The organism is Streptomyces sp. NPDC013317 (assembly GCF_055563155.1).
In genome coordinates this window covers 7,406-62,037 of sequence record NZ_JBVHDX010000023.1, presented here as the reverse complement: position 1 = coordinate 62,037, position 54,632 = coordinate 7,406, and the positions used below count along the sequence as shown (strand labels likewise).

Below are 54,632 nucleotides of genomic sequence, written 5' to 3'. Positions count from 1 at the left end.
GCCGGGGCGGCGGGGGCTGCCGGGTCCGTGGGGGCCGGCGAGGGGATGGTGGTCTTGAAGTCGTCCGCGACGGCGGCGACGGAACCGGCGGTGGCGGGCGGGGTGACGGCCGCGATCGCGGTGGTCACGACGCCGGCCGGCTCGTCGTCGATCTCGTCGGCGGTCACGTTGTGGTGGTCCACCGGCTTGCGGCGCGACAGCGCCCAGATGACACCCGAGCCGGCCACCAGGAGGACCGCGACGACGGCGACGCCCCAGCTGCCCTGCTTGGTGAGGAACTCGGCGCCGGCGCCGACGAGGCCCGCGGCGGGCAGGGTCAGACCCCAGGCGACGAACATCCGGGTCGCGGTCGACCAGCGGACGACCCCGCCCTTGCGGCCGAGGCCCGCGCCCATCACGGCGCCGGAGCAGGACTGCGTGGTGGAGAGCGAGAAGCCCAGGTTGGACGAGGCCAGGATGACCGTGGCGGCGCTGGTCTGGGCGGCGAAGCCCTGCTGCGGCTGGAGGTCGGTGAGGCCCTTGCCCATGGTGCGGATGATGCGCCAGCCGCCGAGGTAGGTGCCGAGCGCGATCGCGACACCGGCGGAGACGACGACCCACATCGGGGGGTTGGAGCCGGGGGCGAGGACGCCGCCGGTGACCAGGGCGAGGGTGATGACACCCATCGTCTTCTGCGCGTCGTTGGTGCCGTGCGCGAGGGAGACGAGACCGGCCGAGGCGATCTGACCGGCCCGGTAGCCCTTGGCCGTGGCCTTGGTCTCCGTCTTGGAGCCGATCTTGTACGTCAGCTTGGTGGCGGCCATCGCGGCGAGACCGGCGACGAGCGGCGCGGCGATCGCGGGGATGAGGACCTTGCTGACCACGGTCGAGCCGTTGACGGCCGACCAGCCGGCGGACATGACGGCCGCGCCGATGAGTCCGCCGAAGAGGGCGTGGGAGGAGCTGGAGGGCAGACCCAGGAGCCAGGTCAGCAGATTCCAGAGGATGGCGCCGACGAGCGCCGCGAAGATCACTTCAGTACGAATGCCCTGTTCGTTGATGATCCCGCCGGAGATCGTCTTGGCGACCTCGACGGACAGGAACGCGCCGACCAGGTTGAGCACGGCGGACATGGCCACCGCCGTCTTGGGCTTGAGGGCACCGGTCGAGATGGTCGTCGCCATCGCGTTGGCGGTGTCGTGGAAACCGTTCGTGAAATCGAACACGAGAGCTGTCACGACCACAATCGCGAGCAGCAGCGTGATGTGTTCCATTTACCCAGGCAATCGTTTGACGTCAGTGGCTCGATGAACGTAGGCAACCTGAGTGAACGGAAGGTGAACTGGGTCCGGCGGTGCGGTGACTCGAATGGGGTCCGGACATTCCGCTTAGGGTCCGGGTGGACGGACCGTCCACGATGTGGGCAGGGTGCGACCCCGGGTAATCCGTGCCATCAACGGACATGGAGGACTCCCGCCGCTTCTTCCCCGACCACCCGTGTCAGCCCGTGGACGCCCCAGGGGCCGCGTCAGCCGACCGAGGGACCCGCGGAGGAGACCCATGTCACTCTCCGGGGGTGCCGACCGGGTGCGAACGAGGGCCGGACCACGGGCGGCCCCGTCCGGTGGCAGCCCCGGCCGGACCTGTCGACACTGGGACCGTGCGCCCGGCTACAGCGACGGCAGCGGCCGTCACCACTCTGATCGGTGTCGGCGCGGCCGCGATCGCGGCCGGCCGGTACGCCGGCGACGTGGCCCTCAAGGCCTCGTCCGGCCGGCCCCTGCCCGGCGACCCCCGGCTCACCGTGCACGCCACGGGCCCCGACCGGGTCACCCTCACCCGCAGCCTCGCCTCCCTGCGCCCCGGTACGTACGGGATCGAGGGCGCCGGCGTCCACGCGGTCGTGGGCCCGGCCCTCGACCGGGTGCCGCACACCGCGGACACCGTCGTACGCCGCCTGGAACGCGTCGAGCTCGGCGACCTGGAGCCCGGCGCCCGGGTCCGCCTCACCCCCGAGCTGCACGGCGGCACCCCGTACAGCTCCCTCGGCATCGTCCACGAGGACGTGGAGATCCCCGGCGAGCTCGGCCCGCTGCCCGCCTGGCTCGTCCCCGGGCCCCGCTCCACCTGGGTCATCGCCGTGCACGGCATCGGCACCACCCGACGGCACCCGCTCAACCTCGTCCCCTTCCTCGCCCGGCGGCAGATCCCCGTCCTCTGTCTCTCCTACCGGGGCGACGAGGACGCGCCCGCGTCGCCGGACGGCCTCGGCCACCTCGGTGACACCGAGTGGCGCGACGTCGACGCCGCCGTCCGCTACGCCGTCCGCCGGGGTGCCGAGCACGTCGTGCTACACGGCTGGGGGCCCGGCGCCACGATGGCCCTGCACGCCGCCGCCGACTCCGGAGTACGGGACGTGATCCGCGGCCTCGTCCTGGACTCCCCGGTCCTGGACCGGGAGGCCACCCTGCGCAACCTCGCCGCGGCCCGCCGCGTGCCCGGCCCGCTGCTGCCGCTCGCCGTCCGCGCCGCACAGGGCAGGGCCGGGCTGCACGGCGACCGCGTGCGGGACGCCGCCGACCCGGCGGCCCTGCGCGTGCCGACGCTGGTCTTCCACGGCCCCGACGACACGATCGCCCCCTGGGAGCCGTCCCTCGAACTGGCCGCCCGGCGCCCGGAACTGGTCACTCTGAACACCGTGCGCGGAGCACCGCACGCGGCGATGTGGAACGCCGACCCGGTCCGGTACGAAGAGGCCCTGCGACGGTTCGTCACACCGCTCCTCTAGGCCTTCCGCACCTCTCCGCCAGGGCCTCGGCCCGGGGCGTGCGGCCGGTGTTCCGGCGGCCTCTCCGATTCCGATTGGGCTTTCGGGCCGCCAACGGGAAGACTGCCCCCGTGACGTCTCGAAAGCCCGATGAGCAATTGGCGCGCAACTCCAGACTCCGACTTGTCCGTCCGCGGGCACTCGCCACCGCACGGCGTGCCGTGACGACCCGGCGGACCCGCCCGGCCCCCCGGCCGCCGGAGGGCACTCCGCCCCGCGCGGAACTCGCCCGCCAGGCGCGGACCGTCCTCGCCGACGCCGTCCGGATCGCCCGCTGGGTCACCCTCGACGGCGGTGACCGGACCACGGCGGCGTCCCGCCCCCGGTCCGTCCGCGCGACCGCAGCCGCCGCCACCGCCGCCGCGACGGGCCCGGCGAAGGGCTCCGCGAAGGGCGCCGAGAAGGGTGCCGCGAACCCCCAGGCGCCCGTGGCCGCGCCCGACGGCGTCCCCGCCCCGGAACGGGCCGCCGCCGCACTGGACCTGACACCCGGCCAGATCCGGGCCGGCTGGGACCGGGCCCGGCTGGCCGGCCTCGTCGAACTCCACGGCGACACCGCCCGCCCCGGCTGGCGGCTGCACGCCTGGGACCGCGACGACTCCGCCGTCCTGCGCGGCTGGGTCGCCCTGTTCGACGCCTGGTCCCTGGTCCACCCCGCCCCGGCGGACGTCGCTCCCGGCGCCGTGGCCGAGGTCGTCGAGGCCGTTCCCCAGGTGCTCTCGCTCCTGCAGCTCTCGGCCGGCCCCGAGGTGGTCCCCGCCCTCCTCGACCTGCTCCGGCAGCGGGTCGAGGAACTGCGCGAAGAGCGCTGCGAGGTGCCCGTCGAGGGCGCGGACAGCACACCCGGCACCGCTCCCGACTCCGCGTCAGGCTCTTCCTCCGCCCTCGCCGGGCCCGAGGGGCTCGACACCCTGCTCGACTGGGCCCTGGAAGGACTCGCCGCCGTCGGCGCCCTGACCCTCGGCGAAGGGACCGACGGCCGCCAGGCCACCCTGACCCCGCTCGGCAACTGGGCGGTCTGGGTCAAGCTGGAGCAGATCTGCGTCGCCGCCCAGAGCCCCGCCGGCAACATCGAGCAGTCCGCCGAGGACATGCTCCGCGGCTGTGCGAGCCTCACCCCCGGCCCGGCCCGCGACGAGTACCGCGCCTGGCTCGCCGCCCGCACGCTCACCAGCGCCGTCTCGGAGCTGCTCGCCGTCGCCCGCGGGGAGGACGCCCTGCTGCGCGGACTGGCCTTCGAGGCGCTCCGGGTCGTGGGCGCCCCCGCCGAGGCCGAGGTCAGGGCGGCGGCCGAGGAGGCCTCGCTCCGGCCGTACGCCCTGCTGTGGATCGCCGAGTACGAGGGCGCCGACCCCGACGACGCCCCGGACGTCCTCACCCGGGAGGAGGCCACCTGGCTCTGGGTGGACACCGCCGCGGCCGTCGCCGACCACGGGGAGAGCACGCTCCTGGTGCGCCACCTCGACTCCGCCGTCCAGGGCACGGTCCCGGCCCTCCTCGACGCGGTCCGTGCCGTCGGCCACCCCCGTACGGTCCAGGTCCTCGTGGCCCTCGCCGCGGCCCACCCCGACCCCGCGCTCGCCAAGGCGGTCCGCCGGGCGGCCTTCCAGGTCCACACCGGGGGAGCCTGACCGCCCCGCCGGCTCTCAGCCGGTGGTTCCGGGCAGATAGGTGCCGAAGCTCCAGACGTTGCCCTCGCCGTCGCGCGCGATGTAGTCCCGCGAGCCGTAGTCCTGGTCCGTCGGCGGCATCACGATGTCGACGCCGTGGGCCACCGACCGGGCGTGGTGTTCGTCCACGTCGTCCACGTGGACGTACACCCCGCTGGGTCCGGACCCCTCGACCAGCTTGTCGAACTCGCTGCCGGTGCCCTTGCTGCCGAGCATGACCATGCCGTTGCCGTACGACAGCTCCGCGTGCACGACCTTGCCGTCCTCGCCCTCGTAGACCGCGGTGCGGGTGAAGCCGAACGCCTCGGTGAGCTGCCGGATCGCGGCATGCGCGTCGTGGTAGGTCAGGGTCGGACAGATGTGGGGTGCCTCGGCCATCCGGATCACTCCTTCTCGCGGCGGGGGTATGTCACCTGGGTCTCAGTCTGGCATCCGGTGCGTACATCGGGACGCGTCAGCGGAAGGTGTTGCAGCGCGCCATGTCGCCGGTCCTGAAACCGGTGGCGAACCACTGCCGGCGCTGCGCGGCCGAGCCGTGCGTCCAGTTCTCCGGTGTGACCCGGCCCTGGAACCTCTCCTGGATCCGGTCGTCGCCCACCGCGGCCGCCGCGTCCAGGCCGTCCCGGATGTCGGCCTCGGTCAGACTGGTGATCAGGGGCCGCCCTGTCTTCTCGTCGGGGGTGGTCGTCGCGTGGCGCGCCCAGACGCCCGCGTAGCAGTCGGCCTGCAGCTCGACCCGTACGGCGTTGGAGTCCGCGCCCGTCCGGCCGTCCTGGGCGCGGGCCAGGGTCCCCATCATGTTCTGCACGTGGTGGCCGTACTCGTGCGCCACGACGTACGCCTGGGCGAAGGGTCCGCCGCTCGACCCGAACGTCGTCCGGAGCTCATCGAAGAAGCCCAGGTCCAGATAGACCTGGCGGTCGCCCGGGCAGTAGAACGGCCCGACCGCCGAGGTGGCCGAGCCGCAGGCCGTGCCGACCCGGTTGGTGAACATGACCGTGCGCGCGTCCCCGTACCGCCCGCCGCGCCGCTCGTACTCCGCCCGCCAGAAGTCCTGCACGCTGTTGACGACCGCCACGATCCGGCAGTCCTCACGGGTGTTCGCGTCCGAACCGGTCCGGCAGCTCTGCTCGATCCGAGCCGCCGAGGAGGAGGTCGCGACCGGCGCGGGGTCGCCCGAGGTGAGCCCCAGCTGCTCGGGGCCGACGCCGAAGAGGAGGCCCAGGATCAGGGCGATGACGCCGACGATGCCGCCGCCGACGGTGGCCTTCCCGCCGGGGACGCGGCTGCCGCGGACGTCCCGCACCTCCGAGGTGTCCAGGTCGGCGTCGTCGTCGAACTGCATGCGCCACCACCCTCCGCGTCTCTGTCGCGGCAGTGGCCGCCGCCCTGCGCCCGAGTATCGGAGAGTCCGACAGCGGTCGCCCCTTTTGTCGGGCATGGGTGGTAGAGGCCGGTACGTGGGGTGAGGTGCCGGTGCCGGACTGTGGCCGAAAAGCAGTTGCATGCGCCCGTTAGACTGGCCGTATGGCCATTCTCCCCGCGCATGACTAGCGGCGTCGAATCCGCATACAGCCCTTTCCGCCGAACCGTCCGCCCTGGAGTCTGTCCGTGATCACCGCTTCCGGCATCGAGCTGCGCGCCGGCGCCCGCATCCTCATCGAGTCCGCTTCCTTCCGCATCGCCAAGGGCGACCGCATCGGCCTCGTCGGCCGCAACGGAGCGGGCAAGACCACCCTCACCAAGTGCCTCGCGGGCGAGGGCGTGCCCGCCGCCGGTCAGATCGCCCGCTCCGGCGAGGTCGGCTACCTCCCGCAGGACCCGCGCACCGGCGACCTCGACGTCCTGGCCCGTGACCGCATCCTCTCCGCCCGTGGCCTCGACGTCCTCATCAAGAAGATGAGGATGAACGAGGAGCGCATCGCGACCGGCAGCGGCGCCACGCGCGACAAGGCGATGAAGCAGTACGAGCGCCAGGAGACCGAGTTCCTCACCAAGGGCGGGTACGCCGCCGAGGCCGAGGCGTCGACCATCGCCGCCGCCCTCGGGCTCCCCGACCGCGTCCTCGGCCAGCCGCTGCACACCCTCTCCGGCGGTCAGCGCCGCCGGGTCGAGCTGGCCCGGATCCTGTTCTCCGACGCCGACACGCTCCTCCTCGACGAGCCCACCAACCACCTCGACGCGGACTCCATCGTCTGGCTGCGCGACTACCTCAAGACCTACCGCGGTGGCTTCATCGTCATCTCCCACGACGTCGACCTCGTCGAGACCGTCGTGAACAAGGTCTTCTACCTGGACGCCAACCGCTCGGCGATCGACGTCTACAACATGGGCTGGAAGCTCTACCAGCAGCAGCGCGAGGCCGACGAGAAGCGCCGCAAGCGCGAGCGCCAGAACGCCGAGAAGAAGGCCGCCGCCCTCAACTCGCAGGCCGACAAGATGCGCGCCAAGGCCACCAAGACCGTCGCCGCGCAGAACATGGCCAAGCGGGCCGAGCGCCTGCTCTCGGGCCTGGAGGCGGTCCGGGTCAACGACAAGGTCGCCAAGCTCCGCTTCCCCGAGCCCGCGCCCTGCGGCAAGACGCCGCTGACCGCGGAGGGCCTGTCGAAGTCGTACGGCTCGCTGGAGATCTTCACCGATGTGGACCTCGCGATCGACAAGGGATCGCGCGTCGTCATCCTCGGTCTCAACGGCGCCGGCAAGACGACGCTGCTGCGTCTGCTCGCCGGGGCCGAGAAGCCCGACACCGGCGAGGTGACCCCCGGCCACGGCCTCAAGCTCGGCTACTACGCCCAGGAGCACGAGACGCTCGACCCGGACCGCACGGTCCTGGAGAACATGCGCTCGTCCGCGCCCGACCTCGACCTCGTCGAGGTGCGCAAGACGCTCGGCTCCTTCCTCTTCTCCGGCGACGACGTCGACAAGCCGGCCGGGGTCCTCTCCGGCGGTGAGAAGACCCGGCTGGCCCTCGCGACCCTGGTGGTCTCCTCGGCCAACGTGCTCCTCCTCGACGAGCCGACCAACAACCTCGACCCCGCCAGCCGCGAGGAGATCCTCGGCGCGCTGCGCACCTACAAGGGCGCGGTCGTCCTCGTCACGCACGACGAGGGCGCGGTCGACGCGCTGGAGCCGGAGCGGATCATCCTGCTCCCCGACGGCGTGGAGGACCTGTGGGGTCCGGACTACAAGGACCTCGTGGCGCTCGCCTGATCATCTCGCTATGGATCATTCGGCTCATGGGTGATCCTTCATCTGAGTGAGGGCGTCTCATCCCCCTCGGCGCGGCTCCGTGCGGAATCCCTCCGCCGGCGCCGCGCCGTCTTCGTCCTGTCGCTGCCGCGCTGACCTGGCACTTCCTCGCCGGGCGTGTCGCGGAGGGCGGATCGTGCGCGCCGGAATTTTGGATTCCGTTTGTGAGGAGAGCTTCGCCGTCCGCAAACCTGGCGGCACAGACCTTGTCGAATGGGTGGCCAGGACGTCCGGGAGGGGTGATCATGAGAAGTCCAGAGCGCACTTCCCATGAGGAGGCACGGGTGGCCGAGACTCTGAAGAAGGGCAGCCGGGTGACCGGCGCCGCGCGTGACAAGCTCGCGGCAGACCTGAAGAAGAAGTACGACTCCGGTGCGAGCATCCGGGCGCTGGCCGAGGAAACCGGCCGTTCCTATGGATTCGTCCACCGGATGCTCAGCGAGTCGGGCGTCACGCTGCGTGGACGCGGCGGGGCGACCCGAGGCAAGAAGGCCGCCTCGGCCTGACGGGGCGCGGTTCGTCGGGTCCATCGGTTCTCGCGGTGGCCACCCGGTCGTCCGTGCGGTCGACCGGGTGGTTACTGTGCAGTCACTTAGCAGTGCTGCACCGGAACCGGAGGCGCCCCATGACTTCGCTCGACTCTGTGCTCGTGTTCGACAAGGACGGTGTACGGCTCACCGTCGAGGACGCCGTTGCCACGGTGGCCCTGACCAATCCGGCGAAGCGCAACGCCCAGTCTCCCGCTCTGTGGCGGGCGTTGACGGAGGCCGGACGGTCACTGCCGGGCAGCGTGCGGGTCGTCGTCCTGCGCGGTGAGGGCAAGTCCTTCTCCGCCGGGCTCGACCGGCAGGCGTTCACGCCCGAGGGCTTCGACGGGGAGCCGTCCTTCCTGGACCTTGCGCGCGGTTCGGACGAGGACCTGGACGCGGTCATCGCCGAGTACCAGGAGGCGTTCACCTGGTGGCGCCGCAGCGACATCGTGTCGATCGCGGCCGTCCAGGGCCACGCCATCGGGGCCGGGTTCCAGCTCGCGCTCGCCTGCGACCTGCGGGTCGTCGCCGACGACGTGCAGTTCGCCATGCGCGAGACCAGCCTGGGACTCGTACCGGACCTCACCGGCACGCACCCGCTCGTGGGCCTCGTCGGCTATGCCCGCGCGCTGGAGATCTGCGCGACGGGCCGCTTCGTCCACGCGCAGGAGGCCGAGCGCATCGGCCTCGCCAACATCGCCGTGCCCGTCGAGGAGCTCGACGCCGCGGTACGGGACCTGAGCGCCGCGCTGCTCGCGGGGCCGCGCGACGCCGTGATCGAGACGAAGGCGCTCCTCCAGGGCGCGGCCGACCGCACCTACGAGGCCCAGCGCGCCGCCGAACGCGCCGCCCAGGCCCGCCGACTGCGCGACCTGGCAGGCCTCGGCGACTGACGCGCGCCCGTCCGCCCGTGTCTCAGCGGGCCGGGCGTCCGTCCGCTCGGTCGCAGCGTCCGTCCGCCCGGTCTTACGGCCGCGCGCCCGTCCGCCCGTGTCTCAGCGGGCCAGGCGTCCGTCCGCCCGTGTCTCAGCGGGCCAGGCGTCCGTCCGCCCGTGTCGCAGCGGGCCGTGCGTCCGTCCGCTCGGTCGCAGCTGGCTGTGTCCGTTCGCCCGTGTCTCGGCCGGGCCGTGCGTTTGTCCGCCCGGACTCAGCGGGCCTCTGAGAAGCGGACCTCGGAGACCAGGACCGTGACCGCCGTCCCCTCGGGCGCGGTCACGGTCGCGCGCGTGCGGGCCGTGCGCGCCACGTCCAGAGCGCGGTGGCCGTCGGCGACCGCCAGCTCCACCCTCAGCGCGCCCGCCGAGCGGTGGACCGGCGCTCCCAGGACGGACGTCAGCCCCGCCACGCCCTCGACGCCCAGCATCGCCCTGGCCACCGGGTCCTCCTCGTCCAGCGGCGCGGTTCGCCCGGGTGGCGGAGCGGGGGCCGGCGAATCGGGGGCGGCCTCCACCAGCCCGGTCACCCGGAGATCCACCGCCGTGATCACGAGGCCCAACGCGCGTTCCGCCTCGGCGAACAGCGCCCGGCGCACCTCCTCCGCCACCACCGGCAGCGGCCGGTCCACCAGCCGGCCCGCCGCCACGGCGAGATCCGCGGTGATCCGCAGCGGCCCGGGCGGCAGCCCGCCCGGCGGTACGGGGAACGGCGCCGTGGGGCCCACCTCGGCGAGCCCCACCCGCAGCCTCCCCGGCACCACGCCCCGTACCGGGGCCAGGCTCCGCAGCAGCACCGCGCGTGCGGCGCTCTCCGTCAGCCAGGCGCCGTCCTCCGCCTCCCCGAGCGGCAGCAACCGCCCGGGCCCTACTCGCTCGCGCATCGCCGCCGTCCGTCCGGCCCCAGATGTCGTCGTCATTGGCTCAGCCTAATGTGGGCAAAGGCATTGATAGATGCATAGAAGGGATGAACGGTGATGAATGACCCCGCACACCCCAGAGAACCGTCCGTGACCAAGCGCGGCGGTGGCGACCCGGCCAGTCGCGGCCGCACCACCATCGCCGACGGAGTCGTCGAGAAGATCGCCGGTCTGGCCGCACGTGAGGTCCCCGGCGTCCACGCCATGGGGAGTGGGTTCTCCCGCACCATCGGCGCCGTCCGAGACCGGGTCCCCGGCGGCGGAGGGACCAAGTCCGGCGCCACCCGCGGTGTGAAGGCCGAGGTCGGCGAGGTGCAGACCGCGCTCGACCTGGAGATCGTCGTCGAGTACGGCGCCTCCATCGCCGACGTGGCCGGGGCCGTGCGCGAGAACGTCATCGCGGAGGTGGAGCGGATGACTGGCCTGGAGGTCGTCGAGGTGAACATCGCGGTCAGCGATGTGAAGCTGCCCGAGGACGAGGAAGAAGAGCCGGAGTCGAGGCTTCAGTAGCCGACGGCGGTGTGACCGAAAGGGCTCGGCATGAGCATGGCGATGGTCGGCCTGGTGGCCGGAATGGCCCTCGGATTCGCCGGATACTTCGGCGGCTTCGGGGCGTTCGTGCTGATCGCGGCGTTGGGCGCGATCGGCTTCGTCGTCGGGAGGTTCCTGGAGGGGGACCTCGAACCCGGCGACTTCTTCCGGGGCCGCGATCGCGGCGACCGGCTGAGGTGACGGAGGGTGACAGGGGACGCGGTGGGCCCGGCCGGCCGGGGTGCGACCACGATCGCCGACCGGGTCGTCGCGAAGATCGCCGCCCGCGCCGCGCGGGAGGCGCTCGCCGCGCTGCCCGAGGGCGGCTCCGCGCCGCACGCCTCGGTCGTCGTACGGCGTGACGTGGCGCGCGTGTCGGTCAGCCTGGAGCTGGGCTATCCCGCCGACCTCGCCGGGCAGTGCCTCGCGGTCCGCAGACGGGTGATCCACCGGCTACGGGATCTGGCCGGCATGGAGGTGCCCGAGGTGGCCGTCCATGTCGAGCGCCTGCACTCCCCGCGCACGGCGGAACGAGACCGGGACGGACGGAGACTGCGATGACCACGGACACCGGTACCGACCAGGCACCCGCACCCGGAGACCCGCCGACGGAACCGGCCGCACCGGCGAAGCCGGCTGCGCCCCGGGCCCGCCGCTTCTGGGCGGTACGGCGCATCCCGGCGGCCGTCCTCGCGCTGGTCGTCCTCGGCGGCGCCGGCCTGTTGCTCTACGACGTGGCCGCCGTACGGGCCGACCGCACGGCCATGCGCTGGCGCAGCGAACTCGCCGACCAGCTGGCGACCCGGCCGCTGGACGACACCTGGGTACTCGCCGGCGCGAGCCTCGCGGCACTGATCGGTGTCTGGCTCCTGATCCTCGCGGCCACCCCCGGGCTGCGGTCGGTCCTCCCGATGCGGCGCGACCACGAAGGCGTGCGGGCCGGCCTCGACCGGGACGCGGCGGCCCTGGCCCTGCGGGACCGCGCGATGGAGGTGTCGGGCGTGCAGTCCGTACGGGTCAAGGTGAAGCGCAGGAAGGCGGCGGTGCGGGCGGTCTCGCACTTCCGCGAACTCGACGAGGTGCGCGCCGACGTGGAGAGCGCCCTCGGGACCGGCATCGACGAACTCGGCCTCGCCCGGCCACCGGCGCTGACCGTACGGGTGGGCCGCCCGCTGAAGAAGAGGTGAAGGAGTGCCCGTCATTCTCCGGCGCGTCAATCGTGTGGTGCTCGGACTCGTGGGCCTGGTGCTCGTCGTCCTCGGCGGCGCGGTCCTCGCGGCCGGCTTCGATCTGCCGGTGCCCTCGTGGTGGCCGTGGTCCGGCCCCTCCGACGTCCTGCTGAACCGGGCCGACCGGACGCGCTGGCGCGACGAGGGCTGGTGGTGGCCGGTGGTGATCGCCGTCCTCGGCGTGATCGTGCTCCTGGCCCTGTGGTGGCTGCTGGCCCAGCTCCGGCGGTCCCGCCTCTCGGAGATCCTCATCGACACGGGGGACGGCGAGGCGGCTACGGTACGGTGCCGGTCCCTGGAGAGCGTCATCGAAGCGGACGCGACGGCCCAGGCGGGAGTGGCCCGGGCCCGGATCTTCCTGACGGGGCGCCGCACGGCCCCCCGCGCGCGCGTCGCGCTGCGCCTGGAGCCGTACGCCTCCCCGGCCGCCGCGCAGACCACCCTCGCCGCCGAGGCCCTGGACCATGCCCGCGCCTCGACCGGCCTGAGCGCCCTCCCGGCGGAGGCCCGCCTGCGCGCCGTCAAGCACCGCGCGCGCCGGGTTACCTGACGCACCGTCGTGGGCATCCGCCCCCGACGGGACGGATGCCCACCGCCCAGCCGGCCGGCCGGTGCTCAGAAGCCGTGCCGGGCCCCGCCGTCCACCGACATCATCACGCCCGTCACATACGACGCCGCGGGCGAGAGCAGGAACGCCGCCGTACGGCCGAACTCCTCCGGGGTGCCGTAGCGCCGCAGCGGGATACGGGACTCGCTCGCCGCGCGTGACGCCTCCGCGTCGCCCGAGAGGGCGTCGAGCTGACGCACCCGGTCCGTGTCGATCCGGCCCGGGAGCACGCCCACCACCCGGATGCCCCGCGGCCCCAGGTCCGCCGCCAGGGATTTCGCGAACCCGGCGAGGCCAGGCCGCAGCCCGTTGGAGATCGTCAGGCCCGGGATCGGCTCGTGGACCGAGCCGGAGAGCACGAAGCCGATGACCCCGCCCTCGGTCAGCTCGTCCGCCGCCGCCCTGGCCATCCGCACGGCCCCGAGGAAGACGGTGTCGAACGCCGACGCCCACTGCTCGTCGGTGTTGTCCGCGCCGAAACCGGGGGCGGGACCGCCGACGCTGACGAGGATGCCGTCGAAGCGCCCGAAGCGTGCCCGCGCCTCCGCGATCAGCCGGGCCGGCGCACCGGGATCGGCGTTGTCGACGGCGAGACCCGCCGCGCCCGCGCCCAGCTCGCCGACCGCCTCGCCGACCGACTTCTCCTCGCGCCCGGTGACCAGTACCTTCGCGCCCTCGGCGAGCAGCGCCTCGGCCGAGGCACGGCCGAGCCCCCGCGTCGCGCCGGTCACCACGTACACCCGGTCCTTCAGTCCAAGATCCATGGACCTATCCTGCCGGGTTCTCCCAGGGCAGCGCGAGGGCGGTCCCCACCAGTCCGATGTGGCTGAACGCCTGCGGGAAGTTGCCCAGCTGCCGCCGCGCCACCGGGTCGTACTCCTCCGCGAGGAGCCCCACGTCGTTGCAGAGCTCCACGAGGCGCTCGAAGAGCTCGCGCGCCTCGCGCTCCCGTCCGGTCATCCGCAGCGCGTCCGCCATCCAGAAGGAGCAGACCAGAAACGTTCCCTCCCCGCCGGGGAGGCCGTCGACCGAGACACCCGAGGTGCTGTAGCGGCGGACGAAGCCGCCGTGCGTCAGCTCCTTGCGCACCGCGTCCACCGTCCCCACCACCCGGGGATCGTCCGACGGCAGGAACCCGACCCGCGGGATCAGCAGCGTCGCCGCGTCCAGTTCCCGCGACCCGTACGACTGGGTGAACGTGTTGCGCTCGGGGTCGTACCCCTTGGCGCACACGTCCGCGTGGATCTCGTCCCGCATCGCCCGCCAGCGCGCCGGATCCCCGCTCAGCGACGGGTCGTCCTCCAGGGTGCGCACCGCCCGGTCGGCGGCGACCCAGGCCATCACCTTCGAGTGCACGAAGTGACGGCGCGGCCCGCGTACCTCCCACAGCCCCTCGTCCGGGTCCCGCCACGTGGACTCCAGGAAGCCGAGCAGGCTCAGCTGCAGGTTCCAGGCGTGCCGGACCGGCGGAATTCCGGCCTCCCGCGCCATGCTCAGCGAGTCTATGACCTCGCCGTACACATCGAGCTGGAACTGGTCCACGGCCGCGTTCCCGATCCGCACGGGCGCCGAGTCCGCGTAGCCGCTCAGCCAGGGCAGGGTCGTCTCGGGCAGCCGGCGCTCGCCGCCCGGCCCGTACATGATCTGCAGATCCGCCGGGTCGCCCGCCACCGCCCGCAGCAGCCAGTCGCGCCAGGCCGCCGCCTCGTCGACATAGCCGGCCGACAACAGCGCGCCCAGCGTCAGGGTCGAGTCGCGCAGCCAGCAGGAGCGGTAGTCCCAGTTCCGTACGCCGCCCAGCTCCTCCGGGAGCGAGGTGGTGGGCGCGGCGACGATGCCGCCCGTCGGCGCGTAGGTGAGCGCCTTGAGCGTGATCAGCGAGCGCATGACCGCCTCGCGGTAGGGCCCCTCGTACACGCACCGCGCCGACCAGTCCCGCCAGTCCCTCAGACAGTCCTCCAGCGCGCCGAAGGGGTCGATGAGCTCCGGGCGCGGCTCGTGCGAGGGGTGCCAGGTGAGCACGAACGCGACCTTCTCGCCCGCGTCCACCGTGAACGAGGAGCAGGTCGAGAACTGCTGGCCCCAGGTCTTCACGGGCGGCTCGCTGCGCAGCCAGACCGAGTCGGGACCGGCGACGGCCACATGATGGCCGTCGCTGCGTCGCATCCACGGCACGATCGAGCCGTAGTCGAAGCGCAGCCGCAGCACCGCGCTCATCTCGACGGTGCCACTGACGCCCTCCACGATCCGCATGACATCGGGCGCGGTGTCGCGCTGCGGCATGAAGTCGACGACCTTCACGGTGCCGGTGCGCGTCTCCCAGTACGTCTCCAGGACCAGCGAATCGCCCGCGTAGCCACGCGTGGTGCAGGTCGTGGCGCCCTTGGGGGCGATCCGCCAGTGGCCGTTGTCCTCGTCGCCGAGCAGCGCGGCGAAGCACGCGGCCGAGTCGAAGCGCGGCAGACACAACCAGTCGATCGACCCGTCGCGTCCGACGAGTGCGGCGGTCTGCAGATCGCCGATGAGGGCGTAGTCGTCGATACGTTGCGTCACGCTCTGGCGTGTTCCCGGATGGGGCGACGGTCAATCAGAGGGACGGTGTGGCCTACGCCGCGGCCGGAGCCGGCTCGGGGGTGTCCGCGCCGCCCTCGGTGCGGGCCGCGGCCTCCCGGTCGCGCTTCTCGCGGCGGACCAGGATCACCCAGCCGACGGGCACACCGGCTGTGAAGAGCCACCACTGCACGGCGTACGCCATGTGCGCGCCGATCGAGTCGTGGTCGGGCTCGGGGATCAGCTCGGGGGTGTTCCCGGCCGGCTCGGGCGCGGTCTGCTCGACGTAGCCGCCGAGCACGGTACGGCCGGTGAGCTCGGCCTGCTGTGCGCTGTTGATCAGCATCACCTGACGGTCCGGCAGTCCGCGCAGGTCCTTGATCCCGCTGGCGCCGGTCGTCTCGTCGGCCTTGAGCCGGCCGGTCAACGTCACCTCGCCCTTGGGCGCGGGCGGGACCGGGGGGTACGCCTTCTGGTCGGCCGAGGCCGGGACCCAGCCCCGGTTGACGAGGACGACCCGGCCGTCGGCGAGGGCCAGCGGCGTCAGGACGAGGAAGCCGACCTGGTCGTCGGCGTTCGTGCGACGGCGGACGACGACCTCGTGCGCGGTGTCGAAGGTTCCGGTGGCCGTGACCCGGCGCCAGTAGTCCGAGCGCGGCACGGTGTGACCGGGGGAGGTCAGCTTCTCGACGGGGAGCGGCTCCGCCTTCAGGTTCTCCGCGATCAGGGCGTTCTGCGCGACCCGGCGTTCGTGCCGGTGGAACTGCCAGAAGCCCAGCTCGATCATCGTCGGGACGAGGACGAGGGCCACGAGGGTGAGGATCACCCACTGCCGGGACAACAGGAAGCGGTACACCCCATGACCGTACAACTGTGGTCATGGGGTGCACGCACGGGGGTTCCGGTCGCCGGGGAGCGTCCCGGGCGGGACCGGGGCGTCTCCGGGCCCGGAGGCGTCCGGGGCCGCCCGTACGGCCGGGACTCAGACGTGGTCGACGATCCCCACCTTTCCCTCCGCCCGGGCGCAGTGCCCGCCGCAGTACCAGCTGCCCTCGACCTCGACTCCCTGGCCGATGATCTGGACCTTGCAGTGCTCACAGATGGGCGCCATGCGGTGAATGGCGCAGGAGAAGCAGTCGAAGACGTGCACCGCGCCCTGCGCGTGCACCTCGAAGGACATGCCGTAATCGTTTCCGCAGACCTCACAACGTGCCATGCGCCACAGGGTGCGACGTGAGCCGGGCGAGGTGCGGGCGGCACGCCCGGCGCGTCACCCGTCTGCCGGGGCCACGTCGCGCAGCAGCTGGGTGAAGGCGGCCTCGTCGACGACCGGGGTGTCGAAGGACTTCGCCTTCACCGTCTTGGAGGTGGCGGAGTCCGGATCGTTGGTCACCAGCAGGCTCGTCAGCCGGGAGACGCTCGTGGCGACATGCAGCCCCGCCTCGACGGCGCGGTCCTCGAGCAGCTCGCGGTCGATGGACGTGTCGCCCGAGAACGCCACCCGCATGCCCTGCTTGAGTGGTTTGTCCGGTTCGTAACGCCCCGGGTTCGGATACGGGCACGGCGGACGCTTCCGCGAGGGGCGCCAGCCGTTCGCGTGGTACGAGGCCTGGTGGCCGATCCGGGCCGGGGCGGGCGTGGACACCCACTCCGTCAGCGGGCGGCACTCCAGGAGCGGCAGCCGTACGTTCCGCTCGGCCGCCGCGTGCAGGCTCGGCCGGAACGCCTCGGCCAGCACCCGCGCGTCGTCCAGAGCGTTGTGCGCCTGCTCCTGGACCACCCCGAAGTGCGCGGCCAGCGACTCCAGCTTGTGGTTCGGCAGCGGCAGCGACAGCTCCTTGGCCAGCGCGATCGTGCACAGCCGCTGGCGCACGGGCGCGGTGCGCTCCGCCCGCGCGTACTCCCGCGAGATCATCGACCAGTCGAAGAGCGCGTTGTGCGCCACCAGGACCCGGCCGTCGAGCCGCTCGGAGAACTCGGCGGCGATGTCCGGGAAGAGCGGCGCGTCCTTCAGCACGTCACGGGTGAGCCCGTGGATCCAGACCGGTCCGGGGTCCCGCTCCGGGTTCACCAGCGTGTACCAGTGGTCCTCGACCTCGCCCTGGGCGTCCAGCCGGTAGACGGCAGCCGACACTATCCGGTCGTCGCGGGCGAGTCCGGTGGTCTCCACGTCGACGACCGCGTACCCCTGTGGGTAGGCGGCCGGCCACGTCGCTGCTGTCGTACGGTCGTCGAGCATGGTCACTGAGAATACGGGCCCCTGCCGACACCCCCGCCCCCCGGTGCCCCGACGGCGACAGGAACCGGCCAACCGGTCGACGCGCCGCCGAACGCGTGGCGGCCACGACGCCCGCCCTGCCGGGGAGTTCACCGGAGCCGCCGCGCGGGCTCAGCCGAGACGGGCCACCAGGTCCCCGGCGGCGGCCTGTTCGAGACCGCAGCCGTCGACCGGTCCCGGCAGCAGATGCCAGACCGTCCCGGTCGCGCCCTCGGGCGCGGGCGCGGAGACCAGGTCGCCGGAATGGACGACGGCCCGTTTTCCGTGGACGAGGTCGGTGCAGTCGCACAGCCCGACGTACGACCGGTCCGCGGCGTACAGGGCGACCGACAGGTCCAGGTCGCCCCGGGTCCTCGCCGGCTGGGGCCGGTGCAGCCTGTCCGATGGGTCAGGTGACTCGATGCCCTGTTGCCTGAGGCGGGGCCGGGGCGGTGCAGGTGTGGGTTCTGCAGGCCGTGGCTGTGGTCGGTACGACCTTCGGTACAGGTCAGTCCGCCGCGGACTCGGCCTCTGGCAGCGCCGGATGGACGGTCGGGTAGAGCCCGGCTGTGAAGCCGTACACCACGTCGCCTCCGCGCGGCAGCTGGGCGTAGTCGTTGGCGAGCTCCAGGACCCGCGACCAGAACTCGCGGGCCTGCTCCTGCGGGATCCGCACATGCCGCACGATCGAGGACAGTTGATCTGCCTGGTGTGCCGGGACCGACTCTGCTGCGGCCTTGGCGAGATCATTGGTGCAGTACGGGGTGGCGCCGACCCCGTCGGTCGGGCTGACGGTGCCGACGCGAAAGATGCGGGCGGTGCGGCCGTAGAAACGTTCCTCGATGGCCCGCACCCGGCGGGTCCGCACGACCTTCAGCAACCGGGCGTCGACCAGGACGCTCACGTGGTGCGCGACCGTGCTCTTCGGGCGGTCGAGGGCGGCGGCCAGTTCGCTCACCGTTGCGGCGCGTTCGAGGAGCAGTTCGAGGATGACGTCGCGTAGCGGGCTGGCCAGCGCGCGGAGCTGGGCCGGGGCCGTCACGTCTGTGACATCGGCGAGGTCGTAGTCGGGGAGGCGGGTACTGTTCGACACTCCTCGATTATTCTAAAGTTCCGGATCATTCGCTACTCGCCAGCAAGGGGTTGGGCATGACAGAGGTCGTACTGTTCCATCACGCGCAGGGGCTGACCCCCGGAGTCGCCGCTTTCGCCGGCGAACTCCGTGCTGTCGGCCACACCGTCCACACGCCCGATCTCTTCGAGGGGCGTACCTTCGGCTCCCTTGAGGAGGGTTCGGGCCACGTCGAGCGGATCGGCTTCCGTGAGATCACCGAGCGTGGTGTCCGCGCGGTCGAGCACCTGTCACAGGACATCGTTTACGTCGGCTTCTCGCTCGGAGTGCTGCCTGCCCAGAAGCTGGCGCAGACACGGGCGGGCGCGCGGGGTGCGCTCCTGTTCCACGCCTGCATCCCCGTGTCGGAGTTCGGCGCGGCTTGGCCTGATGGTGTGCCGGTGCAGGTGCATGCGAAGGAAGCCGACCCGATCTTCGCCGAGGACATCGACGCTGCTCGCGCGCTCGTCTCCGATTCCGCTGACGCGGAGATGTTTCTGTATCCCGGAGACGAGCACCTGTTCGCGGACCACTCGCTGCCGTCCTACGACCCGGACGCTGCCAAGCTGCTGACCCGGCGGACGATCGAGTTCCTCGGCTCGCGCTAGGTTGTCGGCGGGTCATGCGCACAGCCAGAGCCGCAGGGCTGCGACGACCACGGTGCCGTGAAAGACGTACGCCCTCTGGTCGGAACGTGCCCACTGCCCGGCTCGCCTTCAACCGGCTGATCAGCCGCTCGACTTCGTCTCTGCGGACATGGCGTGCCGCATCGAGGCCGGCGGTCCAGCTCGTCACTGACCTGCCGGACAGGTCCTGGGACGGGCCCGGACGGGCGTGCCACCGAATCAATCGGCCGTCCCGTCCCGCGGTCCCAACAGTCCCTCCACCAAGGCCCGTACGGAGGTGGTGAAGAGACGGTCGGGGTCGATCGGGCGCGCCAGGGCGCGGATGAGCTCGGGGTCGGCCGGGTCGGTCGTCTCCGTCTCCCAGAGCTCCTCCTCGGCGGGGGACTGGACCGGTGCCCGCTCGCGGTTGCGCTCCACGAGGACATAACCGACGACCTGGACCTGCACCGCCCGGACCGCCTCCGCCGCCCGCGCGCCGCGCAGGCCCGCCGCGTGCACCTCGTCGGCCAGGGCGCGCTGCGCCGGCAGGAACATCCGCTCCGTCAGGCCCCGTTCGTGGACCATCGCCACCAGATGCGGGCGGGCGCGCAGTTCGCGGCGCAGCGAGCGGGCCACCGAGACGATCCGGTCGGCAGGGGTGCGCCCGCGCGGGGTGATCGCGGCGAGATCGGCGACCGTCCGCTCGACGAGGGCGTCGAGCAGCGACTCGCGGTTGCCGACGTGCCAGTAGATCGAGGTGACCGCGGTGCCCAGTTCGGCGGCGAGCTTGCGCATGGTCAGGGCGTCCGGGCCGTGCTGCCTCACCAGAGCGGCGGCGGTCGCGAGGACCTCCTCGCGGGTGAGTGCGGTGCGCGCCATCGTCCCCCCAAGTTCTGTTGCGTGCACGCCTATTTACCCTTCATCGCCACCGGTGTAACTGTGTTACAGGCCGACGGTCCCTGAAGGGTGGTACGTCATGGCACGAGTACGGTACGGGGCGCGCACCGACGCCGAGATCACGGCGGCCCGCGCCAAGAGCAGCAAGCTTCCCGACATCTGGTCCACCGGCGTGGTCGCCGTCTGGGAGACCGATCCGGACGTGGTGGCGGCCGTCCTGCCGCCCCCGCTGAAACCCACCGGACGTCCCCTGGTGCGGGCCAACATCTCCCAGGTCGACCTGCCCGGCTACCCTCTGGGCGCCGGCTCGGTCGCCGTCGCCGCCGCCCACGGCGACCAGGAGGGCTGGTACCCGCTCGTCATGCCGATGACCCTGGAGCGGGCCCTCACGGGCGGCCGTGAGGTCTTCGGCGAGCCGAAGAAGCTCGGCCAGGTCGTCGTCGAACGCGACGGGCTCGTCGTCCGGGCCTCCCTCGGGCGCCACGGCATCGACTTCGTCGAGGTGCGCGGAGCGGTCTCCGGCCCCCTGCCCCTGCCGGAGCCCGCGGAGAAGACCGACTTCTACTTCAAGTTCCTGCCGGGCGTGGACGGCACCGGCTTCGACGCCGAGCCCGTCCTCGTCCACTGCGTCCGGGCCGAGAAGGTGCGCAGGCTGGAACGGATCACCGGCGACGTCGTCCTCCGCGAGTCCATGTACGACCCCGTCGCCGACCTCCCGGTGCGCCGGATCGTCGAGATCACCATCGGCGAGAAGACCACCGACCAGAAGGGCCGGGTCGCGGAACGGGTCAGCGCCGAGGCCCTCCTGCCGTACATCCACCAGCGCTACGACGACCCGCAGCAGATCCTCGACGGACCGCCGGAAGGGAGCGTGTGATGGAGCTGCGTCAGGGTCAGGTCGCGGTCGTCACCGGCGCGGCGAGCGGCATCGGGCTCGCGATGGCACGCCGGTTCGCCGCCGAGGGCCTCGCCGTCGTCCTCGGCGACGTGGAGGAGGGCGCGCTCGCCAAGGCGGCCGCGGAGCTGACGGAGGTCGGGGCCCAGGTCCTCGCCCGTCCCGTCGACGTCAGCGACCCGGGGTCCGTACGGGCCTTCGCCGACGCGGCGTTCACCACCTTCGGCGCGGTGCACGTCCTGTGCAACAACGCCGGGGTCGGCTCCGGCGCGGAGGGCCGGATGTGGGAGCACGAGCCCAACGACTGGAAGTGGGCCTTCTCCGTCAACGTCTGGGGCGTCTTCCACGGCATCCAGGCCTTCGTCCCGCGCATGATCGCCGGCGGCGAGCCCGGGCACGTCGTCAACACCTCCTCGGGCGACGGCGGCATCGCCCCGCTGCCGACCGCCTCCGTCTACGCCGTCACCAAGGCGGCCGTCGTCACCATGACCGAGTCGCTGTACGCCCATCTGAAGGCCGAGCACGCGCGGGTGGGGGCGTCCGTGCTCTTCCCCGGCCCGCACATGCTGCGCACCGGGCTCTGGGAGTCGCACCGCAACCGGCCCGAGCGGTACGCCAAGGAGCGGCCGCGCAGGACCCCGTACCGCAGCCTGGACCAGTGGGAGTCGGCGATGAGGGCCGCCGGGCACGAGGTCGCCTTCACACCCGTCGAGGAGGTCGCGGAGCACGTCGTCGACGGCATCCGCGCCGACCGGTTCTGGATGCTCCCGGCGAGCGAGCACAGCGACCGGCAGATCCGCGCGCGCTCGCAGTCGATGCTCGACCGCGCCGACCCGTCGTACCTGGAGAACTTCATTCTCGACTGACAGTGCCGCCCTGCCGGCCGCGATCGTCGGCCGGGGGTCCGGGGGTCGCCCCCGGGAAGGCACGGCATCCGCGACCGAGGGACTTAGCCATGAGCTTCGAGGACCCGTACCTGATCATCTCCTCCGACTGCCACGCCGGTCTGCCCACCGAGCGCTACCGGCCCTATCTCGACTCCCGGTTCCACCGCGCCTTCGACGAGTTCCTCGCCGGGCGCGACGCCCGCCGCGAGGCCATGACCCGGCTCGGGGTACGCAACGAGGCCTTCGCGAACAAGTGGTTCAGCGACAACGAGGAAGGACTGCGGGGCGGCTGGGACGCCGCGCAGCGCCTCAAGGAGCTCGACGGCGACGGGGTGGCGGCCGAGGTCGTCTTCCCCGACGCGGACGCCGTCGACAGCCAGACCGCCGCGCCCTTCGGGGTCGGCCTCGGACTCTCCGGCGACCAGGACCCCGACCTCGGCATGGCGGGCGCGCAGGCGCACAACCGCTGGCTCGCCGAGTTCGTCGGCCGGAACCCCGAGCGGCACTGCGGGGTGGCGCTGCTGCCCATCACGGCCGAGCCGTCCAAGGTCGTCGCCGAGATCCACCGGGCCAAGGAGTCCGGGCTCGGGGCGCTGATGATCCCCTCGATGTGGGTGGACAGGGAGCCGTACCACGACCCGCGCTACGAGCCGGTCTGGGCGGCAGCCGCCGAGACCGGGATGCCGCTCGTCACCCACTCCGGCGCCGCGCCGCGCGAGGAGTACGGCGACCACCTCGGCATCTACGTCAGCGAGGTCACCTGGTGGCCCGCCAGGCCGCTGTGGTTCCTCCTCTGGTCCGGGGTCTTCGAGCGCCACCCGGGGCTGAGGTTCGGTGTCGCCGAATCGGGCTGCTGGTGGCTGCCGAACCTGCTCTGGTTCATGGACCGCCTCTACCTCGGCGCGCACGGCGGCAAGAAGCTGTCCCCGTTCGCCGAACTCAGGCGCCCGCCGAGCGAGTACCTCGACCGCCAGGTCTTCATCTGCGCCACCAACACCAAGCGGCGCGAGCTGGCCCAGCGGTACGAGATCGGCGTGGACAACATCCTGTGGGGCTCGGACTTCCCGCACCCGGAGGGGACCTGGCCCCACACGCGCGCGTGGCTGGGGAACACCTTCCACGACATCCCGGTCGCGGAGACGCGGCGGATGCTGGGCCTCGCCGCGGCGGAGGTCTTCGGATTCGACACCGAGGCGCTGGCTCCGCTCGCCCGCCGCATCGGCCCCACCCCCGCCGAACTGGGCCAGTCGCCCGACCAGGCCGCGGTCGAGGCCTCCTGGGCCCGCTCCCGCGAGGTCGGCCGCCACTGGCTGACGGACCACGACTTCCCCACCCTGGGGGTGAACTGATGGACCGGTACACCGTCATCTCGGCGGACTGCCACGCGGGCGCCGACCTCCTCGACTACAAGCCGTACCTGGAGAAGAGGCACCACGACGCCTTCGACGCCTGGGCGGCCGGCTACGTCAACCCGTACGAGGACCTCCTCGCCGACACCGCCGACCGCAACTGGAACTCCGGCCGCCGGCTGCGCGAGCTGGAGGCGGACGGGATCGTCGCCGAGGTCGTCTTCCCCAACACCATCCCGCCGTTCTTCCCCTCCGCCTCCCTGATGGCCCCCGCGCCGAGCCGGGAGGAGTTCGAGCAGCGCTGGGCCGGGCTGCGCGCGCACAACCGCTGGCTGGCCGACTTCTGCGCGGACGCGCCCGGCCGCCGGGCGGGCGTCGCGCAGATCCTCCTCAACGACGTCGACGAGGCCGTGAAGGAGATCAGCCGCACCAAGGAGGCCGGCCTCACCGGCGGGATCCTCCTGCCGGGCGCCCCGCCCGGCAGCGGGATCCCCGAGCTGTACTCGCAGACGTACGACCCGATCTGGGCGGTCTGCGCGGAGCTGGACGTCCCGGTCAACCACCACGGCGGCTCCGCCTCGCCGCCGCTCGGCGACGAACCGGCGGCGCGCGCGGTCTTCATGGTGGAGACGACGTGGTTCTCGCACCGGGCGCTCTGGCACCTCGTCTTCGGCGGCGCCTTCCGCCGCCACCCGGAGCTCAGGCTGGTCCTCACCGAGCAGGGCTCGGGCTGGATCCCCGGGGTCGTGGAGATGCTGGACTACTACCACGCCCGCCTGGTCGCGGCGGCCTCCCGGGCGGCCACCGCCGAGTCCAAGTTCGGCGCGGGACTGGCGGAGTCGATGGGCAAGGGCCCCAGCGAGGTCTGGCGCGACAACTGCTTCGTCGGCGCGAGCTTCATGCGCCCGCACGAGGTGCCGCTGCGCGACCGGATCGGCATCGACAAGATCATGTGGGGCAGCGACTACCCGCACGACGAGGGCACGACGCCGTACTCCCGCGAAGGCCTCCGCATCGCCTACGCGGGGCTGCCGAGGGAGGAGGTGGCGGCGATGGCCGGAGGCAACGCGGCCCGCGTCTACGGCTTCGACCTGCCGTTCCTGGACACCCTGGCCGCCGTGCACGGCCCGACCGTCGAGGAGATCGCCGAGCCCCTGAAGGAGGTCCCGGCGGGCGCCACGAGCCCCGCCTTCGCGCCGGGCGGGTCGGTACGCGTGTGGTGACGGACCGGACGAGCCCCTCCCCGGCCGACTGACGAACCCGCCCCCACGACGAGGCCCACGGCGGAGGTCTCCGCACCCGTCCCAACCGGCTCCGGGCCGCCGTGCTCGGAGCCGACGACGGAGTCGTCTCCACCGCGGGCCTCGTCGTCGGCGATCGCGTGCGAAGACGCTTGTCGGAAGGTGCCAAAGCCTGCTGACAAGTCGTCTCGCATACTTGTGGGTAACGACGTCTAGTCGCGCCCGGCCCGCGCCCCTACCGTCTTCGGCATGCCGAACCTGCCCGATGTCGTGCTCTGGTCCATACCGGCGTTCGTCCTGCTGACCGTCGTCGAGATGGTCAGCTACCGCCTCCATCCCGACGACGACGCCGCCGGGTACGAGGCCAGGGACGCCGCCACCAGCATCGGCATGGGGCTCGGGAGTCTCTTCGTCGACCTTCTGTGGAAGATCCCGATCGTCGCGATCTACACGGCCGTCCACGAGCTCACCCCGCTCCGCGTCCCCGTCCTGTGGTGGACGATCCCGCTGATGCTGCTCGCCCAGGACTTCTTCTACTACTGGTCGCACCGCGGTCACCACGTCATCCGGATCCTGTGGGCCTCCCACGTCGTGCACCACAGCAGCCGCAGCTTCAACCTCTCCACCGCGCTGCGCCAGCCCTGGACCGGCTTCACGTCCTGGCCGTTCTACCTGCCGATGATCGCGCTCGGCGTCCACCCGGCCGCCGTGGCCTTCTGCTCCTCGGTCAGCCTCGTGTACCAGTTCTGGATCCACACCGAGCGCATCGACAGGCTCCCCCGGCCCTTCGAGTACGTCCTCAACACCCCCTCCCACCACCGCGTCCACCACGCCTCGCAGGGCGGCTACCTGGACCGGAACTTCGGCGGCATCCTGATCCTCTGGGACCGGATGTTCGGCTCCTGGGTGGCGGAGACCGAGCGGCCCGTCTTCGGGCTCACCAAGAACATCGAGACCTACAACCCGCTGCGCGTCGCCACCCACGAGTACGCCGCCATCGTCCGGGAGGTGCGGTCCGCGACCGGCTGGCACGAGCGCGCCGGGCGGGTCTTCCGGGGGCCGGGATGGCAGCCCGCCGCCACGTCCGTACCCGCCGTCGCGTCCGTACCCGCCGCATCGGCCGTACCCGGCGCCGTGCCCGGGCCCGCCGTCGCGCACGGCACCGGCTCCGCCTCCGTGCCGGGGCCCGCCGTCCCGCACGGCACCGGGCCCGCCGCCGCGGAGACGATCGCGTGAGCACCCGTACCGCGGGCCCCGCCGCCCCCTCCACCGCCGCCCCCGTCGCCGCGCTCTCCCGTGTCCTCCTCGCCGCCTTCGCGCTCGCCGTCGCCGTCGACCTCGGCTCCCTCCTCGCCGGTGCCGAACTCGGACACCGGATCGCCAAACCGCTGCTGATGCCGCTGCTCGCCGCGTACGCCGCCACCCGCGGCGCCCCCGAACTCCTGCTCGGCGCGCTGCTTCTCGGCTGGGGCGGCGACGTCCTCCTGCTCGCCGACGCCGACTGGGCCTTCCTCGCCGGCATGGGCTCCTTCGCCGCCGGTCACATCTGCTACCTCGCGCTCTTCGGGCGACGGCGCGCGTCCGTCACGCTCGGCATCGCGTACGCCGCCGCCCTCCTCGGCACGGTCGTGCTCCTCTGGCCCGACCTCCCCGCCGGACTGCGGATCCCCCTCGCCGGCTACTCGCTCCTGCTCGGCGCGATGGCGTACCGCTCCGGGTCCCTCGGGCTCACGGCGGGCACGGGCGGCGCGCTCTTCCTGCTCTCCGACACCCTGATCGCGACCGGGATCGCCGAGTGGCCCCAGCCGCCCGGCACCGCCGTCTGGGTCATGGCCACCTACATCGCCGCGCAGTACCTGCTGACCGCGGGGGTGCTCACACAGGCGTACGGTGAGCGGAGTACCGCCGACTGAGAGCAAGGACCGTCCGTCATGCGCGCCACCACCATCCACGCCCCGTTCGACATGCGCGTGGAGGACGTGCCCGACCCCGTGATCCAGGACCCCGCCGACGTCGTCGTCCGGGTCCTGCGCGCCTGCATCTGCGGCAGCGACCTGTGGGCCTACCGCGGCGTGGCCGCCCGGCAGCCCGGCCAGCGCATCGGGCACGAGTTCCTGGGCATCGTCGAGGCAGCAGGCCCGGACGTCTCCGGCTTCGCCGCCGGTGACCTGGTCGTCGCGCCCTTCGTCTGGTCCGACGGCACCTGCGAGTACTGCTCCGAGGGCCTGCAGACCTCCTGCCCGCGGGGCGGCTTCTGGGGCTCGGTCGGCTCCGACGGCGGCCAGGGCGAGGCCGTCCGGGTCCCCTTCGCCGACGGCACCCTCGTCAAGCTGCCCGCCGAGGCCGCCTCCGACGACCGTCTGCTGACCGCGCTCCTCGCCCTTTCCGACGTCATGGGCACCGGCCACCACGCCGCCGTCGGCGCGGGCGTGCGCAAGGGCTCCACGGTCGCGGTCGTCGGCGACGGCGCCGTGGGCCTGTGCGGCGTCCTCGCCGCGAAGCGGCTCGGCGCCGAGCGGATCATCGCGCTCGGCCGCCATTCCGTCCGTACCGACATCGCCCGCGCGTTCGGCGCCACCGACGTCGTCGCCGAGCGCGGCGAGGCCGCCGAGGCCGCCGTACGCGAGCTCACCGGCGGCCAGGGCGCCCACAGCGTCATCGAGGCGGTCGGCACGGAGCAGTCGATGCGCACGGCCGTCGCCATCACCCGCGACGGCGGCTCCATCGGCTACGTCGGCGTCCCGCACGGCAGCGGTACGGGGCTCGACCTCTCCGTCATGTTCGACCGGAACATCGCGCTGCGGGGCGGTGTCGCGCCCGTCCGCGCGTACATCCCCGAGCTGCTCCCGGACGTCCTCGACGGCACCATCGACCCGTCCCCGGTCTTCGACGTGACGGTCGACCTCGACGGCGTCCCGGCCGGCTACAAGGCCATGGACGACCGCACCGCCCTGAAGGTCCTCGTCAAGCCCTGACGGCCGCACGAGGCCCGGGGCGCCGCTCGGCGCCCCCGTGCGCCGCGTCGCCCGGCTCAGGCCCCCGACCACACCGGGTCGTCGCCGCCCTGGCGGCCCGGTGGGCGCGACCACGCCGTGGGGCCGCCCTCGTACCGCACGGGCGACACCGCGTGACGCAGCAGTCCCAGCGGGCCGGACGTCTCCGTGAGGTGGTCCTCGGGCACGTAGCGGGGGAGGGCGTGCGCCAGCCAGTGGCCCGTCTGCGCCAGGGCCAGGCGTACGAGACGCGTGCCGCCCTCGCTCTCCTGCTCCGTCAGGGACCGCAGCACGGCCGCCGCGAGCAGATACCCCGACCCGTGGTCCAGGGCCTGCGCGGGCAGCGCCCCCGGCTCGTCCGCCGAGCCCTCGGCCGCCGCGATCCCCGTCGCCACCTGCACCAGGCTGTCGAAGCCGCGCCGCTCGCCCCACGGCCCGTAGTCGCCCCACGCCGAGATCCGCGCGATCACCAGACCGGGCCGGTGCAGACCGAAGCGCTCCAGGGCGCCGGGGCGATAGCCGGTGACCAGGACGTCCGCCTCGTCCAGCAGCGCGTCCAAGGCGCGCCGGTCCGCAGGCCGGTCCAGGTCCAGCGCCGCCGTCCGCTTGCCGACGTTCGTGTCCGCGTGCTGGTCGGGCAGTTCGGGGTTGCCCGGCGGGTCGATACGGAGCACGTCGGCGCCGAGCAGCGCCAGCGTCCTCGTCGCCACCGGTCCGGCGAGGACCCGGGTCAGGTCCAGGACGCGCAGGGGCCCCGCGCGCCGCTTCCCGCCCGCGCGCCGCTTCCCGGCCGGGGCCGCGTCGTCCAGCCGTTCCCGCGTCAGCAGCGGCCGCGCCGCCACCTCCCGGCCCTGCTCGTGCGCCGCCCACTCCTCAGGAGTCCGCAGCGCGACCGCCAGCCCGCCGGCCGCGTAGGCCGCCGTCTCGACCTCGACCGCCCTCCGCTCGGCGATCGCCGCCGCCACGGCCTCCACCGACTCCACCGACTCCTCCCGGACGCCCAGCGCGGAGAGCAGCGCCGCCCGGTGGTGGGGGTAGTTCGCGTGCGTACGGACCCAGCCGTCGGACGCCTTCCAGAAGCGGGACAGGGGCGCGAAGTTCACCGGAGCCCGACCGTCGACCCGGAGGTGTCGTTCGCTCACGAAGGCCGTGGCGACGGCCCCGTCGTCCACCCGGACCCTTCCCGGCAGGCCGCCCCGCTCGACCGCGGCCAGGCCCGCGACCGCCACCGTCGCCCGCGCGAGGTCCATCACCGGCAGCCGCGCCGACAGGAGCCCCGACGGACCGGTGAACGCCACCCGGTCCACCAGGGCGGGATCGCCGCCCAGGGCCGACCACAACAACTCCGTACCCGTACGCACTGTGTTGTCCATCCCGGCATGATGGCACTGCGTGCCACGCAAAGGGGTCCCGGTGTGGCTCACCACACCGGGACCCCCTGACTGACTCAGGCGTCGTGCCTACCGGCGCACGGCGTCCAGCGCGTTCACGAGACCGGCTCCGTAGAAGCCGTTCTTGTTCTTGCCGCCCACGCAGACCGCGTCGACGGTGCCGTCGGCGTTGATGTCGTACGGGTTGGTGCAGGCGCGGTCGTCGGCCTGCGCGTACAGCAGGGCCTTGAGCGCGGCCGGGCTGGCCTTCGGGTGCGTCGACTTCAGCAGCGCGAGCACACCGGCGGCGTGCGGCGAGGCCATCGACGTACCGGCCTTGTAGTTGAAGCCGCCGTTGACCGTGGTCGACAGGATCCGGCCGTTGACCGCCGGAGCGTCCGGGGTCTGGTACTCCGTGCGGTCGCCACCGGGCGCCGCGACGTCGATGATCCCGTCACCGTAGTTGGAGTACGAGGCCTTCAGGTCCTTGGCACCGGTCGCGGAGACCGTGACCACGCCGGGCAGCATCGCCGGGTAGTCCAGGCACTCCTTCGGGTCGACGACCCGCGTCACCGGCGTGGTGTCGTTCGGGCTGCTGTCGTCGGTGAGCTCGTCCGACGCCAGGTCCATGGCCGAGTTGCCGGCCGCCGCCACGTTGACGGTGCCCTTGCGCTCCGCGTAGCGGGTCGCGCGGGTCACGGCCTCGATCAGGGCCTTCTGGTCGGCGTCGTTCTTGCACGCGAACAGCCACGGGTCCGTGTAGTAGCTGTTGTTGGTGACGTCGACGCCGTGCTCGGCCGCCCACACGAAGCCGCAGACGACGGCCTCGGTGTAGAAGAAGCCGTCAGGGGTGGAGACCTTGATGCCCGAGACCTTCACGCCCGGCGCGACACCGGTGATGCCGGTGCCGTTCTTGGCGGCGGCGATCGTGCCGGCGACGTGCGTGCCGTGGTCGCTCTCGCCCGGGTTCGGACGCCACGAGCCGGGGGTGATGTCCGGCTTGCCCGTCACGCAGTTGGCCGAGGCCCTGGCGTCGAAGTTCGGCGCCAGGTCCGGGTGCGTGTCGTCGACACCCGTGTCGATGACGCCCACCGTGACGTTCCGGCTGCCGAGCGTCCGCTTGTGGGCCTTGTCCGCCTGGATGGCGGGCAGGTCCCACTGCAGCGGCTCGAGGGCGTCCTGGTCGTCCGTCGCGCGGGCCGCGGCGGACGTGGCCTCGGACGCGGTGAGCGCCTGGCCGCCCTCGCCGACGGAGGTGTCCGTCTGGACGGAGAGCGGGGCGGTGCGGGTCGAACCGGCCGACACCACACCGCGGGTCTTACGGATCGTCGTCGCGAACTCGGGGTTCTGCGAGTGGACGACGATGACGCCTATCTGGTCATAGGAGATGACCACCGTGCCACCGGCCTTGGCTATCGCCTTCTTCACCGAGGCGGCCGTCTTGCGACCCCCGTCGACGTTGACGACGTACGACAGCTTCGGGGCACTCGTCGAGACGGCGGGCGTCGCCGGGGTGTCGCTCGCCACCGCGGCGGAGGCGCCGGTCGGAAGGAAGCCGAGCGAGGCCGTGAGCGCGAGTCCGGCCGGCAGAGCGAGTACTCGGCCGCGTCTCGATCCCAGATGAGCCATGGGTTCTCCACATCATCCGTATGTACTGCCCGCCGGCGGATTGCGGACGGGCAGGTGCATGACGAGTGAAGCTATCGCTGATCTTCCCGCCCCATCAATGAGTTGAGAGGATTTCCTGCATTTCCGGAGGAAGATCCAGAAGAAGATCCAGGGAAGAAAACCACTCCGGTGAACCACTTCGCCGCGCGCCCCGTGCCGTTGTGCAGGGGAGGAGCTCCGGTCGGAGCCCGTTCCCCATCCCCCAGTGAGGCCCCTTTGTCCATGCCCACAGCACCCGCGTCGCGAGGAGATTCCGTGGCAACCGAAGCACTGCCGCCGCCCCAAGGCGGCACGGAGGCCCCCACCGGCCCCGCCCAGCCCACGACCGAGGCGTTCGTCGAGGTGCAGGAGAGCGCGGAGTTCGGCGAACTGCGCCGCACGTACCGCTCCTTCGCCTTCCCCCTGACGGTCGCCTTCATCGCCTGGTACCTGCTCTACGTGCTGCTCTCCAACTACGCGGGCGGCTTCATGGGGACCAGGCTCTTCGGCAACATCAACGTGGCGCTCGTCCTCGGCCTCGGCCAGTTCGCCACGACCTTCCTCATCGCCTGGCTCTACTCGCGGCACGCGGCGAGCCGCCTCGACCCGAAGGCCGAGGCCATCAAGTCCCGTATGGAACACCCGGAGGCCGACGCGTGAGCAGCACCCTTCTCCTCGCGGCGGGCAACGCCACCAGCGAGCACCGCCCGCTGATCATCGCCCTCTTCGGCGCGTTCGTCGTCGCCACGCTCGTCATCACCGTCTGGGCCGGCCGCCAGACCAAGAGCGCCGCCGACTTCTACGCCGGCGGCCGCCAGTTCACCGGCTTCCAGAACGGCCTCGCGATCTCCGGCGACTACATGTCCGCCGCGTCCTTCCTCGGCATCGCGGGCGCCATCGCGCTCTTCGGCTACGACGGCTTCCTGTACTCGATCGGCTTCCTGGTCGCCTGGCTGGTCGCCCTGCTCCTGGTCGCCGAGCCGCTGCGCAACTCCGGCCGGTTCACCATGGGCGACGTCCTCGCCTACCGCATGCGCCAGCGCCCCGTCCGTACCGCCGCGGGCACCTCCACGATCGTCGTCTCGATCTTCTACCTGCTGGCGCAGATGGCCGGTGCGGGCGTCCTCGTCTCGCTGCTCCTCGGCATCACCAGCGACGGCGGCAAGATCGCCATCGTCGCGCTGGTCGGCGTCCTGATGATCGTGTACGTCACCATCGGCGGCATGAAGGGCACCACCTGGGTGCAGATGGTCAAGGCCGTCCTGCTCATCGCGGGCACGCTCCTGATCACCTTCCTCATCCTGCTGAAGTTCGACTTCAACCTCTCCGACCTGCTCGGCGCCGCCGCCACCAACAGCGGCAAGGGCCAGGCGTTCCTGGAGCCCGGCCTCAAGTACGGGGCCACCGGCATCTCGAAGCTGGACTTCCTCTCGCTCGGCATCGCGCTCGTCCTCGGCACCGCCGGCCTGCCGCACATCCTGATCCGCTTCTACACGGTGCCGACCGCCAAGGCCGCCCGTAAGTCGGTCAACTGGGCCATCGGCATCATCGGCGCCTTCTACCTGATGACGATCGTCCTCGGCTTCGGCGCCGCGGCCCTGCTGAAGAACAGCGACATCATCGCCTCGAACAAGGCGGGCAACACCGCCGCACCGCTCGCGGCCCTGGAGATCGGCGGCGGCGCCGGCTCCACCGGCGGGGCGATCCTGCTCGCGGTGATCTCCGCCGTCGCCTTCGCCACCATCCTCGCGGTGGTCGCCGGACTGACCCTGGCCTCGTCGTCGTCCTTCGCGCACGACATCTACGCCAACGTCATCCGGCGCGGAAAGGCCACGGAGAAGGAGGAGGTCCGCGCGGCGCGCTGGGCCACCGTCCTCATCGGCGTCGTATCGATCGCACTCGGCGCACTCGCCCGCGACCTCAACGTCGCCGGCCTGGTCGCCCTCGCCTTCGCCGTCGCCGCCTCCGCCAACCTGCCGACGATCCTCTACAGCCTGTTCTGGAAGCGGTTCACCACCCAGGGCGCGCTCTGGTCGATCTACGGCGGTCTGATCTCCTCGGTCGTCCTGGTGCTCTTCTCGCCGGTCGTCTCCGGCAAGCCCACCTCGATGTTCAAGACCGTGGACTTCTACTGGTTCCCGCTGGAGAACCCGGGCATCGTCTCGATCCCGCTGGGCTTCCTGCTCGGCTGGCTCGGCTCCCTCCTCTCCAAGGAGGAGCCGGACAAGGGCAAGTACGCGGAGCTGGAGGTCAAGTCGCTCACCGGTGTCGGAGCGCACTGATCCGTGCACGGTACGCGACATCCGGGCGCCGCGTCGTAGGGTCCTACGACGCGGCCGCTCCGGTCCTCGTTCCAATCGGCCCCTGCTGGTTGTCGGTGGTCTCGCGTAGGCTCGCTGTATAAATCACCGAACGACGGGAAGGGGGCCCTCAGTGCTCATCGACACCTACGGCCGGGTGGCCACCGACCTGCGCGTCTCGCTCACCGACCGCTGCAACCTGCGGTGTACGTACTGCATGCCGGAAGAGGGCCTGCAGTGGCTGGCCAAGCCCGACCTGCTGACCGACGACGAGATCGTCCGGCTGGTACGGATCGCTGTCACCGACCTCGGTGTCACGGAGGTCCGCTTCACCGGCGGCGAGCCGCTGCTCCGCCCCGGCCTCGTGGGCATCGTCGAGCGCTGCGCCGCCCTCGAGCCCCGCCCGAAGATGTCCCTGACCACGAACGGCATCGGGCTCAAGCGCACGGCCGCCGCGCTGAAGGCCGCCGGTCTCGACCGGGTCAACGTCTCCCTCGACACCCTGCGGCCCGAGGTCTTCAAGACCCTGACCCGCCGCGACCGTCACCACGACGTGCTCGACGGCATGGCCGCCGCGCGCGACGCCGGCCTCACGCCGGTCAAGGTCAACGCCGTCCTGATGCCCGGGCTCAACGACGACGAGGCCCCCGACCTGCTGGCCTGGGCGGTGGAGAACGGATACGAACTCCGCTTCATCGAGCAGATGCCCCTCGACGCCCAGCACGGCTGGAAGCGCGACGGCATGATCACCGCCGGGGACATCCTGGAGTCGCTGCGGACGCGTTTCACCCTGACCGCCGAGGGCGCGGACGAGCGGGGCTCGGCCCCCGCGGAGCGCTGGGTCGTGGACGGCGGACCGCACACCGTCGGGGTCATCGCCTCCGTCACCCGCCCGTTCTGCCGGGCGTGCGACCGGACCCGGCTCACGGCCGACGGACAGGTGCGCACCTGCCTCTTCGCCACCGAGGAGACCGACCTGCGGGCGGCCCTGCGCTCGGAGGCGCCGGACGCCGAGATCGCCCGGATCTGGAAGCTGGCGATGTGGGGCAAGAAGGCCGGCTCGGGCCTGGACGACCCGAGCTTCCTTCAGCCGGAGCGGCCGATGTCAGCGATCGGCGGCTGACTCCCACTCCGCGAGCGGGACGACGTCCTTCAGGAACCCCCGTACGCCCAGGAACTGGGAGAGATGCTCGCGGTGCTCCTCGCAGGCGAGCCAGGTCTTGCGGCGCTCCGGCGTGTGCAGCTTGGGGTTGTTCCAGGCCAGCACCCATACGGCGTCGGCGCGGCAGCCCTTGGCGGAGCAGATCGGCGTCTCGATCGGGGTCTCGTCACTCACCGGATTGATCACACGATCATTGTCCAACAATGGCGATGCCGAGCAGCCACGGGGGGAGCTGCCCGGCACCGGTCCGTCGCTCCGACGGGGGATGCGGAGCGCGTAGGCAGTATGTCACGGGGGATGGGGTGCGGTGCACTGGAACGTCATCATTGATCTGAGCATTTCTTGAGCTTTCGACTCGAGATGATGATCAGCTCTGTTCGGACGGATGCTCCGCTCGCGGTTCCGCGGTGGTGCCCCCGGTGGCGTCCCCGGGGGAGAGCTCGGGACGGGTCGGTCCCGGTACGAACGTGGAGGGCAGAGTCGGTGGCTTCTCCCGCCCCGCGTTCGCGATGACCACCGCGACATAGGGGAGCAGCCCGCCCAGCACCAGAGCCACGATGGCCACATGGCGCTCGACGTTCCAGAGGAGGACGGCGGCGATGACGGACAGCGTCCGCACCGACATCGAGATCACGTACCGCCGTTCCCGGCCGCGGACGTCGTCGGCCAGGCCCTGACGGGCCCCGGTGATTCGGAAGACCTCAGTTCCACCGTGCTTCCGCATCGCATTCCACCACCAGCGTCCGCGCCGGACCTCCCCGGTCCGGACCTGTCTCCACGGTACGCCCGCCGCCCGAGACGGTGGAGACCGGGGCGCGTACGACGCTCTCCGACATGCGCCGTATGGCGGATGGGCCGAGACTGGGCCCACATGCGCAGATCGCGCCGCCTGAGGAGGCGACCATGAGTTGGTTGTGGGCAATCATCGTGGGCTTCGTGCTCGGTCTGATCGCCAAGGCGATCATCCCGGGGAAGCAGCAGATCCCACTCTGGCTGACGACCGTGTTCGGCATCATCGGCAGCGTTCTCGGCAACTCCGTCGCGACCTGGATCGGCGTCGAGGACACGAAGGGCATCGACTGGACGCGGCACCTGCTCCAACTCGCCGGCGCGGTGCTCGTGGTCTTCCTCGGCGACATGGCGTGGAACGCGATCAAGGGCAACAGGCAACGCGCCTGAGGGCGCCGCACCGGCGAAGGCCGGTACGCGCCTCACGCGCGTACCGGCCTCCGTCCTGTCCTGACCAGGGACGTCAGCCCTCTGCGCCGACCTCGATCGCCGCCAGGTTCTTCTTGCCCCGGCGCAGCACCAGCCAGCGGCCGTGCAGCAGCTCGGCCGCCGACACCTCGGCGTCCTCGGCGGTGACCTTCACGTTGTTCACGTACGCCCCGCCCTCCTTCACCGTCCGGCGCGCACCCGACTTGCTCGGCGCCAGCCCGACCTCGACGAACAGGTCGACGACCTGCCCGAGCTCGGCCACCCGCGCGTGCGGCAGCTCGGAGAGCGCCGCGGCCAGCGTCGCCTCGTCCAGCTCGGTCAGGTCGCCCTGGCCGAAGAGCGCCTTCGAGGCGCTGATGACCGCCGCGCACTGCCCGGCGCCGTGCACCAGCGTCGTCAGCTCCTCGGCGAGCGCCCGCTGCGCGGTCCTCGCCTGCGGCCGCTCGGCGGTGAGCTCCTCCAGCTCCTCCAGCTCCTCGCGGGACTTGAAGGACAGGATGCGCATGTACGTCGAGATGTCCCGGTCGTCCACGTTCAGCCAGAACTGGTAGAACGCGTACGGCGTCGTCATCTCGGGGTCGAGCCACACGGCCCCGCTCTCGGTCTTGCCGAACTTCGTGCCGTCCGCCTTGACCATCAGCGGCGTCGCCAGCGCGTGCACCTCGGCGCCCGGCTCGAGCCGGTGGATCAGGTCGAGCCCGGCCACCAGGTTGCCCCACTGGTCGGACCCGCCCTGCTGCAGCGTGCAGCCGTGACGCCGGTACAGCTCCAGGAAGTCCATGCCCTGCAGCAGCTGGTAGCTGAACTCGGTGTAGCTGATGCCCTGCTCGGACTCCAGGCGCCGTGCGACGGAGTCCTTGGTCAGCATCTTGTTGACCCGGAAGTGCTTGCCGATGTCCCGCAGGAACTCGATCGCGGAGAGGCCCGCGGTCCAGTCCAGGTTGTTCACCATGACCGCCGCGTTCTCCCCCTCGAAGGAGAGGAACGGCTCGATCTGGCTCCGCAGCCGGTTCACCCAGTTCGCCACCGTCTCCGGGTCGTTCAGGGTGCGCTCGGCCGTCGGACGCGGGTCGCCGATCTGGCCCGTGGCCCCGCCGACCAGAGCCAGCGGCCGGTGACCGGCCTGCTGGAGCCGGCGGACGGTGAGCACCTGGACCAGGTGGCCGACGTGGAGGCTGGCCGCGGTCGGGTCGAAACCGCAATAGAACGTGACAGGACCGTCCGCGAGAGCCTTGCGCAGTGCGTCCTCGTCGGTGGACTGGGCGAACAGCCCGCGCCACTTGAGCTCGTCGACGATGTCCGTCACGATTCTCGGTCTCCTTGGTTGATGGTTGTCACGCCGTGACTCAGTCTATGGGGGTCAGACACCCTTGCTGACCGAGCTCATGTTGAAGTCCGGCACCCGCAGTGCCGGCATCGCGGCCCTGGTGAACCAGTCGCTCCACTCGCGCGGCAGCGTCTTCTCCGTCCGGCCCGCCTCCGAGGCCCGCGACAGCAGGTCCACCGGCGACTCGTTGAACCGGAAGTTGTTCACCTCGCCGACCACCTCGCCGTTCTCGACGAGGTAGACGCCGTCCCGGGTCAGCCCCGTCAGCAGCAGCGTCGCCGGGTCCACCTCGCGGATGTACCAGAGGCAGGTCAGCAGCAGACCCCGCTCGGTGGAGGCCACCATCTCCTCCAGCGACCGCTCGCCGCCGCCGTCCAGGATCAGGTTTCCCGCCCCCGGTGCCACGGGCAGCCGGGTGAGCGCCGCGGTGTGCCGGGTGGTGATCAGATGCTCCAGCCTGCCTTCCCGCACCCAGTCGATCGGCATCAGCGGCAGCCCGTTGTCGAAGACGGAGGAGTCGTCGCCCGAGGAGTGCGCGATCACGAAGGGAGCCGACTCCAGACCCGGCTCGTTCGGATCGCTGCGCAGGGTCAGCGGCAGGGGGGAGAGCGTCTCGCCGAGTCGCGTGCCACCGCCCGGCTTCGAGAAGACCGTCCGGCCCTCCACCGCGTCGCGGGCCGCCGAGGACCACAGCTGGTAGATCAGCAGGTCGGCCACGGCGGTCGGCGGAAGCAGCGTCTCGTACCGGCCGGCGGGCAGCTCGATCCTGCGCTCCGCCCAGCCGAGCCGCTTCGCCAGGTCGGCGTCGAGCGCCCCCGGGTCGACGTCCTTGAAGTCCCGCGTCGAGCGCCCGGCCCACGCGGACCGCGAGCGGTCGGGCGACTTGGCGTTGAGCTCCAGGGTGCCGTTGGGCTGGTCGTGCCGCAGCCGCAGCCCCGTCGACGTACCGAGGTAGGTCGAGGTCAGCTCGTGGTTGGCGAAGCCGTACAGCTCACGGCCGCCCGCCCGGGCGCGGGCGAAGGCCTCGCCGAGCGCGGGCGCGAAGTCCGTGAAGACGGCGGAGGTGGTCTCGGCCGGCGCGTCGGTGAAGTCCGGGGAGGCGTCCACGCCTTCGACGAGCGGCTGGGCGTCCTCGGCGGGACCGGCGGCCCGTGCCGCGGCCTCGGCCGCCCGCACCAGCGGCTCCAGGTCGTCGACGCTCACGGCGGAGCGCGAGACCACACCGGACGCCGTCCCCTGCGCGCCGTCGACGGTCGCGACCACGGTGAGCGTACGGCCCCGGGTCACGCCGTTCGTCGTCAGGGCGTTGCCCGCCCAGCGCAGGTTGGCGGAGGACTCCTCGTCGGCGATGACGACGCAGCCGTCCGCCCGGGACAGTTCGAGTGCCCGCTCGACGATCTCGTACGGCTTGGTGAAACGGGAGCTCATCGCCCGGCCTCCTGCGTGGTGTTCAAGATGTTGACGCCCCGGAAGAGGGCGGACGGGCAGCCGTGGGAGACCGCCGCGACCTGGCCCGGCTGGGCCTTGCCGCAGTTGAACGCGCCGCCCAGGACGTACGTCTGCGGGCCGCCGACCTTCTCCATCGAGCCCCAGAAGTCGGTCGTCGTCGCCTGGTACGCGACGTCGCGCAGCTGTCCGGCCAGCTTGCCGTTCTCGATGCGGTAGAAGCGCTGCCCGGTGAACTGGAAGTTGTACCGCTGCATGTCGATCGACCACGAGCGGTCGCCGACCACGTAGATGCCGCGCTCGACGCCCCCGATCAGATCCTCCGTGGAGAGGCCGCCCGGGTCGGGCTGGAGCGAGACGTTCGCCATCCGCTGCACGGGCACATGGCCGGGGGAGTCGGCGAACGCGCAGCCGTTCGACCGGCCCAGCCCCGTCAGCTTCGCGATCCGCCGGTCCAGCTGGTAGCCGACGAGCGTGCCGTCCTTCACCAGGTCCCAGCTCTGCCCCTCGACGCCCTCGTCGTCGTACCCGATCGTCGCGAGACCGTGCTCGGCGGTGCGGTCACCCGTCACGTTCATGATCGACGAGCCGTACGCCAGCTTCCCCAGCTGGTCGAACGTGGCGAACGAGGTCCCGGCGTACGCCGCCTCGTACCCCAGCGCCCGGTCGAGCTCGGTGGCGTGGCCGATCGACTCGTGGATCGTCAGCCAGAGGTTCGACGGGTCGACCACCAGGTCGTACGTCCCCGCCTCCACGCTCGGCGCGCGCATCTTCTCGGCGAGCAGGTCCGGGATCCGCTCCAGCTCCGCGTCCCAGTCCCAGCCGGTGCCGGTGAGATACTCCCAGCCCCGGCCGACGGGCGGCGCGATCGTCCGCATCGAGTCGAACTCGCCCGTCGTCTCGTCGACGGCGACCGCGGTGAGCTGCGGGTGCAACCGGACCCGCTGCTGGGTGGTGACGGTGCCCGCCGTGTCCGCGTAGAACTTGTTCTCCTGGACGGTCATCAGCGAGGCGTCCACGTGCGCCACGCCGTCCGCCCGCAGCAGCCGCTCGCTCCATTCGGCGAGCAGCGCGCTCTTCTCGGCGCCGGGGATGTCGAAGGGGTTGATCTCGTACGCCGAGATCCACGTCTTCTCCGCGTGCACCGGCTCCTCGGCGAGCTCCACCCTCTCGTCCGACCCGGCCGCCGCGATCACCTGGGCGGACAGCTTGGCCATGGCGACGGCCTGCGAGGCGACCCGCGCCGCCCCGTCCATGGTCAGATCGACCCCGGAGGCGAACCCCCAGGCCCCGCCGTGCACCACCCGCACCGCGTATCCGAGGTCCGTGGTGTCCGACGACCCCGAGGGCTTGGCGTCGCGCAGCCGCCACGAGGCGCTGCGCACCCGCTCCAGACGGAAGTCGGCATGGTCGGAGCCGAGGGCACGCGCGCGTGCGAGCGCGGCGTCGGCGAGCGCCCGCAGCGGCAGCGCCGTGAAGGCCGCGTCGATGGAATGGATGCCAGATGGCACAGCTGTCTCCTGTCGTGTGAGACCGGTCATCCCCGATCATGTCGCGCTTTCGGCCGCCACGCCCAGAGCTTTATGTAGGGATCCGACAGTGACATCCGTACGCCACTGTCAGGGGCCGAGTCCTCGTGGGCGTAAGCGGACCGATAGGTTTCTGGCATTCAGACCGCTATCGAAAGGGTGATCCGTTGAGCCGCTCGGTTCTCGTCACCGGAGGCAACCGGGGCATCGGCCTCGCCATCGCCCGCGCGTTCGCCGATGCAGGCGACAAGGTCGCGATCACGTACCGCTCCGGTGAGCCGCCGGCCGGCTTCCTGGCCGTCAAGTGCGACATCACCGACGGTGAGCAGGTCGAGCAGGCGTACAAGGAGATCGAGGAGAAGCACGGTCCGGTCGAGGTCCTGGTGGCGAACGCCGGGGTCACCAAGGACCAGCTCCTGATGCGCATGAGCGAGGAGGACTTCACGTCCGTCCTCGACACCAACCTGACCGGCACCTTCCGGGTGGTCAAGCGCGCCAACCGCGGCATGCTGCGGGCCAAGAAGGGCCGTGTCGTCCTGATCTCCTCGGTCGTCGGCCTCCTCGGCTCGGCGGGGCAGGCGAACTACGCCGCCTCGAAGGCCGGCCTCGTCGGCTTCGCCCGCTCCCTGGCCCGAGAGCTCGGCTCGCGCAACATCACGTTCAATGTCGTCGCCCCCGGTTTTGTCGACACCGACATGACCGCGGTGCTGACCGAGGAGCAGCGCGCGGGCATCGTGTCCCAGGTGCCGCTGGGCCGCTACGCGCAGCCCGGGGAGATCGCCGCCGCGGTGAAGTTCCTCGCCTCCGACGACGCCTCGTACATCACTGGAGCCGTCATCCCGGTTGACGGCGGATTGGGCATGGGTCACTGATCACCATGAGCGGAATTCTCGAGGGCAAGCGCATCCTGATCACCGGTGTGCTGATGGAGTCCTCCATCGCCTTCCACACCGCGAAGCTGGCCCAGGAGCAGGGCGCGGAGATCATCCTCACCGCGTGGCCGCGTCCGACGCTGACCGAGCGCATCGCCAAGAAGCTGCCGGAGCCCGACAAGGTCAAGGTCCTGGAGCTGGACGTCTCCAACGACGAGCACCTCGCCCGCCTGGAGGGCCAGGTCCGCGAGCACCTCGGCGACCGTCTGGACGGCATCGTCCACTCCATCGGCTTCGCCCCGCAGGACGCGCTCGGCGGCAACTTCCTGAACACGCCGTTCGAGTCGGTGGCCACCGCCATGCACGTCTCGGCCTTCTCGCTGAAGTCCCTGACGATGGCCCTGCTGCCGCTGATGCACCAGGGCGGCTCGGTCGTCGGCCTCACCTTCGACGCGCAGTTCGCCTGGCCGCAGTACGACTGGATGGGCCCGGCCAAGGCGGCGCTCGAGGCCACGAACCGCTACATGGCGCGTGACCTGGGCAAGCAGGAGATCCGCTGCAACCTGATCTCGGCGGGTCCGATCGGCTCGATGGCCGCGAAGTCGATCCCCGGCTTCAGCGAGCTGGCGGCGGTCTGGGACAGCCGTTCGCCGCTGGCCTGGGACCTCGCCGACCCGGAGCCGGCCGGCCGTGGCGTCGTCGCCCTGCTCTCCGACTGGTTCCCGAAGACCACGGGCGAGATCGTCCACGTCGACGGCGGTCTGCACGCGATCGGCGCCTGAGCGCCTCCACACGCGCGTAGCCAAGGCCGGGCGGTCCTCCACGGGAGGGCCGCCCGGCCTTCGTCGTGCCTTCGTCGTGCCTTCGACGTCCGGAGTCGTACGGGAGGACGACCGCCCGAGTCGAAAAGTCGGGCGAACCACCTCAGACTGGACCGGAGCGTGACGTCCGGTTACTGACGGGGAGGAGGTACGGGTATGCGCGCGCCGCACCGCAGGGTCGCCGCTCTCGCGTCGGCCGTCGCACTCCTGGCCGGCCTCGCCGTCGCCGCCGAGGTCCGCGCCGCCTCCGCCCCCGCGGAGGCGCCGCCCGCGCCGGTGGCGCAAGAGCCCGAGAACTTCGGGGCCTCGTGCCAGACGGTCGTCGAGGGCTCCCGGGTCACCGCGTACTGCCAGAACCCGTACCCCACCACCGACCGCGTCCAGCTGCACGTCGAGTGCGACCGCTGGTGGGACGTGGACACCGACAGCACCCCCGTCGAGGTCGGCCCGACCGCCTACGCCGAGCTCACCGGCCGCTGCTGGAAGGAGGTGCGCTCCGCCTGGCTCACGCACCAGCCGGCCGAGCACCCTCCGTAGGTCCCAGGTTCCTCAGGCACATGAACGGATAGCCCGCGGCCTCGGCCGCCGCCGTGTCCGCGTCCCCGGCCCGGATCGCCTCCACCAGACGCGCGTGGTCCATGTGGTGCTCGGGCCGCAGCTCGTGGCCCACGTCGTCCCGCAGCCACTGGCGCAGGACGTGGCCGAGGTCGGCGTAGAGCTCGGTGAGCACCTCGTTGTGCGAGGCGATCACCACCGCGTGGTGGAACGCGCCGTCCGCCATCACGAACCGCTCGGTGTCCCCGGAGGCGAACGCCTCCTCGCGGCCCGCCAGCAGCGCGTCCAGCTGCTTCATGTCCCGCTCCGTGCGCCGCTGCGCCGCGAGCCGGGCCGCTGAGGCCTCCAGGGTCGAGCGCAGCTCCGCGATGTGGCGCGGATCGGAGTCGGCGAACCGCCGGTGCATGACGCCCGCCAGTTCGCTCGTCGCGATGACGTACGTCCCCGAGCCCTGCCGGATGTCGAGCAGCCCGTTGTGCGCGAGCGCCCGGACGGCCTCGCGCACGGTGTTGCGGGCCACGCCCAGCTGCTCGACCAGCTCCGGTTCGGTCGGGATCCGCGACCCGACCGGCCACTCACCGGAGGTGATCTGGTTCCGCAGCTCTGCGATCACCTGATCGGAGAGCCCGGAACGCCGGGGGGAGCCGAGCGCCATGGCACACCTTCCCTAGGTATAGAGAGTGGTTGCGGATTGGACAACCAATCATCCCATGATTCTATGATGGCGCTCATGCATGACGAGCCGCAGACCCTCGAGACCGCCGCCCCGCCGGCCCGCACCTCCGTCACCGCCACGTCCGCCACCACGGGGGATTCTCCCGCACCGGACCGGCCGGCCGTCTGGATCACCCGGCTCGTCGTCGTCGCCCTGGTGCTCGCCGCGCTCAACCTCCGCCCCGCCATCACCAGCCTGGGCGCGCTCCTCGAAGAGGTCCGCGACGGGCTCCACATGAGCGGCAGCGTGGCCGGCGTCCTCACCTCCGTCCCCCCGCTCTGCTTCGCGGTCTTCGGCATCACCGCGCCCCGCCTCGCCCGCCGCTTCGGCCCCTCCGCCGTCGTCTGCGCCGGCATGGCGGCGATCTTCGCGGGCCTCGCGATCCGCCCCTTCGCCTCGGGCACCGTCGGCTTCCTCGCCGCCAGCGCCCTCGCGCTCATGGGCATCGCGGTCAGCAACGTCCTCATGCCCGTCATCGTCAAGCGGTACTTCCCCGACCGCGTCGGCAGCATGACCGGGCTCTACTCCATGGCGCTCGCCCTCGGCACCTCCCTGGCCGCCGCCGCGACCGTGCCCATGACCGAGGCGCTGGGCGGCAGTTGGCGCACCGGCATCGGCGTCTGGGCCGTCCTCGCCGCCCTCGCCGTCCTGCCCTGGATCCCGCTCGTCCGCGACCGCGTCACCCGGGCGTCCGCCGACCGGGCACCCGGAACCGCGCCCACCGCGACCGCCCCGTCCGCCACCGCTCCCGAGGCGGCCGCCCCGCTCCGGATCACCCGCAGCCGCACCGCCTGGGCCCTCGCCGCCTTCTTCGGCCTCCAGGCCACCGGCGCGTACATCACCATGGGCTGGATGCCGCAGATCTTCCGCGACGCCGGTGTCCCCGCCGGCACCGCCGGCGTGCTCCTCGCGGTCACCATGGTCATGGGCGTCCCGCTCGCGTTCGTCATCCCCGGCCTCGCGACCCGGCTCAGGAACCAGGGCCCGATCGTCGTCGCCCTGGGCCTGTGCGGTCTCGTCGGCTACAGCGGCCTCTACGTCGCACCCGCCGGGGGCGCCTGGGTCTGGGCGCTGCTCCTCGGCGTCTCCAACTGCGCCTTCCCGCTCGCGCTCACCATGATCGGCCTGCGCTCGCGCTCCGGCGCCGGCGTCGTCCGGCTCTCCGCCTTCGCGCAGAGCGTCGGCTACCTCATCTCCATCCCCGGCCCGCTCCTGGTCGGCGTCCTCTACCAGCACAGCGGCGGCTGGGGACTGCCGATCGCGCTGATGGCCGGGCTGATGATCCCGCAGATGATCGTCGGCAGCCTCGCGGGCAGGGCCCGGACGGTCGAGGACGAATGCTGAGATGCGAGACTGTCCCCATGCCAGTGCTCGACCCGAATCCCCAGAACGGCCAGAAGAAGCTGCTGCTCGTGCTCGGCGCGATGCTCGCCATCTCGGTCGTGATCGCCGTCATCGCCACCGTCGCCTCCCCCTGACCCGCACCGGGTGGGGGTAACCCCACCATCCCCTAGGGGGTGAGTGTCAGGGTGAAGTGGGTGGATCACCTGATGGGCTCGCGGGGCCGCGCTCCGTAGCGTGGAGACATCGCCGCAGTCACCGCTGCGGACGTCGTCCCGACCCCACGGAGGCGGCCATGCCGGCCCGCACGCACACCCGGACCCCGCCCCCGTCCGCAGGCGGCGTCGACACCCGGCTGCCCTGGTGGGCACTCGTCCTGCCCGTCGCCGCGTTCGTCGCCCTCTTCCTGCTCATCGCCGGACCGGGCGGGGCGCACGCGGCCGAGGGCGACCCCGCGGTCGGCCGTCTTCTGGAGCAGATCCAGCAGACGCTGCCCCGCTGACCGCCGGGCCCGCGGGCGACCCAACACCCTGCGCCCGGTGGCCCGTTTCATGGGAAGCTGGAGCCCATGAGCGTCGATACACCCCGCAGGATTGTGCTGCTCCGGCATGCCAAGGCCGACTGGCCCCAGGTGTCCGACCACGAGCGACCGCTCGCCGAGCGCGGTCGCACGGACGCCCCCGTGGCCGGCCGAAAGCTCGCCGACACCGGGATCACCTTCGATCTGGCCCTCTGTTCGACCGCCGCCAGGACCCGCGAGACCTGGAAACTGGCCGTGCAGGAGCTGCCGCACCGACCCAGGACCGTCTACGAGGAGCGACTCTACGAAGCCTCGCTCGGTGAACTGATCGCCCTGCTCAACGAGGTCTCCGACGAGGTGAGGAACGTCCTCGTGATCGGCCACAACCCCGGCATGCACGCGCTCTCCGACGCCCTCGCCGGCGCGGCGGAGGGCGACAGCGCGGTCCGGATGAACCGGGGAGGCTTCCCGACCGCGGCCTTCGCCGTCCTGGGCTTCGACGGCTCCTGGAAGTCCGTGGAGCACGGGGTCGGGACGCTGCTCGACTACTGGGCGCCGCACGACTGATCCGTACGCTCCGTACACCGCCGTACACCCGTCGCCTCGCGTGTTCCGTCGTGTACGACGGCAGGCCCGGTCACCGAGGGGTGACCGGGCCTTCTGCCGTACACAGCCGTACGGGGCGGCTCAGTGCAGCACGTCCTCGTCGCCGTCCGCCGCCTCGACCTCCTCACGGGTGATCCCGAGGAGATACAGGACGGTGTCGAGGAAGGGGACGTTCACGGCGGTGTGCGCCGCCTCGCGCACCACCGGCTTGGCGTTGAAGGCCACGCCGAGCCCCGCCGCGTTCAGCATGTCGAGGTCGTTGGCGCCGTCACCGATCGCCACGGTCTGCGACAACGGCACACCCGCCTCCGCCGCGAAGCGGCGCAGCAGCCGAGCCTTGCCCGCCCGGTCCACGATCTCCCCGGTGACGCGGCCCGTCAGCTTCCCATCCACGACCTCCAGCGTGTTGGCCGAGGCGAAGTCGAGCCCGAGGCGTTCCTTGAGGTCGTCCGTGACCTGGGTGAACCCGCCCGAGACCACACCGACCTGGTACCCGAGCCGCTTGAGCGTACGGATGAGGGTGCGGGCGCCGGGGGTCATCCGTACCTCGGTGCGGACCTTCTCCACCACGGAGGCGTCGAGCCCGGCCAGCAGCTCCACGCGCGCGTGGAGGGACTGCTCGAAGTCCAGCTCGCCGCGCATCGCGGCCGCGGTGACCTCGGCGACCTTGTCCTCGCAGCCCGCGTGCGCCGCGAAGAGCTCGATCACCTCGTCCTGGATGAGCGTGGAGTCGACGTCCATGACGACCAGCCGCTGGGCGCGGCGGTGCAGACCGGCCGAGACGACGGCGACGTCCACGCCGATGCCGTGCGCCTCGGTGGCGAGCGCGGTCCGCAGCGGCTCGGTCTCGCAGCCCGAGACGGCGAACTCGACGGCCGTCACCGGATACTTCGCCAGCCGGAAGATACGGTCGATGTTGCCGCCGGTCCCGGCGATCCTCGCCGTTATGGCGGCGGTCTGCTCGGCGGTCAGCGGGTGCCCGAGCACGGTGACGTGCGAGCGGCCGCTGCCGCGCGGACGGTTGTCACCGGTGCCGGAGATGATCTCGGCCTGGAGCTTCAGCGACTCCGCCCAGCTGTGGACCGTCGCCCGCAGCTCGCCCTGGGAGGCGACGGTCGGCTCGGTGACGAGCGCGCACAGGACGAGGCGGCCGCGGGAGACGACCTGCTCGATGTCCACGACGTCGACGGAGTAGGCGGCGAGGGTGTCGAAGAGCCCGGCGGTGATCCCGGGACGGTCCTTCCCGAAGATCTTGACGAGAAGGGTGGGAACGTCTGAGGTCTGCGATGCGCTCATGGTGCTTCCACCGTATCGGGCACTGCGTGCCACCAGTCACCCCGTCCCGCGTACCGGACACCCGGCCGGCCGCACACCAGCCACCGTAGCTCTCACCCCACGGCTCGCACCACGGCTCGCGGCACCACTCCCTCCCAGGCTCGCACCACGGCTCGAGGCACCGCACCGCTCCCTCCCCGGCTCGCGCCGCGGTTCGTACGGCGCCCCCCGACGGCTCGCGTCCCGCCGGCGACCGCACCGCCGTCCCGGTGGCTTCCGGCGGCTCGCCGGACGACGTGCCGAACGCCTCTCTGCGGGGTCTTCACACGGCCCGACTTTCGGAGTACGGGCCCGGCCTGAAATAGTTCCCCCCGATGTTCGCCATCCCTAAGACTCCCGCGACGGGGGTACATCGGGGGACAAATAGTGGGGCATGGAGTGCCAGAACTCGTACTGGAATTGAACGGAAGGACCTGGACGCTCGATCCGTCCAGGTCGTACACCCTGGGACGCGATCCACAGGGTGACCTGGTGATCGACGACGCCAGGGTCTCGTGGCGACACGCCACCATCAGCTGGGGCGGCCGGAGTTGGGTCATCGAGGACCACGGCTCGACCAACGGCACCTTCGTCCAGGGGCAGCGGATCCACCAGATGGAGATCGCCCCCGGATCCGCGGTGCACCTCGGCAACGCGACCGACGGCCCGCGGCTGAATCTCGCCGCCGCAGCCCAGCAGGCCGCGCAGCAGCCCGCGGCGCACGCCGCCCCGAACGCCCAGCAGGCCGCCGCACAGGCCGACTGGGCGACCCATCAGGCTCCGCCGCAGCAGGGCCAGAACCAGGCCCCGCAGCAGGCCTGGCCGCAGCAGGGCCAGCAGCAGGGCCAGCACCCGCAGCAGCACCTCCCGCACCAGCAGGGCGGCCCCGTCGAGCAGTTGGCGCAGAAGGTGCCCGGCCAGGGAGGCGGCGCCGCGGGGGCGCCGCCGGTCTACGGCGACCGCAGCCCCACCACGTTCCACCAGCTGGCCCTCGGCCACGTCATGCGCATCGGTCGTGCGCTCGAGAACGAACTGGTCGTCTCCGACCTCCAGGTCTCGCGCCACCACGCCGAGTTCCACGCGACGCCCGACGGCCGCTTCGAGATCCGCGACCTCGGCTCTCACAACGGCACGTACGTCAACGGTCAGCCGATCGCCAAGGGCGGCTCCGTCCTCATCGGCCCGAACGACATCGTCGGTGTCGGTCACTCGACCTTCCGGATGGTCGGCGGCCAGCTCGAGGAGTTCGTCGACACCGGCGAGGTCTCCTTCTCGGCCCGCCACCTCACGGTCACGGTCGACGGCGGCAAGCAGATCCTCAAGGACGTCAGCTTCGGCGTCCCGGAGAAGTCGCTCATCGGCGTCATCGGCCCCTCGGGTTCCGGCAAGTCCACGCTGCTCAAGGCGCTCACCGGCTACCGCCCGGCCAACGAGGGCGACGTCCTCTACGACAACCGGAGCCTCTACAAGCAGTTCGCCGAGCTGCGCCAGCGCATCGGTCTGGTTCCGCAGGACGACATCCTGCACAAGGAGCTGACCGTACAGAAGGCGCTCCGGTACGCGGCCAAGCTCCGCTTCCCCGGCGACACCGCGCCGGCCGAGCGCGAGGCCCGCATCGACGAGGTGCTGCGCGAGCTCAAGCTCGACATCCACAAGGAGAAGAAGGTCACCTCCCTCTCCGGTGGCCAGCGCAAGCGCGTCTCCGTCGCCCTGGAGCTCCTCACCAAGCCGTCGCTGATCTTCCTGGACGAGCCGACCTCCGGTCTCGACCCGGGCATGGACCGCGACGTCATGCAGCTGCTGCGCGGCCTCGCCGACGACGGCCGCACGGTCCTCGTCGTCACGCACTCGGTGGCCGAGCTCGGTCTCTGCGACAAGCTGCTCGTGATGGCGCCCGGCGGCTCCGTGGCCTACTTCGGCCCGCCGGAGGAGGCGCTGAACTTCTTCGGCTACAGCACCTGGGCCGACGTCTTCTCCGCCTTCGAGAACTACCGCGACTACGACTGGGCGGGCCGCTGGAAGGGCTCGCAGCACTACCAGATGTACGCCGCGGACATCGACGCCGTCGCCGCCCAGCCCGTCCAGGTGCCGCAGCAGGCCATGGCCAGGCCGCCCAAGCCGCAGGGCTGGGGCTCCCAGCTGTGGACCCTGATCCGCCGCTACGCCTCGGTGATCGCGTCCGACAAGGGCTTCATGGGCCTGATGGTGATCCTGCCGGCCGTCCTCGGCGCGGTCTCCGTCGTCATCCCCGCCGACTTCGGCCTCGGCAAGCCCACACCGCCGTCCCGCTTCAACGGGGACGCGGGCACGATCATGCTGATCCTCGCGGTCGGCATGTGCTTCAGCGGCGCGGCCAACTCCGTACGTGAGCTGATCAAGGAGCGGGTCATCTACGAACGGGAGCGGGCGACCGGCCTCTCCCGCTCGGCGTACCTGATGTCCAAGGTCATCGTGCTCGGCCTGATCACCGCCCTCCAGGGCGTGATCATCTGCGGCATCGGCTTCGCCACCCGCGAGCTGCCGGAGGAGGGCCTGGTCCTGCCGCCGGCCGTCGAGCTCTGCGTCACGATCATCGCGCTCGGCTTCACCTCGATGATGTTCGGCCTGGTCATCTCCTCGCTGGTGAAGACCGCCGAGAAGACGATGCCGCTGCTCGTCATGTTCGCGATCGTCCAGGTCGTGTTCACCGGCATCCTCTTCCAGGTGTACGGATCGCCCGGCCTGGAGCAGTTCGCCTGGCTCATGCCCTCGCGCTGGGCCATCGCCGCCGCGGGTTCCACACTCGACCTCGGCCACCTGATGCCGCCGTGGGACCCCAAGGACCCGACCAACCTGGACCCGCTGTGGGACAGCACGGTCGGCCAGTGGGGCTTCAACCTCACGGTCCTCGTGCTCATCGGCGTCGTCTGCGCCTTCGTCGTGGCGCGCCTGCTGCGCCGCCACGAGCCCGAGGTCATGCGCAAGTAACCACGGGCCTCACGAGACGCCGAAGGGCGGCACCCCTGCACGGGGTGCCGCCCTTCGCGTGGTTCTGACGGGCCGGGAGGCGCCGACAGGATCAGTACGCGCTGTTGACGTTGTCGATCGAGCCGTAGCGGTCGGCCGCGTAGTTGGCGGCGGCGACGAGGTTGGCGACCGGGTCGTACTGGTCGAACTTGGTGCCCGGGATGTGGTAGGCCTTGAAGGTCGGGTAGATGACCTGCAGCAGGCCCTTCGACGGGACGCCGTTGATGGCGTTGATGTCCCAGTTGTTGATGGCCCGCGGGTTGCCGCTGGACTCACGCATGATGTTCTTGTGCAGGCCGTTGTACGTGCCCGGAATGTTGTGCTTGTCCATGATGAACAGCGCCTCGCGGATCCAGCCGTCGAGGTTGTTCGCGAAGACGGGCTTGCGGGCGGCGGCACGGCTCGCGGCGGCCTTCGCCTCGGCGCGCTTCTTCGCCTCGGCCTTGGCCTTGGCCTCGGCGGCTGCCTTGGCGTCGGCCTTGGCCTTCGCGTCGGCGGCTGCCTTGGCGGCCTTCGCCTTCGCCGCCGCGGCGGCCTTCGCGTCCGCCTCGGCCTTGGCCTTGAGGCTGATGGCGTCCTGCTGCGCGGTGAGGCTCGTGTGCAGGGCCTTGGCCTGCGGGCTGTTCGCGTCGTAGGCGAGCGCGACCTGCTGGCTGTTCATGAGCGCCTGGGGCTCGGTCTCCGCGGCGGCGTTGCCGGGGACCAGGGTGAAACCGAGGGCGACGGCGCCGAGGGCGGCGACGCCGGCAAGGGAAGCCTTGTGCGTCTTCTTCAGGCGATAGTGGCCGGGAGTGTTAGACATGCGGGACTACCTCTTCGAATCGCTGGGGGGTCGCTCAGGCCGGGGCGGCGCTGCGCCTGCTCGGCGGCGACGAACGCAATTCTTAGCGGCAGCAAAATCCTGTGGCAAAGGTGTGACGTACGACCCCAGGTAGTGGATCAGGGGGGCGCGCATAGCCCACCAAAACCCCCAAAGGTCCCGCTCATAGGGTCCTTAACTGTCCAATACGGAACCACTAGAGGCCTTCGTAAGTGACCTGCGTCCTATGCGCGGGCTCACATAGGGCGGGTAACAACCTCACCGGGCGTTGCTCACGCAATGCACTCAGTGAGGGCTCTCCTCCGGGAGGAGGAGGTGGACGTCGCCGAACTCGTGCCAGAGGTAGAGCTCTTGGACGGCCTCGGTGTAGGCCTGGTGCAGCGCGGCCTCTCCGGCGATCGCCTCCAGCATCAGCAGATGGGAGGCCCGGGGCTCGTGCAGCCCGGTCAGCAGCCCGTCCACCACGCGTACCCCGCGCGCCGGGGTCACCACCAGGTCCGTCCACCCGGACGCCGCCCGCACCTCACCCCCCTCGCCCGCGGCCGACTCCAGCGCCCGTACGGCCGTCGTCCCCACGGCCACGACCCGGCCCCCGCCCGCCCTCGCCGCGTTCACCAGCCGCGCCGTCGTCCCCGGCACCTCGAAGCGTTCCGGGTAGGGCGGCTCGTGCGCCTCCGCCGACGCCACACCCGTATGAAGGGTGAGCGGGGCGAACTGGATCCCCCGGCTCACCAGCTCCGTCACCAGCCGGGCCGTGAACGGCCGCCCCGCGCTCGGCATCTCCGCCGACCCGGCGCCGTCGGGGGAGGGGAGCGAGAAGACCGTCTGGTACGCGGAGAGCGGCTGGTCCCGCTCCGTGTACCCGTACCGGATCGGGCGTCCGTACCGCGCCAGCAGGGCGGGCACGGGCGTGTCCGCCCTCGCCCACCACAGCCGCGCCGCCCCGGGAGCCAGCGGCTCCGTCAGGACGAGCCGGGCGCCTCCCGGCAGCCGGACCACCGTCCCGGCCGGGCCGCCCGGCCGCGGCCGGGTGCTGCCCCGGCCGTCCGGCTCCCGCACCTCGACGGCCCAGCGGCCGTCCTTCCCACGCGTCGAGAAGTGGACGACGACCCGCTCGCCGCCGCCGTCGGCGCACAGCCGGCCGGTGACGGCGGCCGCCAGCGTCGCGCTGGTGTTCACGACCAGCACGTCCCCGGCCCTCAGCACGCCCGGCAGCTCACGGAACGCGCGGTGCGACACCTCCGTGCCGTACGAGACCAGCAGCCGTACGTCGTCCCGCCCCCGCCCCGGCGCCCGCTGCTCGGCCGGTACCCGTGCCGACAGCTCCGCGGGCACACGGAGGGCCTCGAGCACGCTCATCGGACCCCCTCCGCCCCGACGAGCCCCGCGGCCGTGTACCGGCCGCTCGGCGGCCTCTGGTCGAGCAGCGCGAGGAACCCCGGCACCACCGACTCCGGCGCCGGACGCGGATCGTCGTCGTCCGGCACGGCCGCCGCGTACAGATCCGTGGCCATGTCCCCGGGGTCCACGGCCCACACCCCGAGCCCCGGCTCCTCGACCGCCAGCACGGCCATCAGCCGGTCGAGCGCCGCCTTCGACGCCCCGTACCCGCCCCACGTCTCGTACGCCTCCACCGCCGCGTCCGACGTCACCGCGACCACCGACCCCGCCCCGCTCTCCCTGAGGAGCGGCAGCGCCTCCCGGACGAGACCCAGAGCGGCCACCACGTTCGTCTCCAGCGCCGCCCGCAGACCGTCCGGCGACAGCTCCTCGAGCCGCACCAGCGGCTCGGCCCCCAGCGCGCTCGCGTTGTGCACCAGCAGATCCAGCCCCCCGAGCTCCCTCGCGGCGGCCACCAGCTCCCGGCGGTGGACCGCGTCCGTCACATCCCCGGCGAGCGCCACCGCCCGCGCCCCCCGCCCGCGTGCCGCCCTCGCGCTCTCCTCCAGCGCCTCCGGCGTCCGGGCGTCGAGCACCAGATCCCAGCCCCGATCCGCGAGCGCGCCGGCCAGCGCACGCCCCAGCCCCTTCGACGCCCCCGTGATCACCGCGACAGCCATGACGTCCATCCCCTCTCGTAGCGATGGATCCAGCCTCCGGCCGCCGCCCCGCCCGCCGCCTCGTCCCCGAGCCCCGACCGCCCAAGGCACTTCGGCCTAGTCCCCGGGGCCTAGGCGACCGCCGTCCCCGGACGGATACGTACCGTCACAGCCCACCGGTACGGTGAGTGCATGAGTCACCGACCGAGCTCCGGCCTCGCCGCCGTGAGCACCGCGCTCCTGGCGATGAGCCGTCACCTGGAGGTGCGCGACGTCCTCAAGACGATCGTGGCCTCCGCCCGTGAGCTCCTCGACGCCGAGTACGCGGCGCTGGGCGTCCCGGACGACCACGGCGGCTTCGCCCAGTTCGTCGTGGACGGCGTCAGTGACGAGCAGTGGCGCGCGATCGGCCCGCTGCCCCGCCAGCACGGCATCCTCGCGTCGATGCTCCACAAGGCCGAGCCCGAGCGACTCGCCGACGTCCGCGAGGACCCCCGGTTCGAGGGCTGGCCGGCCGCCCACCCGGACATGTCCGACTTCCTCGGCCTGCCCATCCAGGACGGCGAGGAGACCATCGGCGCCCTCTTCCTCGCCAACAAGCGCTGCCCCAAGCCGGACGGCGGCTGCGGCTTCACGGAGGAGGACGAGGAACTGCTCTCGATCCTCGCCCAGCACGCCGCGATCGCCCTGACCAACGCCCGGCTCTACGAACGCAGCCGCGAGCTCACCATCGCCGAGGAGCGCTCGCGCCTCGCCCACGAGCTGCACGACGCCGTCAGCCAGAAGCTCTTCTCGCTCCGGCTCACCGCCCAGGCCGCGGCCGCCCTCGTCGACCGCGACCCGGCCCGGGCCAAGGGCGAGCTCCAGCAGGTCGCCGCGCTCGCCGCCGAGGCGGCGGACGAGCTGCGCGCCGCCGTCGTCGAACTGCGCCCCGCCGCGCTCGACGAGGACGGCCTCGTCCACACCCTCCGTACACAGATCCAGGTGCTCGACCGGGCCCACACCGCCCGCGTCACCTTCGACAGCACGGGCGTGCGGGCGCTGCCCGCCGCCCAGGAGGAGGCCATGCTCCGGGTCGCCCAGGAGGCCCTGCACAACGCGCTGCGGCACGCGGAGCCGGAGCGGGTCGCCGTCTCCCTCTTCCGGCACGGGCAGGGCGCGCTGCTCACCGTCGCCGACGACGGCAAGGGGTTCGACCCCCGTGCGGTCCGCCGGGCCGGCCGGCACCTCGGCCTGGTCTCCATGCGCGACCGGGCGGGCGGGGTCGGCGGCACACTCACCGTGACGTCGGAGCCGGGCCGGGGCACCACGATCGAGATGGAGGTTCCTGGTGGCTGAGAAGGTCATTCGCGTCCTGCTGGTCGACGACCACCAGGTGGTGCGGCGCGGCCTGCGGACCTTCCTCGAGGTCCAGGACGACATAGAGGTCGTGGGGGAGGCCTCCGACGGCGCCGAGGGCGTCGCCCGCGCGGAGGAGCTGCGGCCCGACGTGGTCCTGATGGACGTCAAGATGCCCGGCATGGACGGCATCGAGGCGCTGCGGAAGCTGCGCGAGCTGGCGAACCCGGCGAAGGTGCTGATCGTCACGAGCTTCACCGAGCAGCGCACGGTCGTCCCCGCGCTGCGCGCCGGGGCCTCCGGTTACGTCTACAAGGACGTGGACCCGGACGCCCTGGCGGGTGCGATCAGGTCCGTGCACGCGGGCCATGTCCTGCTGCAGCCGGAGGTGGCCGGGGCGCTGCTCTCCCAGGAGGAAGGGCACGGGGGGACGGGACGCGGGTCGACGCTGACGGAGCGGGAGCAGGAGGTGCTGGGCCTGATCGCCGACGGCCGGTCGAACCGGGAGATCGCGCGGGCGCTCGTCCTGTCGGAGAAGACGGTCAAGACGCACGTGTCGAACATCCTGATGAAGCTCGACCTGGCGGACCGCACGCAGGCGGCGCTGTGGGCGGTGCGGCACGGCCTGACCCCGTGAGACGGAGGGGACGGAAGGGGCACCTGCGTTCTCATCTTCATACCGTCGGGTGTATGTCCCCCGTTCGGCGCAACCCGGCGGGGGCGGGGGCGTTCTCCATGGCGTGCTGCGGCGGCCGGCCGCAGCGAATACCAGGAGGATCCTGAAGTGAAGAACCTGAAGAAGGCCGCTGCCCTCACCATGGTCGCCGGTGGCATCGTCGCCGCGGGTGCGGGTGTCGCCTCCGCCCACGGGGCGGACGCGCAGGGCAAGGCCCTCAACTCGCCGGGCGTCGCCTCCGGCAACCTGGTGCAGGTCCCGGTCCACGTCCCCGTGAACGTCTCGGGCAACACGATCAACGTGATCGGCCTGCTCAACCCGGCCTTCGGCAACGGCGCCGTCAACCACTGACGCCCCCCGCCCAGCCCGGCCCCCGCCATCCCCCGGGAGCCGGGCTTCGCCATGTCGGCGCGCGGAGTCAGCGGCCCCGCCCCCGCGCGGGGTCAGCGCTCGCGTTCGCGTTCTTCCACGTATGCGTTGTAGGCGGCCACCTGCGCCCGCCGGGCGACCCGCTCCACCGGCCGCAACGCCGCCCCCCCTGGCCGCCGGCCCCCCTTCTCGACGCGTGGCTCGCACGGCTCGGCGCCGGGGCGCCTCTCCGGCTTCGCCTCGCTGCGGCGGACTCCGTCCGCCGGCCGGGGTGCCCGTGCCTCCCCGGGGTCAGTGCTCGCGTTCGCGTTCTTCCACGTATGCGTTGTAGGCGGCCACCTGCGCCCGCCGGGCGACCCGCTCCACCGGCCGCAACGCCGCC

The 54,632-nt window shown here is 72.0% G+C and carries 56 protein-coding genes and 2 pseudogenes (1 of these 58 cut by a window edge); 34 read left to right on the top strand and 24 right to left on the bottom strand.

Annotated features, from left to right (window positions below; all coding sequences use genetic code 11):
* A protein-coding gene (locus tag ACZ3IJ_RS34905; RefSeq protein WP_467475022.1) for an inorganic phosphate transporter crosses the window boundary here: on the bottom strand, window positions 1-1,253 show its 5' portion. It extends 10 nt beyond the left edge of the window; only the first 1,253 of its 1,263 coding nucleotides appear in the window; its start codon is at window positions 1,251-1,253; the stop codon falls past the left edge of the window.
* Window positions 1,254-1,639: 386 nt separating this feature from the next.
* Here ACZ3IJ_RS34905 and ACZ3IJ_RS34900 point away from each other — a divergent pair, with 386 nt between their 5' ends.
* Window positions 1,640-2,767 (top strand): alpha/beta hydrolase, encoded by a 1,128-nt coding sequence (locus tag ACZ3IJ_RS34900; protein WP_467475019.1) that lies wholly within the window; start codon window positions 1,640-1,642, stop codon window positions 2,765-2,767.
* Between the two features lie 110 nt (window positions 2,768-2,877).
* Window positions 2,878-4,437, top strand: a complete 1,560-nt coding sequence (locus ACZ3IJ_RS34895; RefSeq protein ID WP_467475017.1) for a hypothetical protein — start codon at window positions 2,878-2,880, stop codon at window positions 4,435-4,437.
* 15 nt (window positions 4,438-4,452) lie between these two features.
* Here the strand turns inward: ACZ3IJ_RS34895 and ACZ3IJ_RS34890 are convergent, their stop codons facing one another.
* A complete protein-coding gene (locus tag ACZ3IJ_RS34890) occupies window positions 4,453-4,854 on the bottom strand; it encodes a VOC family protein (protein WP_467475015.1) in 402 nt (133 codons plus the stop codon).
* Window positions 4,855-4,930: 76 nt separating this feature from the next.
* Window positions 4,931-5,821, bottom strand: coding sequence for a KPN_02809 family neutral zinc metallopeptidase (gene ypfJ / locus ACZ3IJ_RS34885; protein WP_467475013.1), 891 nt, complete (start codon window positions 5,819-5,821; stop codon window positions 4,931-4,933).
* 266 nt (window positions 5,822-6,087) lie between these two features.
* Between ypfJ and ACZ3IJ_RS34880 the strand changes: the two genes are divergently transcribed.
* The 3 genes from ACZ3IJ_RS34880 to ACZ3IJ_RS34870 all read left to right on the top strand — a co-directional run bounded on the left by ACZ3IJ_RS34880 (window position 6,088) and on the right by ACZ3IJ_RS34870 (window position 9,148).
* Window positions 6,088-7,686, top strand: coding sequence for an ABC-F family ATP-binding cassette domain-containing protein (locus ACZ3IJ_RS34880; protein ID WP_467475011.1), 1,599 nt, complete (start codon window positions 6,088-6,090; stop codon window positions 7,684-7,686).
* A 323-nt stretch (window positions 7,687-8,009) separates the two neighbouring features.
* Window positions 8,010-8,231 (top strand): helix-turn-helix domain-containing protein, encoded by a 222-nt coding sequence (locus tag ACZ3IJ_RS34875; protein ID WP_006123601.1) that lies wholly within the window; start codon window positions 8,010-8,012, stop codon window positions 8,229-8,231.
* A gap of 119 nt (window positions 8,232-8,350) precedes the next feature.
* Complete coding sequence (locus ACZ3IJ_RS34870) at window positions 8,351-9,148, top strand: enoyl-CoA hydratase/isomerase family protein (protein WP_467475009.1); 798 nt, start codon at window positions 8,351-8,353, stop codon at window positions 9,146-9,148.
* 254 nt (window positions 9,149-9,402) lie between these two features.
* On the opposite strand, the gene ACZ3IJ_RS34865 is transcribed toward ACZ3IJ_RS34870, so the two are convergent.
* A complete protein-coding gene (locus ACZ3IJ_RS34865) occupies window positions 9,403-10,107 on the bottom strand; it encodes a hypothetical protein (protein WP_467475007.1) in 705 nt (234 codons plus the stop codon).
* A gap of 57 nt (window positions 10,108-10,164) precedes the next feature.
* On the opposite strand from ACZ3IJ_RS34865, the gene ACZ3IJ_RS34860 reads away from it, so the two are divergent.
* Genes ACZ3IJ_RS34860 through amaP form a run of 5 tightly spaced genes read left to right on the top strand, consistent with a single transcriptional unit; the run spans window position 10,165 to window position 12,417 of the window.
* Window positions 10,165-10,617 carry an Asp23/Gls24 family envelope stress response protein gene (locus ACZ3IJ_RS34860; RefSeq protein ID WP_467475005.1) on the top strand — a complete coding sequence of 151 codons (453 nt, stop codon included), beginning with the start codon at window positions 10,165-10,167 and terminating at the stop codon, window positions 10,615-10,617.
* A gap of 30 nt (window positions 10,618-10,647) precedes the next feature.
* Window positions 10,648-10,839 carry a hypothetical protein gene (locus tag ACZ3IJ_RS34855; RefSeq protein ID WP_467475003.1) on the top strand — a complete coding sequence of 64 codons (192 nt, stop codon included), beginning with the start codon at window positions 10,648-10,650 and terminating at the stop codon, window positions 10,837-10,839.
* A gap of 6 nt (window positions 10,840-10,845) precedes the next feature.
* Window positions 10,846-11,199, top strand: a complete 354-nt coding sequence (locus ACZ3IJ_RS34850) for a hypothetical protein (protein WP_467475001.1) — start codon at window positions 10,846-10,848, stop codon at window positions 11,197-11,199.
* Window positions 11,196-11,825 carry a DUF6286 domain-containing protein gene (locus tag ACZ3IJ_RS34845; protein ID WP_467474999.1) on the top strand — a complete coding sequence of 210 codons (630 nt, stop codon included), beginning with the start codon at window positions 11,196-11,198 and terminating at the stop codon, window positions 11,823-11,825. Before ACZ3IJ_RS34850 ends, ACZ3IJ_RS34845 begins: the two co-directional genes overlap by 4 nt.
* 4 nt (window positions 11,826-11,829) lie before the next feature.
* Complete coding sequence (gene amaP, locus ACZ3IJ_RS34840; RefSeq protein WP_467474997.1) at window positions 11,830-12,417, top strand: alkaline shock response membrane anchor protein AmaP; 588 nt, start codon at window positions 11,830-11,832, stop codon at window positions 12,415-12,417.
* Between the two features lie 65 nt (window positions 12,418-12,482).
* On the opposite strand, the gene ACZ3IJ_RS34835 is transcribed toward amaP, so the two are convergent.
* The 6 genes from ACZ3IJ_RS34835 to ACZ3IJ_RS34810 form a co-directional block, all read right to left on the bottom strand.
* Window positions 12,483-13,238 (bottom strand): SDR family oxidoreductase, encoded by a 756-nt coding sequence (locus tag ACZ3IJ_RS34835; RefSeq protein ID WP_467474995.1) that lies wholly within the window; start codon window positions 13,236-13,238, stop codon window positions 12,483-12,485.
* Window positions 13,239-13,242: 4 nt separating this feature from the next.
* The gene (locus ACZ3IJ_RS34830; protein WP_467474993.1) at window positions 13,243-15,027 is read right to left on the bottom strand and encodes a glycoside hydrolase family 15 protein; all 1,785 of its coding nucleotides are present in this window, start codon (window positions 15,025-15,027) and stop codon (window positions 13,243-13,245) included.
* Window positions 15,028-15,079: 52 nt separating this feature from the next.
* A complete protein-coding gene (locus tag ACZ3IJ_RS34825; protein ID WP_467474991.1) occupies window positions 15,080-15,880 on the bottom strand; it encodes an SURF1 family cytochrome oxidase biogenesis protein in 801 nt (266 codons plus the stop codon).
* 126 nt (window positions 15,881-16,006) lie between these two features.
* Window positions 16,007-16,240, bottom strand: a complete 234-nt coding sequence (locus tag ACZ3IJ_RS34820; RefSeq protein ID WP_352192130.1) for a hypothetical protein — start codon at window positions 16,238-16,240, stop codon at window positions 16,007-16,009.
* 54 nt (window positions 16,241-16,294) lie between these two features.
* Window positions 16,295-17,269: a DEDDh family exonuclease gene (locus ACZ3IJ_RS34815; protein WP_467474989.1), complete on the bottom strand. Its 975-nt coding sequence runs from the start codon at window positions 17,267-17,269 to the stop codon at window positions 16,295-16,297.
* A gap of 520 nt (window positions 17,270-17,789) precedes the next feature.
* Entirely contained in the window at window positions 17,790-18,374 is a 585-nt protein-coding gene (locus ACZ3IJ_RS34810) for an ArsR/SmtB family transcription factor (RefSeq protein WP_467474987.1), read from the bottom strand.
* Between the two features lie 56 nt (window positions 18,375-18,430).
* Here ACZ3IJ_RS34810 and ACZ3IJ_RS34805 point away from each other — a divergent pair, with 56 nt between their 5' ends.
* Window positions 18,431-19,000: a dienelactone hydrolase family protein gene (locus tag ACZ3IJ_RS34805; protein WP_467475029.1), complete on the top strand. Its 570-nt coding sequence runs from the start codon at window positions 18,431-18,433 to the stop codon at window positions 18,998-19,000.
* Window positions 19,001-19,012: 12 nt separating this feature from the next.
* On the opposite strand, the pseudogene ACZ3IJ_RS34800 reads toward ACZ3IJ_RS34805, so the two are convergent.
* Window positions 19,013-19,145 (bottom strand): annotated as a pseudogene (locus ACZ3IJ_RS34800) (IS5/IS1182 family transposase); the annotation flags it as partial.
* A 92-nt stretch (window positions 19,146-19,237) separates the two neighbouring features.
* Entirely contained in the window at window positions 19,238-19,876 is a 639-nt protein-coding gene (locus tag ACZ3IJ_RS34795; RefSeq protein WP_467474985.1) for a TetR/AcrR family transcriptional regulator, read from the bottom strand.
* A 97-nt stretch (window positions 19,877-19,973) separates the two neighbouring features.
* Between ACZ3IJ_RS34795 and ACZ3IJ_RS34790 the strand changes: the two genes are divergently transcribed.
* The 8 genes and pseudogenes from ACZ3IJ_RS34790 (at window position 19,974) to ACZ3IJ_RS34755 (ending at window position 27,241) form a co-directional block, all read left to right on the top strand.
* Window positions 19,974-20,771, top strand: a complete 798-nt coding sequence (locus ACZ3IJ_RS34790) for an acetoacetate decarboxylase family protein (protein ID WP_467474983.1) — start codon at window positions 19,974-19,976, stop codon at window positions 20,769-20,771.
* Window positions 20,771-21,655, top strand: coding sequence for an SDR family NAD(P)-dependent oxidoreductase (locus ACZ3IJ_RS34785; RefSeq protein WP_467474981.1), 885 nt, complete (start codon window positions 20,771-20,773; stop codon window positions 21,653-21,655). Before ACZ3IJ_RS34790 ends, ACZ3IJ_RS34785 begins: the two co-directional genes overlap by 1 nt.
* Before the next feature lie 89 nt (window positions 21,656-21,744).
* A complete protein-coding gene (locus tag ACZ3IJ_RS34780) occupies window positions 21,745-23,025 on the top strand; it encodes an amidohydrolase family protein (RefSeq protein WP_467474979.1) in 1,281 nt (426 codons plus the stop codon).
* Window positions 23,025-24,248 carry an amidohydrolase family protein gene (locus tag ACZ3IJ_RS34775; RefSeq protein ID WP_467474977.1) on the top strand — a complete coding sequence of 408 codons (1,224 nt, stop codon included), beginning with the start codon at window positions 23,025-23,027 and terminating at the stop codon, window positions 24,246-24,248. The genes ACZ3IJ_RS34780 and ACZ3IJ_RS34775 overlap by 1 nt, the downstream gene beginning before the upstream one ends.
* Before the next feature lie 32 nt (window positions 24,249-24,280).
* Window positions 24,281-24,400, top strand: a pseudogene (locus ACZ3IJ_RS34770) (VIT1/CCC1 transporter family protein); the annotation flags it as partial.
* 115 nt (window positions 24,401-24,515) lie between these two features.
* Window positions 24,516-25,502 carry a sterol desaturase family protein gene (locus ACZ3IJ_RS34765; protein ID WP_467474975.1) on the top strand — a complete coding sequence of 329 codons (987 nt, stop codon included), beginning with the start codon at window positions 24,516-24,518 and terminating at the stop codon, window positions 25,500-25,502.
* Complete coding sequence (locus ACZ3IJ_RS34760) at window positions 25,499-26,179, top strand: lysoplasmalogenase (RefSeq protein ID WP_467474973.1); 681 nt, start codon at window positions 25,499-25,501, stop codon at window positions 26,177-26,179. Before ACZ3IJ_RS34765 ends, ACZ3IJ_RS34760 begins: the two co-directional genes overlap by 4 nt.
* 18 nt (window positions 26,180-26,197) lie before the next feature.
* Entirely contained in the window at window positions 26,198-27,241 is a 1,044-nt protein-coding gene (locus ACZ3IJ_RS34755) for a zinc-dependent alcohol dehydrogenase family protein (RefSeq protein ID WP_467474971.1), read from the top strand.
* Between the two features lie 56 nt (window positions 27,242-27,297).
* Here ACZ3IJ_RS34755 and ACZ3IJ_RS34750 read toward each other — a convergent pair whose 3' ends face one another.
* Both ACZ3IJ_RS34750 and ACZ3IJ_RS34745 read right to left on the bottom strand, forming a co-directional pair.
* The gene (locus tag ACZ3IJ_RS34750) at window positions 27,298-28,632 is read right to left on the bottom strand and encodes a CoA transferase (protein WP_467474969.1); all 1,335 of its coding nucleotides are present in this window, start codon (window positions 28,630-28,632) and stop codon (window positions 27,298-27,300) included.
* Between the two features lie 87 nt (window positions 28,633-28,719).
* A complete protein-coding gene (locus tag ACZ3IJ_RS34745) occupies window positions 28,720-30,258 on the bottom strand; it encodes a S8 family peptidase (protein ID WP_467474967.1) in 1,539 nt (512 codons plus the stop codon).
* Between the two features lie 294 nt (window positions 30,259-30,552).
* Here ACZ3IJ_RS34745 and ACZ3IJ_RS34740 point away from each other — a divergent pair, with 294 nt between their 5' ends.
* The 3 genes from ACZ3IJ_RS34740 (at window position 30,553) to moaA (ending at window position 33,699) form a co-directional block, all read left to right on the top strand.
* Window positions 30,553-30,936, top strand: a complete 384-nt coding sequence (locus ACZ3IJ_RS34740) for a DUF485 domain-containing protein (RefSeq protein ID WP_391798091.1) — start codon at window positions 30,553-30,555, stop codon at window positions 30,934-30,936.
* A complete protein-coding gene (locus tag ACZ3IJ_RS34735) occupies window positions 30,933-32,558 on the top strand; it encodes a solute symporter family protein (protein WP_467474965.1) in 1,626 nt (541 codons plus the stop codon). The genes ACZ3IJ_RS34740 and ACZ3IJ_RS34735 overlap by 4 nt, the downstream gene beginning before the upstream one ends.
* 151 nt (window positions 32,559-32,709) lie before the next feature.
* Window positions 32,710-33,699: a GTP 3',8-cyclase MoaA gene (moaA, locus tag ACZ3IJ_RS34730; protein WP_391798093.1), complete on the top strand. Its 990-nt coding sequence runs from the start codon at window positions 32,710-32,712 to the stop codon at window positions 33,697-33,699.
* Here moaA and ACZ3IJ_RS34725 read toward each other — a convergent pair.
* Together ACZ3IJ_RS34725 and ACZ3IJ_RS34720 are read right to left on the bottom strand one after the other, a co-directional pair.
* Window positions 33,682-33,921, bottom strand: a complete 240-nt coding sequence (locus tag ACZ3IJ_RS34725) for a hypothetical protein (RefSeq protein WP_385851299.1) — start codon at window positions 33,919-33,921, stop codon at window positions 33,682-33,684. The genes moaA and ACZ3IJ_RS34725 overlap by 18 nt on opposite strands.
* Before the next feature lie 184 nt (window positions 33,922-34,105).
* The gene (locus ACZ3IJ_RS34720) at window positions 34,106-34,462 is read right to left on the bottom strand and encodes a DUF3099 domain-containing protein (RefSeq protein WP_467474963.1); all 357 of its coding nucleotides are present in this window, start codon (window positions 34,460-34,462) and stop codon (window positions 34,106-34,108) included.
* Between the two features lie 179 nt (window positions 34,463-34,641).
* On the opposite strand from ACZ3IJ_RS34720, the gene ACZ3IJ_RS34715 reads away from it, so the two are divergent.
* Window positions 34,642-34,917, top strand: a complete 276-nt coding sequence (locus ACZ3IJ_RS34715) for a GlsB/YeaQ/YmgE family stress response membrane protein (protein ID WP_391798095.1) — start codon at window positions 34,642-34,644, stop codon at window positions 34,915-34,917.
* Window positions 34,918-34,990: 73 nt separating this feature from the next.
* On the opposite strand, the gene tyrS is transcribed toward ACZ3IJ_RS34715, so the two are convergent.
* The 3 genes from tyrS to ACZ3IJ_RS34700 are packed head-to-tail and all read right to left on the bottom strand — an operon-like array spanning window position 34,991 to window position 39,228.
* Window positions 34,991-36,262: a tyrosine--tRNA ligase gene (gene tyrS / locus ACZ3IJ_RS34710; RefSeq protein ID WP_467474961.1), complete on the bottom strand. Its 1,272-nt coding sequence runs from the start codon at window positions 36,260-36,262 to the stop codon at window positions 34,991-34,993.
* Between the two features lie 54 nt (window positions 36,263-36,316).
* A complete protein-coding gene (locus tag ACZ3IJ_RS34705) occupies window positions 36,317-37,711 on the bottom strand; it encodes a metallopeptidase TldD-related protein (RefSeq protein ID WP_467474959.1) in 1,395 nt (464 codons plus the stop codon).
* Window positions 37,708-39,228 carry a TldD/PmbA family protein gene (locus tag ACZ3IJ_RS34700; RefSeq protein ID WP_467475026.1) on the bottom strand — a complete coding sequence of 507 codons (1,521 nt, stop codon included), beginning with the start codon at window positions 39,226-39,228 and terminating at the stop codon, window positions 37,708-37,710. The genes ACZ3IJ_RS34705 and ACZ3IJ_RS34700 overlap by 4 nt, the downstream gene beginning before the upstream one ends.
* A gap of 197 nt (window positions 39,229-39,425) precedes the next feature.
* On the opposite strand from ACZ3IJ_RS34700, the gene fabG reads away from it, so the two are divergent.
* From fabG to ACZ3IJ_RS34685, 3 genes are all read left to right on the top strand, one after another.
* On the top strand, window positions 39,426-40,130 hold the full coding sequence (fabG, locus tag ACZ3IJ_RS34695; protein ID WP_391798098.1) for a 3-oxoacyl-[acyl-carrier-protein] reductase: 705 nt from the start codon (window positions 39,426-39,428) through the stop codon (window positions 40,128-40,130).
* 5 nt (window positions 40,131-40,135) lie between these two features.
* Window positions 40,136-40,912, top strand: a complete 777-nt coding sequence (fabI, locus tag ACZ3IJ_RS34690) for an enoyl-ACP reductase FabI (RefSeq protein WP_467474956.1) — start codon at window positions 40,136-40,138, stop codon at window positions 40,910-40,912.
* Between the two features lie 195 nt (window positions 40,913-41,107).
* Window positions 41,108-41,488 (top strand): hypothetical protein, encoded by a 381-nt coding sequence (locus tag ACZ3IJ_RS34685; protein WP_467474954.1) that lies wholly within the window; start codon window positions 41,108-41,110, stop codon window positions 41,486-41,488.
* Here ACZ3IJ_RS34685 and ACZ3IJ_RS34680 read toward each other — a convergent pair.
* Complete coding sequence (locus ACZ3IJ_RS34680) at window positions 41,457-42,161, bottom strand: FadR/GntR family transcriptional regulator (RefSeq protein WP_467474952.1); 705 nt, start codon at window positions 42,159-42,161, stop codon at window positions 41,457-41,459. The two genes, ACZ3IJ_RS34685 and ACZ3IJ_RS34680, sit on opposite strands and share 32 nt — an antisense overlap.
* A gap of 75 nt (window positions 42,162-42,236) precedes the next feature.
* On the opposite strand from ACZ3IJ_RS34680, the gene ACZ3IJ_RS34675 reads away from it, so the two are divergent.
* The 4 genes from ACZ3IJ_RS34675 to ACZ3IJ_RS34660 all read left to right on the top strand — a co-directional run bounded on the left by ACZ3IJ_RS34675 (window position 42,237) and on the right by ACZ3IJ_RS34660 (window position 44,649).
* Window positions 42,237-43,565 (top strand): CynX/NimT family MFS transporter, encoded by a 1,329-nt coding sequence (locus ACZ3IJ_RS34675; protein ID WP_467474950.1) that lies wholly within the window; start codon window positions 42,237-42,239, stop codon window positions 43,563-43,565.
* Window positions 43,566-43,582: 17 nt separating this feature from the next.
* Window positions 43,583-43,699, top strand: coding sequence for an SGM_5486 family transporter-associated protein (locus ACZ3IJ_RS34670; protein ID WP_352192473.1), 117 nt, complete (start codon window positions 43,583-43,585; stop codon window positions 43,697-43,699).
* A gap of 158 nt (window positions 43,700-43,857) precedes the next feature.
* Window positions 43,858-44,064, top strand: a complete 207-nt coding sequence (locus ACZ3IJ_RS34665; RefSeq protein WP_467474948.1) for a hypothetical protein — start codon at window positions 43,858-43,860, stop codon at window positions 44,062-44,064.
* A 66-nt stretch (window positions 44,065-44,130) separates the two neighbouring features.
* A complete protein-coding gene (locus ACZ3IJ_RS34660; RefSeq protein ID WP_467474946.1) occupies window positions 44,131-44,649 on the top strand; it encodes a SixA phosphatase family protein in 519 nt (172 codons plus the stop codon).
* 120 nt (window positions 44,650-44,769) lie between these two features.
* Here ACZ3IJ_RS34660 and serB read toward each other — a convergent pair whose 3' ends face one another.
* Window positions 44,770-45,984 (bottom strand): phosphoserine phosphatase SerB, encoded by a 1,215-nt coding sequence (gene serB / locus ACZ3IJ_RS34655; RefSeq protein ID WP_467474944.1) that lies wholly within the window; start codon window positions 45,982-45,984, stop codon window positions 44,770-44,772.
* Window positions 45,985-46,389: 405 nt separating this feature from the next.
* Here serB and ACZ3IJ_RS34650 point away from each other — a divergent pair, with 405 nt between their 5' ends.
* Window positions 46,390-48,969: an ABC transporter ATP-binding protein/permease gene (locus ACZ3IJ_RS34650; RefSeq protein ID WP_467474942.1), complete on the top strand. Its 2,580-nt coding sequence runs from the start codon at window positions 46,390-46,392 to the stop codon at window positions 48,967-48,969.
* A gap of 91 nt (window positions 48,970-49,060) precedes the next feature.
* On the opposite strand, the gene ACZ3IJ_RS34645 is transcribed toward ACZ3IJ_RS34650, so the two are convergent.
* The 3 genes from ACZ3IJ_RS34645 to ACZ3IJ_RS34635 form a co-directional block, all read right to left on the bottom strand.
* Window positions 49,061-49,810 carry a transglycosylase SLT domain-containing protein gene (locus ACZ3IJ_RS34645; RefSeq protein WP_467474940.1) on the bottom strand — a complete coding sequence of 250 codons (750 nt, stop codon included), beginning with the start codon at window positions 49,808-49,810 and terminating at the stop codon, window positions 49,061-49,063.
* Window positions 49,811-50,113: 303 nt separating this feature from the next.
* Window positions 50,114-51,181: an S-adenosylmethionine:tRNA ribosyltransferase-isomerase gene (locus ACZ3IJ_RS34640; protein WP_467475024.1), complete on the bottom strand. Its 1,068-nt coding sequence runs from the start codon at window positions 51,179-51,181 to the stop codon at window positions 50,114-50,116.
* Window positions 51,182-51,183: 2 nt separating this feature from the next.
* Window positions 51,184-51,888, bottom strand: coding sequence for an SDR family NAD(P)-dependent oxidoreductase (locus ACZ3IJ_RS34635; RefSeq protein ID WP_467474938.1), 705 nt, complete (start codon window positions 51,886-51,888; stop codon window positions 51,184-51,186).
* 171 nt (window positions 51,889-52,059) lie between these two features.
* Here ACZ3IJ_RS34635 and ACZ3IJ_RS34630 point away from each other — a divergent pair, with 171 nt between their 5' ends.
* The 3 genes from ACZ3IJ_RS34630 (at window position 52,060) to ACZ3IJ_RS34620 (ending at window position 54,232) form a co-directional block, all read left to right on the top strand.
* Window positions 52,060-53,205 carry a GAF domain-containing sensor histidine kinase gene (locus tag ACZ3IJ_RS34630; protein WP_467474936.1) on the top strand — a complete coding sequence of 382 codons (1,146 nt, stop codon included), beginning with the start codon at window positions 52,060-52,062 and terminating at the stop codon, window positions 53,203-53,205.
* On the top strand, window positions 53,198-53,842 hold the full coding sequence (locus ACZ3IJ_RS34625; protein ID WP_352192482.1) for a response regulator transcription factor: 645 nt from the start codon (window positions 53,198-53,200) through the stop codon (window positions 53,840-53,842). The genes ACZ3IJ_RS34630 and ACZ3IJ_RS34625 overlap by 8 nt, the downstream gene beginning before the upstream one ends.
* Before the next feature lie 147 nt (window positions 53,843-53,989).
* Entirely contained in the window at window positions 53,990-54,232 is a 243-nt protein-coding gene (locus ACZ3IJ_RS34620; protein WP_391798110.1) for a chaplin, read from the top strand.
* Window positions 54,233-54,632 lie beyond the last annotated feature (400 nt).

Bases quoted from the DNA above. Each gene is read 5' to 3' on its own strand.
- ACZ3IJ_RS34890 (WP_467475015.1), bottom strand. From the start codon at position 4,854: ATGGCCGAGGCACCCCACATCTGTCCGACCCTGACCTACCACGACGCG.
- ypfJ (WP_467475013.1), bottom strand. From the start codon at position 5,821: ATGCAGTTCGACGACGACGCCGACCTGGACACCTCGGAGGTGCGGGAC.
- ACZ3IJ_RS34870 (WP_467475009.1), top strand. From the start codon at position 8,351: ATGACTTCGCTCGACTCTGTGCTCGTGTTCGACAAGGACGGTGTACGG.
- ACZ3IJ_RS34865 (WP_467475007.1), bottom strand. From the start codon at position 10,107: ATGACGACGACATCTGGGGCCGGACGGACGGCGGCGATGCGCGAGCGA.
- ACZ3IJ_RS34860 (WP_467475005.1), top strand. From the start codon at position 10,165: ATGAATGACCCCGCACACCCCAGAGAACCGTCCGTGACCAAGCGCGGC.
- ACZ3IJ_RS34855 (WP_467475003.1), top strand. From the start codon at position 10,648: ATGAGCATGGCGATGGTCGGCCTGGTGGCCGGAATGGCCCTCGGATTC.
- ACZ3IJ_RS34845 (WP_467474999.1), top strand. From the start codon at position 11,196: ATGACCACGGACACCGGTACCGACCAGGCACCCGCACCCGGAGACCCG.
- ACZ3IJ_RS34835 (WP_467474995.1), bottom strand. From the start codon at position 13,238: ATGGATCTTGGACTGAAGGACCGGGTGTACGTGGTGACCGGCGCGACG.
- ACZ3IJ_RS34820 (WP_352192130.1), bottom strand. From the start codon at position 16,240: ATGGCACGTTGTGAGGTCTGCGGAAACGATTACGGCATGTCCTTCGAG.
- ACZ3IJ_RS34805 (WP_467475029.1), top strand. From the start codon at position 18,431: ATGACAGAGGTCGTACTGTTCCATCACGCGCAGGGGCTGACCCCCGGA.
- ACZ3IJ_RS34795 (WP_467474985.1), bottom strand. From the start codon at position 19,876: ATGGCGCGCACCGCACTCACCCGCGAGGAGGTCCTCGCGACCGCCGCC.
- ACZ3IJ_RS34790 (WP_467474983.1), top strand. From the start codon at position 19,974: ATGGCACGAGTACGGTACGGGGCGCGCACCGACGCCGAGATCACGGCG.
- ACZ3IJ_RS34785 (WP_467474981.1), top strand. From the start codon at position 20,771: ATGGAGCTGCGTCAGGGTCAGGTCGCGGTCGTCACCGGCGCGGCGAGC.
- ACZ3IJ_RS34780 (WP_467474979.1), top strand. From the start codon at position 21,745: ATGAGCTTCGAGGACCCGTACCTGATCATCTCCTCCGACTGCCACGCC.
- ACZ3IJ_RS34775 (WP_467474977.1), top strand. From the start codon at position 23,025: ATGGACCGGTACACCGTCATCTCGGCGGACTGCCACGCGGGCGCCGAC.
- ACZ3IJ_RS34765 (WP_467474975.1), top strand. From the start codon at position 24,516: ATGCCGAACCTGCCCGATGTCGTGCTCTGGTCCATACCGGCGTTCGTC.
- ACZ3IJ_RS34755 (WP_467474971.1), top strand. From the start codon at position 26,198: ATGCGCGCCACCACCATCCACGCCCCGTTCGACATGCGCGTGGAGGAC.
- ACZ3IJ_RS34750 (WP_467474969.1), bottom strand. From the start codon at position 28,632: ATGGACAACACAGTGCGTACGGGTACGGAGTTGTTGTGGTCGGCCCTG.
- ACZ3IJ_RS34745 (WP_467474967.1), bottom strand. From the start codon at position 30,258: ATGGCTCATCTGGGATCGAGACGCGGCCGAGTACTCGCTCTGCCGGCC.
- ACZ3IJ_RS34720 (WP_467474963.1), bottom strand. From the start codon at position 34,462: ATGCGGAAGCACGGTGGAACTGAGGTCTTCCGAATCACCGGGGCCCGT.
- ACZ3IJ_RS34715 (WP_391798095.1), top strand. From the start codon at position 34,642: ATGAGTTGGTTGTGGGCAATCATCGTGGGCTTCGTGCTCGGTCTGATC.
- ACZ3IJ_RS34705 (WP_467474959.1), bottom strand. From the start codon at position 37,711: ATGAGCTCCCGTTTCACCAAGCCGTACGAGATCGTCGAGCGGGCACTC.
- fabI (WP_467474956.1), top strand. From the start codon at position 40,136: ATGAGCGGAATTCTCGAGGGCAAGCGCATCCTGATCACCGGTGTGCTG.
- ACZ3IJ_RS34685 (WP_467474954.1), top strand. From the start codon at position 41,108: ATGCGCGCGCCGCACCGCAGGGTCGCCGCTCTCGCGTCGGCCGTCGCA.
- ACZ3IJ_RS34680 (WP_467474952.1), bottom strand. From the start codon at position 42,161: ATGGCGCTCGGCTCCCCCCGGCGTTCCGGGCTCTCCGATCAGGTGATC.
- ACZ3IJ_RS34675 (WP_467474950.1), top strand. From the start codon at position 42,237: ATGCATGACGAGCCGCAGACCCTCGAGACCGCCGCCCCGCCGGCCCGC.
- ACZ3IJ_RS34670 (WP_352192473.1), top strand. From the start codon at position 43,583: ATGCCAGTGCTCGACCCGAATCCCCAGAACGGCCAGAAGAAGCTGCTG.
- ACZ3IJ_RS34665 (WP_467474948.1), top strand. From the start codon at position 43,858: ATGCCGGCCCGCACGCACACCCGGACCCCGCCCCCGTCCGCAGGCGGC.
- ACZ3IJ_RS34660 (WP_467474946.1), top strand. From the start codon at position 44,131: ATGAGCGTCGATACACCCCGCAGGATTGTGCTGCTCCGGCATGCCAAG.
- serB (WP_467474944.1), bottom strand. From the start codon at position 45,984: ATGAGCGCATCGCAGACCTCAGACGTTCCCACCCTTCTCGTCAAGATC.
- ACZ3IJ_RS34645 (WP_467474940.1), bottom strand. From the start codon at position 49,810: ATGTCTAACACTCCCGGCCACTATCGCCTGAAGAAGACGCACAAGGCT.
- ACZ3IJ_RS34635 (WP_467474938.1), bottom strand. From the start codon at position 51,888: ATGGCTGTCGCGGTGATCACGGGGGCGTCGAAGGGGCTGGGGCGTGCG.
- ACZ3IJ_RS34630 (WP_467474936.1), top strand. From the start codon at position 52,060: ATGAGTCACCGACCGAGCTCCGGCCTCGCCGCCGTGAGCACCGCGCTC.